61 protein-coding genes and 1 pseudogene (1 of these 62 running past the window's edge) are annotated in these 57,380 nt (G+C 42.8%); 47 read left to right on the top strand and 15 right to left on the bottom strand.

What is annotated here, in order from left to right; all coding sequences use genetic code 11:
- The 3 genes from AB4Z50_RS32320 to AB4Z50_RS32310 form a co-directional block, all read right to left on the bottom strand.
- Window positions 1-111, bottom strand: the 5' end (the start) of a protein-coding gene (locus AB4Z50_RS32320; protein ID WP_441885844.1) for a VOC family protein. 246 nt of this gene lie to the left of the window's left edge; 111 of the gene's 357 nt are visible here — the first part of the coding sequence; its start codon is at window positions 109-111; its stop codon lies beyond the left edge, outside the window.
- 123 nt (window positions 112-234) lie between these two features.
- Window positions 235-525, bottom strand: a complete 291-nt coding sequence (locus tag AB4Z50_RS32315) for a DUF3817 domain-containing protein (RefSeq protein WP_076269299.1) — start codon at window positions 523-525, stop codon at window positions 235-237.
- Between the two features lie 23 nt (window positions 526-548).
- Window positions 549-1,166 carry a TetR/AcrR family transcriptional regulator gene (locus tag AB4Z50_RS32310; RefSeq protein ID WP_441885841.1) on the bottom strand — a complete coding sequence of 206 codons (618 nt, stop codon included), beginning with the start codon at window positions 1,164-1,166 and terminating at the stop codon, window positions 549-551.
- A gap of 133 nt (window positions 1,167-1,299) precedes the next feature.
- Here AB4Z50_RS32310 and AB4Z50_RS32305 point away from each other — a divergent pair, with 133 nt between their 5' ends.
- Both AB4Z50_RS32305 and AB4Z50_RS32300 read left to right on the top strand, forming a co-directional pair.
- Window positions 1,300-3,522, top strand: a complete 2,223-nt coding sequence (locus tag AB4Z50_RS32305; RefSeq protein WP_441885838.1) for an MMPL family transporter — start codon at window positions 1,300-1,302, stop codon at window positions 3,520-3,522.
- A gap of 144 nt (window positions 3,523-3,666) precedes the next feature.
- On the top strand, window positions 3,667-4,248 hold the full coding sequence (locus AB4Z50_RS32300; RefSeq protein ID WP_441885835.1) for a hypothetical protein: 582 nt from the start codon (window positions 3,667-3,669) through the stop codon (window positions 4,246-4,248).
- Here AB4Z50_RS32300 and AB4Z50_RS32295 read toward each other — a convergent pair.
- Window positions 4,232-5,644, bottom strand: a complete 1,413-nt coding sequence (locus tag AB4Z50_RS32295) for a hypothetical protein (protein WP_441885832.1) — start codon at window positions 5,642-5,644, stop codon at window positions 4,232-4,234. The genes AB4Z50_RS32300 and AB4Z50_RS32295 overlap by 17 nt on opposite strands.
- 261 nt (window positions 5,645-5,905) lie before the next feature.
- Here AB4Z50_RS32295 and AB4Z50_RS32290 point away from each other — a divergent pair.
- Together AB4Z50_RS32290 and AB4Z50_RS32285 are read left to right on the top strand one after the other, a co-directional pair.
- Window positions 5,906-6,208, top strand: a pseudogene (locus tag AB4Z50_RS32290) (DUF6376 family protein); the annotation flags it as partial.
- Window positions 6,209-6,264: 56 nt separating this feature from the next.
- On the top strand, window positions 6,265-6,519 hold the full coding sequence (locus AB4Z50_RS32285) for a hypothetical protein (protein ID WP_339209101.1): 255 nt from the start codon (window positions 6,265-6,267) through the stop codon (window positions 6,517-6,519).
- Window positions 6,520-6,580: 61 nt separating this feature from the next.
- On the opposite strand, the gene AB4Z50_RS32280 is transcribed toward AB4Z50_RS32285, so the two are convergent.
- Window positions 6,581-8,032, bottom strand: a complete 1,452-nt coding sequence (locus AB4Z50_RS32280; RefSeq protein WP_441885828.1) for a SulP family inorganic anion transporter — start codon at window positions 8,030-8,032, stop codon at window positions 6,581-6,583.
- Between the two features lie 282 nt (window positions 8,033-8,314).
- Window positions 8,315-8,932: a DedA family protein gene (locus AB4Z50_RS32275; protein WP_076269307.1), complete on the bottom strand. Its 618-nt coding sequence runs from the start codon at window positions 8,930-8,932 to the stop codon at window positions 8,315-8,317.
- A 550-nt stretch (window positions 8,933-9,482) separates the two neighbouring features.
- On the opposite strand from AB4Z50_RS32275, the gene AB4Z50_RS32270 reads away from it, so the two are divergent.
- The 13 genes from AB4Z50_RS32270 to AB4Z50_RS32210 all read left to right on the top strand — a co-directional run bounded on the left by AB4Z50_RS32270 (window position 9,483) and on the right by AB4Z50_RS32210 (window position 24,197).
- Window positions 9,483-10,886, top strand: a complete 1,404-nt coding sequence (locus tag AB4Z50_RS32270) for an MDR family MFS transporter (RefSeq protein ID WP_441885825.1) — start codon at window positions 9,483-9,485, stop codon at window positions 10,884-10,886.
- Between the two features lie 17 nt (window positions 10,887-10,903).
- Window positions 10,904-11,848, top strand: a complete 945-nt coding sequence (locus AB4Z50_RS32265; protein ID WP_441885822.1) for a serine hydrolase domain-containing protein — start codon at window positions 10,904-10,906, stop codon at window positions 11,846-11,848.
- A gap of 340 nt (window positions 11,849-12,188) precedes the next feature.
- Window positions 12,189-13,514, top strand: a complete 1,326-nt coding sequence (locus tag AB4Z50_RS32260) for a 5'-deoxyadenosine deaminase (RefSeq protein ID WP_441885819.1) — start codon at window positions 12,189-12,191, stop codon at window positions 13,512-13,514.
- A 74-nt stretch (window positions 13,515-13,588) separates the two neighbouring features.
- Window positions 13,589-14,695 (top strand): XdhC family protein, encoded by a 1,107-nt coding sequence (locus tag AB4Z50_RS32255; RefSeq protein ID WP_441885816.1) that lies wholly within the window; start codon window positions 13,589-13,591, stop codon window positions 14,693-14,695.
- On the top strand, window positions 14,604-15,233 hold the full coding sequence (locus AB4Z50_RS32250) for a nucleotidyltransferase family protein (protein WP_441885813.1): 630 nt from the start codon (window positions 14,604-14,606) through the stop codon (window positions 15,231-15,233). The genes AB4Z50_RS32255 and AB4Z50_RS32250 overlap by 92 nt, the downstream gene beginning before the upstream one ends.
- A gap of 94 nt (window positions 15,234-15,327) precedes the next feature.
- Window positions 15,328-16,254 carry an FAD binding domain-containing protein gene (locus AB4Z50_RS32245; RefSeq protein WP_441885810.1) on the top strand — a complete coding sequence of 309 codons (927 nt, stop codon included), beginning with the start codon at window positions 15,328-15,330 and terminating at the stop codon, window positions 16,252-16,254.
- 24 nt (window positions 16,255-16,278) lie between these two features.
- Window positions 16,279-18,555, top strand: coding sequence for a xanthine dehydrogenase subunit D (gene pucD, locus AB4Z50_RS32240; RefSeq protein WP_441885873.1), 2,277 nt, complete (start codon window positions 16,279-16,281; stop codon window positions 18,553-18,555).
- 6 nt (window positions 18,556-18,561) lie between these two features.
- Window positions 18,562-19,062 carry a (2Fe-2S)-binding protein gene (locus AB4Z50_RS32235; protein ID WP_441885807.1) on the top strand — a complete coding sequence of 167 codons (501 nt, stop codon included), beginning with the start codon at window positions 18,562-18,564 and terminating at the stop codon, window positions 19,060-19,062.
- Complete coding sequence (gene uraD / locus AB4Z50_RS32230) at window positions 19,059-19,601, top strand: 2-oxo-4-hydroxy-4-carboxy-5-ureidoimidazoline decarboxylase (protein ID WP_441885804.1); 543 nt, start codon at window positions 19,059-19,061, stop codon at window positions 19,599-19,601. The genes AB4Z50_RS32235 and uraD overlap by 4 nt, the downstream gene beginning before the upstream one ends.
- 17 nt (window positions 19,602-19,618) lie before the next feature.
- The gene (gene pucL, locus AB4Z50_RS32225; RefSeq protein WP_441885801.1) at window positions 19,619-20,569 is read left to right on the top strand and encodes a factor-independent urate hydroxylase; all 951 of its coding nucleotides are present in this window, start codon (window positions 19,619-19,621) and stop codon (window positions 20,567-20,569) included.
- A gap of 6 nt (window positions 20,570-20,575) precedes the next feature.
- Complete coding sequence (gene uraH, locus AB4Z50_RS32220) at window positions 20,576-20,953, top strand: hydroxyisourate hydrolase (RefSeq protein ID WP_441885798.1); 378 nt, start codon at window positions 20,576-20,578, stop codon at window positions 20,951-20,953.
- 68 nt (window positions 20,954-21,021) lie between these two features.
- Window positions 21,022-22,083: an adenosine deaminase gene (add, locus tag AB4Z50_RS32215; RefSeq protein WP_441885796.1), complete on the top strand. Its 1,062-nt coding sequence runs from the start codon at window positions 21,022-21,024 to the stop codon at window positions 22,081-22,083.
- 188 nt (window positions 22,084-22,271) lie between these two features.
- A complete protein-coding gene (locus AB4Z50_RS32210; RefSeq protein ID WP_441885793.1) occupies window positions 22,272-24,197 on the top strand; it encodes an ABC transporter ATP-binding protein in 1,926 nt (641 codons plus the stop codon).
- Window positions 24,198-24,325: 128 nt separating this feature from the next.
- Here the strand turns inward: AB4Z50_RS32210 and AB4Z50_RS32205 are convergent, their stop codons facing one another.
- A complete protein-coding gene (locus AB4Z50_RS32205; RefSeq protein ID WP_441885790.1) occupies window positions 24,326-25,675 on the bottom strand; it encodes a lytic polysaccharide monooxygenase in 1,350 nt (449 codons plus the stop codon).
- A 430-nt stretch (window positions 25,676-26,105) separates the two neighbouring features.
- On the opposite strand from AB4Z50_RS32205, the gene AB4Z50_RS32200 reads away from it, so the two are divergent.
- Window positions 26,106-26,234 (top strand): hypothetical protein, encoded by a 129-nt coding sequence (locus AB4Z50_RS32200; RefSeq protein ID WP_441885787.1) that lies wholly within the window; start codon window positions 26,106-26,108, stop codon window positions 26,232-26,234.
- A 120-nt stretch (window positions 26,235-26,354) separates the two neighbouring features.
- Here the strand turns inward: AB4Z50_RS32200 and AB4Z50_RS32195 are convergent, their stop codons facing one another.
- Window positions 26,355-27,194, bottom strand: a complete 840-nt coding sequence (locus AB4Z50_RS32195) for a phytanoyl-CoA dioxygenase family protein (protein ID WP_441885784.1) — start codon at window positions 27,192-27,194, stop codon at window positions 26,355-26,357.
- A 132-nt stretch (window positions 27,195-27,326) separates the two neighbouring features.
- On the opposite strand from AB4Z50_RS32195, the gene AB4Z50_RS32190 reads away from it, so the two are divergent.
- The 7 genes from AB4Z50_RS32190 to fabI all read left to right on the top strand — a co-directional run bounded on the left by AB4Z50_RS32190 (window position 27,327) and on the right by fabI (window position 32,423).
- A complete protein-coding gene (locus tag AB4Z50_RS32190) occupies window positions 27,327-28,223 on the top strand; it encodes an AraC family transcriptional regulator (protein WP_441885781.1) in 897 nt (298 codons plus the stop codon).
- Between the two features lie 75 nt (window positions 28,224-28,298).
- A complete protein-coding gene (locus AB4Z50_RS32185) occupies window positions 28,299-28,844 on the top strand; it encodes a hypothetical protein (protein ID WP_441885778.1) in 546 nt (181 codons plus the stop codon).
- 14 nt (window positions 28,845-28,858) lie between these two features.
- Window positions 28,859-29,134, top strand: coding sequence for a hypothetical protein (locus tag AB4Z50_RS32180; protein WP_441885775.1), 276 nt, complete (start codon window positions 28,859-28,861; stop codon window positions 29,132-29,134).
- A gap of 172 nt (window positions 29,135-29,306) precedes the next feature.
- On the top strand, window positions 29,307-30,023 hold the full coding sequence (locus AB4Z50_RS32175) for a class I SAM-dependent methyltransferase (protein WP_441885772.1): 717 nt from the start codon (window positions 29,307-29,309) through the stop codon (window positions 30,021-30,023).
- A gap of 37 nt (window positions 30,024-30,060) precedes the next feature.
- Window positions 30,061-30,954, top strand: coding sequence for a DinB family protein (locus AB4Z50_RS32170; protein ID WP_441885769.1), 894 nt, complete (start codon window positions 30,061-30,063; stop codon window positions 30,952-30,954).
- 69 nt (window positions 30,955-31,023) lie between these two features.
- A complete protein-coding gene (locus tag AB4Z50_RS32165) occupies window positions 31,024-31,614 on the top strand; it encodes an AAA family ATPase (protein WP_441885766.1) in 591 nt (196 codons plus the stop codon).
- Window positions 31,615-31,646: 32 nt separating this feature from the next.
- Window positions 31,647-32,423 (top strand): enoyl-ACP reductase FabI, encoded by a 777-nt coding sequence (gene fabI / locus AB4Z50_RS32160; RefSeq protein WP_076269326.1) that lies wholly within the window; start codon window positions 31,647-31,649, stop codon window positions 32,421-32,423.
- A gap of 121 nt (window positions 32,424-32,544) precedes the next feature.
- On the opposite strand, the gene nagZ is transcribed toward fabI, so the two are convergent.
- Complete coding sequence (gene nagZ / locus AB4Z50_RS32155; protein ID WP_441885763.1) at window positions 32,545-33,807, bottom strand: beta-N-acetylhexosaminidase; 1,263 nt, start codon at window positions 33,805-33,807, stop codon at window positions 32,545-32,547.
- A gap of 140 nt (window positions 33,808-33,947) precedes the next feature.
- Here nagZ and AB4Z50_RS32150 point away from each other — a divergent pair, with 140 nt between their 5' ends.
- The 7 genes from AB4Z50_RS32150 (at window position 33,948) to AB4Z50_RS32120 (ending at window position 40,703) form a co-directional block, all read left to right on the top strand.
- On the top strand, window positions 33,948-35,147 hold the full coding sequence (locus tag AB4Z50_RS32150) for an oxalate decarboxylase family bicupin (protein ID WP_441885760.1): 1,200 nt from the start codon (window positions 33,948-33,950) through the stop codon (window positions 35,145-35,147).
- 174 nt (window positions 35,148-35,321) lie between these two features.
- Window positions 35,322-35,870, top strand: coding sequence for an NUDIX hydrolase (locus AB4Z50_RS32145; RefSeq protein WP_441885757.1), 549 nt, complete (start codon window positions 35,322-35,324; stop codon window positions 35,868-35,870).
- A 28-nt stretch (window positions 35,871-35,898) separates the two neighbouring features.
- Window positions 35,899-36,585 (top strand): HAD family hydrolase, encoded by a 687-nt coding sequence (locus AB4Z50_RS32140; RefSeq protein ID WP_441885754.1) that lies wholly within the window; start codon window positions 35,899-35,901, stop codon window positions 36,583-36,585.
- Window positions 36,586-36,696: 111 nt separating this feature from the next.
- Entirely contained in the window at window positions 36,697-37,446 is a 750-nt protein-coding gene (hisA, locus tag AB4Z50_RS32135) for a phosphoribosylformimino-5-aminoimidazole carboxamide ribotide isomerase (RefSeq protein WP_441885751.1), read from the top strand.
- Window positions 37,447-37,504: 58 nt separating this feature from the next.
- Complete coding sequence (locus AB4Z50_RS32130) at window positions 37,505-39,292, top strand: ABC transporter substrate-binding protein (protein ID WP_441885748.1); 1,788 nt, start codon at window positions 37,505-37,507, stop codon at window positions 39,290-39,292.
- A gap of 39 nt (window positions 39,293-39,331) precedes the next feature.
- On the top strand, window positions 39,332-40,282 hold the full coding sequence (locus AB4Z50_RS32125; protein WP_441885745.1) for an aminoglycoside phosphotransferase family protein: 951 nt from the start codon (window positions 39,332-39,334) through the stop codon (window positions 40,280-40,282).
- Window positions 40,263-40,703 carry a hypothetical protein gene (locus AB4Z50_RS32120; protein ID WP_441885742.1) on the top strand — a complete coding sequence of 147 codons (441 nt, stop codon included), beginning with the start codon at window positions 40,263-40,265 and terminating at the stop codon, window positions 40,701-40,703. Before AB4Z50_RS32125 ends, AB4Z50_RS32120 begins: the two co-directional genes overlap by 20 nt.
- A gap of 56 nt (window positions 40,704-40,759) precedes the next feature.
- Here the strand turns inward: AB4Z50_RS32120 and AB4Z50_RS32115 are convergent, their stop codons facing one another.
- The 3 genes from AB4Z50_RS32115 to AB4Z50_RS32105 are packed head-to-tail and all read right to left on the bottom strand — an operon-like array spanning window position 40,760 to window position 41,887.
- Entirely contained in the window at window positions 40,760-40,981 is a 222-nt protein-coding gene (locus AB4Z50_RS32115) for a hypothetical protein (protein ID WP_441885739.1), read from the bottom strand.
- A 28-nt stretch (window positions 40,982-41,009) separates the two neighbouring features.
- On the bottom strand, window positions 41,010-41,225 hold the full coding sequence (locus tag AB4Z50_RS32110) for a hypothetical protein (RefSeq protein ID WP_339209148.1): 216 nt from the start codon (window positions 41,223-41,225) through the stop codon (window positions 41,010-41,012).
- A 26-nt stretch (window positions 41,226-41,251) separates the two neighbouring features.
- A complete protein-coding gene (locus AB4Z50_RS32105; protein WP_441885736.1) occupies window positions 41,252-41,887 on the bottom strand; it encodes a hypothetical protein in 636 nt (211 codons plus the stop codon).
- Window positions 41,888-42,115: 228 nt separating this feature from the next.
- Between AB4Z50_RS32105 and AB4Z50_RS32100 the strand changes: the two genes are divergently transcribed.
- The 8 genes from AB4Z50_RS32100 to AB4Z50_RS32065 all read left to right on the top strand — a co-directional run bounded on the left by AB4Z50_RS32100 (window position 42,116) and on the right by AB4Z50_RS32065 (window position 48,134).
- Window positions 42,116-42,511, top strand: a complete 396-nt coding sequence (locus tag AB4Z50_RS32100; RefSeq protein ID WP_441885733.1) for a GNAT family N-acetyltransferase — start codon at window positions 42,116-42,118, stop codon at window positions 42,509-42,511.
- A gap of 33 nt (window positions 42,512-42,544) precedes the next feature.
- Window positions 42,545-43,258 carry an alpha/beta fold hydrolase gene (locus tag AB4Z50_RS32095; RefSeq protein ID WP_441885730.1) on the top strand — a complete coding sequence of 238 codons (714 nt, stop codon included), beginning with the start codon at window positions 42,545-42,547 and terminating at the stop codon, window positions 43,256-43,258.
- Between the two features lie 134 nt (window positions 43,259-43,392).
- Window positions 43,393-44,361 (top strand): ABC transporter substrate-binding protein, encoded by a 969-nt coding sequence (locus AB4Z50_RS32090; RefSeq protein WP_441885727.1) that lies wholly within the window; start codon window positions 43,393-43,395, stop codon window positions 44,359-44,361.
- 143 nt (window positions 44,362-44,504) lie between these two features.
- Window positions 44,505-44,882: a glyoxalase superfamily protein gene (locus AB4Z50_RS32085; protein WP_441885724.1), complete on the top strand. Its 378-nt coding sequence runs from the start codon at window positions 44,505-44,507 to the stop codon at window positions 44,880-44,882.
- A gap of 38 nt (window positions 44,883-44,920) precedes the next feature.
- Window positions 44,921-45,724, top strand: coding sequence for an inositol monophosphatase family protein (locus tag AB4Z50_RS32080; protein WP_441885721.1), 804 nt, complete (start codon window positions 44,921-44,923; stop codon window positions 45,722-45,724).
- A gap of 81 nt (window positions 45,725-45,805) precedes the next feature.
- A complete protein-coding gene (locus tag AB4Z50_RS32075; RefSeq protein ID WP_441885718.1) occupies window positions 45,806-46,537 on the top strand; it encodes a ZIP family metal transporter in 732 nt (243 codons plus the stop codon).
- Between the two features lie 112 nt (window positions 46,538-46,649).
- Window positions 46,650-47,615: a nucleoside hydrolase gene (locus tag AB4Z50_RS32070; RefSeq protein ID WP_441885715.1), complete on the top strand. Its 966-nt coding sequence runs from the start codon at window positions 46,650-46,652 to the stop codon at window positions 47,613-47,615.
- Window positions 47,616-47,621: 6 nt separating this feature from the next.
- A complete protein-coding gene (locus AB4Z50_RS32065; RefSeq protein WP_076269341.1) occupies window positions 47,622-48,134 on the top strand; it encodes an acyl-CoA thioesterase in 513 nt (170 codons plus the stop codon).
- Window positions 48,135-48,558: 424 nt separating this feature from the next.
- Here AB4Z50_RS32065 and AB4Z50_RS32060 read toward each other — a convergent pair whose 3' ends face one another.
- Window positions 48,559-48,687, bottom strand: coding sequence for a hypothetical protein (locus tag AB4Z50_RS32060; protein ID WP_256710960.1), 129 nt, complete (start codon window positions 48,685-48,687; stop codon window positions 48,559-48,561).
- Between the two features lie 155 nt (window positions 48,688-48,842).
- Here AB4Z50_RS32060 and AB4Z50_RS32055 point away from each other — a divergent pair, with 155 nt between their 5' ends.
- The 4 genes from AB4Z50_RS32055 to AB4Z50_RS32040 all read left to right on the top strand — a co-directional run bounded on the left by AB4Z50_RS32055 (window position 48,843) and on the right by AB4Z50_RS32040 (window position 52,388).
- A complete protein-coding gene (locus AB4Z50_RS32055) occupies window positions 48,843-49,493 on the top strand; it encodes a phosphatase PAP2 family protein (protein WP_441885711.1) in 651 nt (216 codons plus the stop codon).
- A 186-nt stretch (window positions 49,494-49,679) separates the two neighbouring features.
- Complete coding sequence (locus tag AB4Z50_RS32050; protein ID WP_441885708.1) at window positions 49,680-49,976, top strand: hypothetical protein; 297 nt, start codon at window positions 49,680-49,682, stop codon at window positions 49,974-49,976.
- A 338-nt stretch (window positions 49,977-50,314) separates the two neighbouring features.
- Window positions 50,315-51,265, top strand: coding sequence for an alpha/beta fold hydrolase (locus tag AB4Z50_RS32045; protein ID WP_441885705.1), 951 nt, complete (start codon window positions 50,315-50,317; stop codon window positions 51,263-51,265).
- 445 nt (window positions 51,266-51,710) lie between these two features.
- Window positions 51,711-52,388, top strand: a complete 678-nt coding sequence (locus AB4Z50_RS32040) for a stalk domain-containing protein (protein ID WP_441885702.1) — start codon at window positions 51,711-51,713, stop codon at window positions 52,386-52,388.
- Between the two features lie 103 nt (window positions 52,389-52,491).
- Here AB4Z50_RS32040 and AB4Z50_RS32035 read toward each other — a convergent pair whose 3' ends face one another.
- On the bottom strand, window positions 52,492-53,043 hold the full coding sequence (locus AB4Z50_RS32035; protein ID WP_441885699.1) for a TetR/AcrR family transcriptional regulator: 552 nt from the start codon (window positions 53,041-53,043) through the stop codon (window positions 52,492-52,494).
- Between the two features lie 148 nt (window positions 53,044-53,191).
- Between AB4Z50_RS32035 and AB4Z50_RS32030 the strand changes: the two genes are divergently transcribed.
- Entirely contained in the window at window positions 53,192-54,115 is a 924-nt protein-coding gene (locus AB4Z50_RS32030; protein WP_441885696.1) for a ketopantoate reductase family protein, read from the top strand.
- 447 nt (window positions 54,116-54,562) lie between these two features.
- Entirely contained in the window at window positions 54,563-55,180 is a 618-nt protein-coding gene (locus AB4Z50_RS32025; protein WP_441885693.1) for a hypothetical protein, read from the top strand.
- 306 nt (window positions 55,181-55,486) lie between these two features.
- On the opposite strand, the gene AB4Z50_RS32020 is transcribed toward AB4Z50_RS32025, so the two are convergent.
- Window positions 55,487-56,338 carry an SDR family NAD(P)-dependent oxidoreductase gene (locus AB4Z50_RS32020; protein WP_441885690.1) on the bottom strand — a complete coding sequence of 284 codons (852 nt, stop codon included), beginning with the start codon at window positions 56,336-56,338 and terminating at the stop codon, window positions 55,487-55,489.
- A gap of 166 nt (window positions 56,339-56,504) precedes the next feature.
- On the opposite strand from AB4Z50_RS32020, the gene AB4Z50_RS32015 reads away from it, so the two are divergent.
- Entirely contained in the window at window positions 56,505-57,011 is a 507-nt protein-coding gene (locus tag AB4Z50_RS32015; protein ID WP_441885687.1) for a MerR family transcriptional regulator, read from the top strand.
- Window positions 57,012-57,380 lie beyond the last annotated feature (369 nt).

Here is a 57,380-nt window from a genome sequence, read left to right as displayed (position 1 = left end):
GATATCATAGATAGGCTCTAATTCAAGAATGGAGCAATACCACTCACGAGCCTTTTCAATATCGCTAACCGTAACAAAGATTGCTCCTACTCTATTCATAATAATACCCATCGTTAAACACTCTCCTTTAATTTTACATTTATTCTATCATGCATTGAGGGCTAGCTCACATCATTTCTTCCATTATTATCAAAAAAAGAGGTTATTCCAATTGCTCGGAATAACCTCTTTAACTTATTGATCGCGAAGCAGCTTCTTATCAAGAATAAATGTGCCAAACGGAAGGAAAGCTGCGATAAATGCTGCTGCTGCCTTGAGAATCGACCAGCGGTGTTTAATCCATACATGGAAGACAGCAAGGATATAAAGAACGAATAAGAGGCCATGAAGTCCGCCTACAATAGTCACGGGTTCTGGAATATCAGCCCAGTATTTGAGGGGCATTGCTATTAAAAGCAGTAATAGAAAAGATAACCCTTCGATGAAACCAACGACCCGCAGACGACCCATTGCGGTTTTAAGCATTAAAAAACCTCCAATTAATAAGATTACGAGCGAGGCTCTAGTCCTGCCCACAATAGTTCTACGATTTCGAACGCGGCTTGTTCCACTGTTTTTTCATTATTAATGATTTCTTTACGATTTCGAACAGTTAACATGGCCGTAAAGATATGAGCAAGCAGCATCGAATCACCCCGTTTGATTTCGCCCTCGTCCATTGCCTTCTGAAATACACTCCCAATTAATTCGTGTATCGCTTGCTCGCTCGTACGAATGCTCGTAATTTGCTCCTCAGTCAAACCGCTGGAAGCTTCTCGCATCATCGTTTCAAACTCAACATGAGCATTGTTCATATGGCGTTCAGCAACAACAAGCATTCTTTCCTTCAGCGACCCAGTGCTGCTAACAATTTTTGAAGTTTGATCATAAGCCATCTTTAGAACAAATTGAAGACATTCCGTGAACAAAACGCTTTTATTATTAAAATAATAATAAACGCTTGCTTTAGTAACCCCGCATGCTTGGGCTACACTTTCTAATGAAACTTTTTCGAAACCTTGCTCCATAAATAAAAAGGCTGCTGTGCGCAAAATTTGCTGCATCGTCTGAATTGAACCTGTGCCTTTGGGCCGGCCTGGTTTGCGTTTTATTTGGTCCTCGCTCATCGACATGCCCTCCATTCATCAAATTGTAATAAATATGAATTGATTAATTAACCTTTCGGTATATATAATTAAATTATCGCTTGAGTTAATTTTAAACGATATTAGTCGTAATGTGAAATGGAGGATTTGTCAAATGATCGAAAGATTAGCAGGAATGGTCGCTGGACGACGTACAAGGTGGATAACATTAGTTGCGTGGATTGTATTAGCCGGGCTGCTAACTGTATTTCTGCCAGCTGTGGGCGACAAAGAAGTAAGCAATGCTCCAAACCTAGAGGCTGACAGCCCGTCTGTTGTCGCTGATGAGTTAATAAAAGATAAGTTTCCAAGCTCCTCTGGCATTCCAGCATTGGTGGTCTGGCATCGAGAAGGTGGCTTAACAGAAGCGGATTATGCGCTTATTCAAAAAACGACGCAGAAGATTGTTGAAAATCCGTTGAAAGAGCAAGGCGAGGTTATACCTCTTCATCAAATGCCTTTACCTGCTTTGCAAAAATTTGCTTCTGAAGACGGAACGACACTCGTTCAGCCGATTCAGTTCGGTGAAGCAACAGAAACTGAAGTTTTGAAGGAAAATATTGAGTCCATTAAAGCTATCATCGGAGAAGCATCAGGTAAAGAACCTTTTTCCGTACCCATCGATGATGATGCTGAATTAAGCGTGCGTGTCAGCGGTCCTGTTGGGATTTCGGTTGATGCAACCGATTTGTTCAAAGGAGCGGATGTATCACTGATGATCGCAACAGTACTTATCGTACTAGTCTTGCTGCTCCTCATCTACCGCTCACCGATTCTTGCTATCATTCCATTAATTGGTGTTGGATTTGCTTATGCTGTTACAGGACCATTGCTTGGCTTTATGGCAGGTGAAGGTTGGATAACGGTGGATGGTCAAGCTATATCCATTATGACTGTGCTCTTATTCGGAGCGGGTACTGATTATTGTTTATTTTTCATCTCGCATTTCCGTCAAGAGCTTACTCGTGAAAGTGACAAAATGAAAGCACTAAAACGATCGTTCAAGGACGCCTCAGGTGCTATTGCAATGAGCGGCTTTACGGTAGTTCTTTCTTTGCTAGCTTTGCTTGCGGCTAAGTACGGTGCTTATGATCGCTTCGCAATTCCATTCAGTTTATCGATCCTTATTATGGGAATCGCAAGTTTGACGCTGGTTCCGGCATTGCTTTCGTTTATTGGAAGAGCTTCCTTTTACCCGTTTATCCCGCGTACAGATGCGATGGGGCATGCACATGCGGACAAAAAAGGAAAAGTGTACCGCAAGCCGAATTCGGAGAAAAAGCTCGGCTCCAAAATTGGAAATCTCGTAATAACGAAGCCGTGGATGGTCGTTATCACCTCGGTATTGATACTAGGAATTTTCGCAAGCTTCTCCAGTCAAATTAAATTTACTTATGATTTACTGTCTTCTTTTCCAAAGGATATGCCTTCAAGAGAAGGGTTTGAAGTGATTTCGAAGTCATTTACGCCAGGAGATTTAGCGCCGATTACAGTGGTTGCTGCGACGGATGGTGCAGTACCTGAATTAGCAGAAAAGCTTGCTGCTGTACCGCTTGTTGATCATGTTCAGGAGCCGCAGCCGAGCGTTAAAGACCCTAATTTACTATCGTATACGGTCATCTTGAATACGAATCCATATTCCCAGGAAGCAATGGAGACGATTCCGTTACTCCGTTCGGCAGCAGAAGCTGCGCTTACGAATGGCAGCATTGCTGAGGCTGATCAAAAAGTATGGATCGCTGGCCAGACAGCTACGCAATATGATTCCAAGGTGCTGACGGATCATGATAATAATGTCATTATTCCTTTAGTTATCGGACTCATCATGATTCTGCTGTTTGCTTATTTAAGATCCATTACTGCAACATTATACTTAATCGGCACTGTATTGCTGTCGTATGCAGCTGCACTAGGCTTAGGCTGGGTGATCCTGCATTACATCATGGGCGTTGATGCCATTCAAGGTGCAATTCCGCTTTATGCATTCGTTTTCCTCATTGCGCTTGGCGAAGATTACAATATATTTATGATCTCAAGCATTTGGAAAAAGAGCAAAACGCTGCCGCTGAAGCAAGCCATCAAAGAAGGGGTAAGCGAAACGGGCGGCGTTATCACTTCAGCAGGACTTATTCTTGCAGCTACGTTTGCCGTGCTTGCGACGCTTCCTATCCAAGTGCTTGTCCAGTTTGGCCTCATAACAGCGATTGGGGTGTTAATGGATACCTTTATCGTTCGTCCATTCCTCGTACCAGCTATTACGACTTTACTAGGCAAGAGAGCGTTCTGGCCAGTAAAAGTATCACTAATAGAGGAATCCAAGCAAAAGGCAAMAGGATAACAACTAAAAAAGCTGTTTCGATCGTAGCTTCCACTACGGGAGAAACAGCTTTTTCATTGCTAAAATGAAACATTTTCCCAAAAGAAACCGTCTTAACCTAAAGGCATAAATACCTGCTATAGAGAAAAGGTTGGGGGAGTAGATATGATCAATAAAAAACAGAGACTTTCAGTTGGATTCATTTTCATATTTTTTATTAGCAGCTTATTGATTATGCCATTGAATGTCCAAGCCTGTTCTTGCGTACAACCAGGTACGGTGGAGGAGAGCAAAATCAAAAGTGACGCAGTGTTTGAAGGAACGGCAACGTCTGTTAAAACATCCTCACAATCCTTGTTTCGTTCCTCTGAGAGAGCGGTCAAAGCCAGCTTCCAAGTCAATGAAGTGTGGAAAGGACATGTTGCTCCAACGCTTGAAGTGAAAACGGCTGAAAGCGAAGACAGCTGCGGCTATACGTTTAAAAAAGGAGAACGTTATTTGGTTTATGCAAAAACAACTGGAAAATCGCTACAAGCACTCTGCAGCGCAACATTATTGCATAGTGAAGCAAATGAACATATCAAGCTGCTTGGTATTGGTTCATTGCCTCCGCAGCCGGAGATCCCCTTGCATAAAACGGAAAGCTCATTAACACAAGGCTGGTACATAGGGCTTGGCGGTGTTGCTGTAGTATCACTCATCTCCGTATTTTATCGTCAACGAAAGCGATCTAAATCAAGAACATAGCAACGATCGTTGTCACACAAAGACCGATGAGCACCGGTTTTAAATTGCGACGCGCAAGTTCAAACGGATCTACCCCGCAAATGGCTGCAGCAGGGATAAGCGCCCAAGGAATGATTGTACCGCCGCCTACCCAGATTGCAGCAACTTGACCAAGAGCCGTCAAAGTGGCAATCCCGGAGCCTATGGCGTGGCCAAAGAGCTGCGCGATCGAGCCTGCAAGCGAGATACCAGAGAAGCCTGAGCCATCAAGGCCTGTCACTGCTCCGACTACTGTTAACGTAATCGAGCCAACAACTCCATTAACGGGCACGACATGAGCAAGGGCAATGCCGAGGTCATTAACTATTCCGTGCGACGCTTCAGGAAGCTTGTCGCCGAACATGGCCAGAAATCCAGAGTCGCCCAAGTAAAAGAAAGCCGCAATCGGTATAACCGGTCCAAATACTTTGAAGCCGAATAGGAAGCCTTCAATTAAATAACTAGTCGTTTTCTCGAACCCTTTGCCACGGTGTGTCAGCATTGTAATGAACAGCATAATGAGTATGGCTGTTCCGCCAATCAGCGCAGTGGCATCACCGCCTTGAAGCTTAAGCACGAACATGGCTGCCACATCAAGTGCGAATAACAAAGGAATAAGTGCTGCGAGCCAGCGCTTTGTACTCAGTGACAGCGCATTCCGGTCGGCATCGAAGCTGGGGTCGTTTGATGGATCTGGCCCTGCGGCTGAAAGGACAAGTCCATCACGCCATGTACCAAGTTTCTGATCACGTCGCATTATCCAGTAGGCAGCGACGGTTGTGACAACCCCCATGACAATGACTAACGGAATGCTGGCCTGCATGACGGAGCTGACAGGAATACCAGCAGCATCCGCAGTAAGCTTGGGTGCGCCTTGGATGATATAATCACCAGACAAGGCGATGCCATGTCCGAATAAATTCATCGCGACTGCTGCTCCGAGTGCAGGCAGCCCAACACGCAAAGCTACAGGGAGTAAGACGGCACCGATGAGTGCAACCGCTGGCGAAGGCCAGAAGAAAAATGAGGTTACCATCATAATTAAGCCGATTCCCCAGAAGGCGAGCGCGGGTGTTCTAAGAAAACGGGTAAACGGAGATATCATAATCTCGTTTATACCGGTTCGAATAAGGATACGACTCATGGCGACGATGATGGATATAATTAAAATCGTTCCCAGCAATTCTTTTATGGCAAAGATAAAGCTGTTAAAAATACCGCTTACAGAACCGCTTGCCGATGTGGTTGCTAGTATTCCAATTCCTAAGATTCCGGCAATACAAATAAGCGTTGTATCGCGTCGCATCAGCATAAATCCAATGATTGCGATAATAAAGGTCAAATAAACCCAGTGAATCGCCGATAAATGAATATCCATCTCGATCATCTCCTTGTGACATACACGAAACCAGCATGAGCTGTTAATCGTACAGTAATGTATGCATCAACTCGAATAGGCGTTCATCTCGGTAGTAGGATGATTATGACAAGGAGGTTGCTTATGATTAAACGGGGCGTTTCGATAATATTGCTCTCCATAATGCTAATGACATCTGGGTGTGGTATTATTGATCAAGTAGGTCAAACGGTAAATTTTGCAACAGAAACGACGGATTACTTATAAACGTTAACGGATTTCGGACAAGATATGAATACACTTGCAGAGCAAGCAGTGACGGATTTGGACAAAAGAACGGATTTAAAGGAGAAGCTTCTTGCTTTAAAGGAACAGGTTGTCCATTATGAGGGACTGCAGGTACCTGATTACGCAAAAGATATCCATCAATCGATTGCCGATTACAACGCGACGCTGCAGCAGGGTATCGATCAAGCTCTAACGAATATTGAGCAGGGTAGAGCCGCTTTTGAATCGACGGGTATTCCAGATACGATCAACAAAATTAACGAGCTGTTAAATCAAATCAATCAGCTCGCACCGTAATGAACGATGAGAAAGGAAGAACAGAAGTGATTAACATCAATGTATTACAGGCCACTATGACGTATTCGAAAGAAGACGGTTACGTAGGCAATGTTCAATTCGGGGTAGAAGGGCATAAGAATGAGTATGAAATTGCACTGCACAGCAAGCGAGGCAAAGAGTGGGGTTATGGCTTGTTTTTCCTTCATGAATCAGGTAAGGAAGAAGAACTGCTGGCACTTGAGGATTTGTTAGAGGAAGATGACGAGCTGTTTGATTTCTTCATCGATACAGCCAAGGAAAAGCTAGTTAAGGAAGAAAAACAGGAATAAAAAATGATTAGAAAAGCTCATGTTAGCACACCGACAGGTGCACTTGCATGAGCTTTGTTTGTTAATGACCGCCTGATGAAGTTAAGCCCAAATGACGTATAATTAATTTGCTTTCCTCATTGAGCCCCGTAAATGAAACTTTCTTGTTCAGCTGCTCATATTTGTTTTTAACCTTCGCTATGGCGGTCACCGCGGATTGATCCCATACATGCGAGCCGCTAAAGTTAATAGTCACATGTGTTGGATCGTCTTTATAATTAAAAAGAGTCACAAAACGACTGGTTGTCMCAAAAAACAACTGTCCACTTACATGATACGTAAGATTCTTCGAGCGTTCACCTGCGATGGAAACACGGATTTTCGCCATTTTACCAACGAATACAAATGCACTTAGCACAACTCCAGCAAATACGCCTTTGGACAAGTCATGTGTGATAAGAACAATAACTACTGTAACGATCATGATTAACGCATCGGTACGTGGAACTTTATGAATATGAAATACTGATTTCCAATCAAACGTGCTAATAGACACCATAATCATGACGCCGACTAAAGCAGCCATCGGAATTTTATTGACGACATCACTTAATACCATAATAAGAAAGAGCAGGAACGAGCCAGCTACGAAGGTGGAAAGCCTAGTTCGGCCGCCTGATTTCACATTGATAACCGATTGACCAATTAATGCACAGCCTGCCATTCCGCCAAAGAAGCCTGTCACCATGTTTGCAATGCCTTGACCGCGTACCTCTTTGTTTTTGTTGCTTGTGGTATCTGTCATTTCATCAAGGACCGAAGCTGTTAAAAGCGACTCCAAAATTCCTACGATAGAGAGTGAGAAGGAATACGGCAATATGATCCACAACGTATGAAGCGAAAATAACGTATCCGGAATATGGAACAGCGGCAATGTACTTTCGATTAAACCTCTGTCGCCAACGGTTTTGAGATCCGCGCCAATGGCAACGGCTATAATGGAAACGATAATAATTGCAGCCAGCGGTGAAGGTATAACCTTTGTGAATTTAGGCAGTGTATAGATAATGACTAATGTTAATGCAACGAGAGCATACATGATCCAAGTAGCACCCACAAAATGAACAAGCTGGGTAGTGAAGATGAGGATGCCTAATGCATTGACAAAGCCGAGCATGACGGATTGCGGAATGAATTGAATAAGCTGCCCTAGCTTGAGCACGCCCATAATATACTGCAATACACCCGCCAAAATCGTAGCAGCGAACAAATACTCGATGCCATGATCTTTAACTAGAGAGACCATCAGTAACGCCATCGCTCCTGTCGCAGCGGAAATCATTCCGGGCCTGCCGCCAACAATGGAAATAATGACAGCGATGCAGAAGGAGGCGTACAATCCAACCATTGGCCCAACACCTACCATTAAAGAAAAAGAGATAGACTCCGGTATGAGCGCTAACGCAACTGTAATGCCCGCCAAAATATCACCGCGTACATTTGAAAACCAAGATTTTTTTAGTTGTTCAAGCAAAGCAAATAAACCTCCCAAATTGCAGTCATTTGTCTAATTTTACTGACACCAAGAACATAACAAGGATATTGATTGACTTTACTCTCGCAGAAAAGTCGGGGCCGTTGCACACTGTTCGTTATTATACAACAAATAAAGTGAAAACAACGCGGCTCGATATCTTGAGAAAGCGGTTACATCCAGTGAATTCGCCAGTTATCTTGCATTATCTAATTTTCAGGCATAAGGCTAGGAATAGAAAAGAACCACCGCGGCTTGCGATGGTTCTTAAATCTGTAACGGCTACATTGGCCGTTCGATATGATCCTTTTGTTGTTTGCTTTTATAATATTTATAAATGATAAAACCAACAACGATAACAATGATGGCATAAATGACCCATATTAAGTATTTGTAAATATGATCAGAGAGGTCTTGCACTTGATCTCCCACGAACGTACCAATAATAAAGTAGATGAGTGTCCATACAAATGCGGATGGGTAAGCGAAGATTGCGAATCTTTTGTAAGGCATGCGATTCATCCCCATAACATATGGCGTGACATGTCTTAAAAAAGGAAGGCAAAGGCTAAGGCTGATGGCGTAGCCGCCGTACTTTTCACTTAACTGTTCGGATTTAGCGACAAATTTACTTATGTTTTTCTTCTGGCTGAACCAGTTGGACAACTTGCTTCCTGCAAATCTACCGATGCTGTATCCAAAGGTCATCGCGGAGCAAATACCAAGACACGTCATAATAAAAGCGGGTATCGGCGATAATACACCGGATTCAGCTAATGCTCCGCCAGTCATCACGACTGCTTCATTAGGTATGGGCAAACCGATTAAACCAAGACATAAAACGAGGAATAAAGCGAAATAACCAAAATCATCTATTATGTTCAATAATAAATCATACATTGAGCAACATCCTAACCTACCAAAAAATAGAATTTTTATTATTCCACTTCAAACATGTTAACATATCCGAATCCGAAAGGATACCATACATACGATTGGTGAGAGGAAAGGATTCAAATTTAACCATTTCGTAACTAATTGCTTTTCAGGAACAGTTACAATAGGGAATAGGTTTTATGTGTATGAAGGGGCGACTATTCTCATGCTGGATTTCCAAAAAAAGGTGGATGCTTTACGGCGATATGAATCGCTATGTTTTACGGTATGCGTCACAATCTTAATAGAAGAACATGCTTCATATAAAACAGCTGAACAGGCTTTATGTCAGCTTTTTGGCGATCGTGAATTTTGGCGTACAGCTGAAGTTGATCGATCACAATATATATTGCGGGTTTGTACTAAATTATGCATGCAAAAGAAGGAGATTCGTTTATCGCGAACGTCTTGATTGAAATAAATACGTTGATATTTCATGCTTCCAGCGACCATAATAGAAAGGTCGTGTGAATATTTTTTTTATTTATCATGTTATTCACAGAAAGGATGAACAATGAACGCTAATCAGACTCGGAAAAAAGTAACCATTGCATTATTCGTAGCCACATTTCTTGCTGCCATCGAGGGGACGATCGTTAGTACAGCCATGCCTAGCATTACGGGAGAACTTCAAGGAATCCAGCAGTACAGCTGGATTATTTCGATCTATTTGCTCGCAACCGTTATTACTACTCCTGTTTACGGCAAGCTATCCGATCTTTACGGTCGAAAGAAAATTTTTATTATCGGGGCATTGATTTTTCTTGCAGGCTCCATGCTCTCTGGTGTAGCGCAATCAATGAATCAGCTTATTATGTTTCGTGCTTTGCAAGGACTCGGAGCAGGTGCGCTCACGACGATACCTTATACGATCATTGGAGATTTATATCCCTATGAACAGCGTGCGAAGGTACAGGGCTGGATGTCAAGCATATGGGGGATAGCGGGTATTTCAGGCCCATTGTTTGGCGGTCTGTTGGTCGATTACATATCCTGGCGGGCAATCTTCTATATGAATTTGCCTTTTGGAATCGTTGCTATTTATTTGCTCTCCACTTCACTGCGGGAGACATTGGAGAAGAAAAAGAGACATATCGATTATCCTGGCATCATTACCTTTACGATCGCTATGTTCAGCTTCTTGTATGCGATGACGCTAATTCGCGATGCCGATGGTGGCAACGGCGGAAAACTAACGATTAGCGTATTATTTGGTATAGCTGTACTATTTTTCGTCATTTTTGCTCGTATCGAAAAACGTTCTCCAGAACCGATCATTCCATTCCAGCTATTTCGGAATCCGATTATTAGCATGGCGAATCTTAGCAGTTTCTTATTGTGTGTGATCAATGTCGTCATAATATTTTATTTGCCTTTATGGATACAAGGCGTATACGGCAAACCGGCTACCTATTCTGGACTTGCCATGATTCCACTATCCGTAGCATGGCCGCTGGGCTCAATATTAGCAGGAAACTGGATAGCCAAAAAAGGATTGCGCTTTATTAGTGTGGCGGGCTCTTGCTTCTTGTTCGTCAGCAGCATTGGTTTCGCTTTTATGACAGCTTCTACATCCATTGTATTATTTATCATTTATACGTTTTTGGCAGGGCTTTCGTTTGGCCTTTCTCTTACATCCATAACGGTAGCTGTATCTTCAGCTGTCGGCTGGGAGCTTCGTGGATCTGCTGTGGCCAGCAACAATTTCATTCGTACACTCGGCCAGACCATTGGGATTACTGTGTTTGGTTTGCTGCTTCATACCGGTCAAGCTGATCGAATTGAAGCAACGGTTCTTGCAGGAAGCTTGCATACGATATTTATATGGGTAGCGGTATTATCTGTTTTTGTTGTATTTGTATCCATTGGCATGCCTAAGATTAAGCAGCCTGAACAGCAGCAAAGAAATGCTTCTTAGAAAGGTCGATTAAACAGATGAATCCAATTGATTTGGAAGCTAGTAACAAGCTGTTAGCCGAATGGAAAATGAAATCTGTTATCGTGCTTCAAGGACAAAAGCTGCTTGGCGAATGGTATGAGAGCGGACAGGATTCAATCGGTCCGCTCTATTCTTGTACAAAAAGCGTCTTATCCTCGTTGATTGGAATCGCGATTGATAAACATTTTCTTAAGAGTGTGGACGAGCCCATTACGAATTATTTGGAGCATCCGCAGGAAATAAGCGAAGCGCTCAGCCAAATCTCTATCAAGCATTTGCTGACGATGACGCCTGGGTTTGAATGGCCTGACTTTGACAAGCCATATAAAGCCTTGAAAGCAGCGAAAGATCCCATACAATTTGTATTTAATCAGCCGCTGATTTCTGAACCTGGAACGGCTTTTGCTTACAATTCGGGAGGATCTCATCTGTTGTCTGCGATATTGACTTCAGCGACTGGGATGCCGGCTCTTTCGTTTTCCAAAGATTATTTGTTTGGTCCGCTTGGTTTTCGCAGTGCGAGATGGATGGAACGGGCAGGTATTAATGAAGGCGGAACCGGGCTTCAATTGTATGGCAGAGATCTTGCGAAGATTGGCAGTTTATTTGTAGGTAGTGGACATTTTGACAACGAGCCGCTGCTGTCAGCTTCATGGATAACAGAATCGACTCAGCTCCATCATCGCGGATTGATGCAGTATGAACCGCCGATATATGGCGGCTATGGCTATCATTGGTGGTATTCGCCGGAGAGTCACAACGGCCAATGCGATTGTTATTTTGCTTTTGGCCATGGCGGTCAATATTTGCTCATCGCGCCAGAGCATGAGCTTGTGATCGTCGTTCGAAAACAAATAACGAAACGAAATGAGGCAATATGGTCAAGACGCCTTATATTTGAACATATTATTCCGTCTTGTTTAGGAACAAATAAACAATAAACGGTATGTGAATAAATCAAAAGCCGCTCCAAACGCGATTTTTTCGTGCTTGGAGCGGTTTTTTGTTCTTTTTGCTGAATTGAATTTTTTCGAGGGAACATTAATGTCACATTAATGTTAAGTTGTTCCGCGAATTCATAGTAAAGCATATAAATATTTAAAGAAACGTATTGCCTAACGATCGAATCTGCATTATTATGTTAGATAACCTTACACAAAGAAAGTAAATGCCTGCATTGTCTTTCCGTTTGTAGGATGACGGTGATGCTGTAATTAATAAAGGCAGAATATTTGGTGAATTTAACATACTAGCACTTGAGGCATTGGGGGGATTTTTTGAATGACAACTATACTTATTCGGAACGCAGTAGTTATGACTATAAACCACGACAATCAGATTTTCACAGGTGATGTCTTAATAGAGGGAAGCCGAATTGCCCAAATGGGCGAACGGTTGGAGACACAGAATGTTGATCGTGTTATTGAAGCAGGCGGAAAAGTGCTGCTGCCCGGGTTTGTACAAACGCATATCCATTTATGCCAAACGCTGTTTCGAGGGAGGGCTGATGATTTATCGCTCATTGAATGGTTGAAGGAAAAAATCTGGCCGCTTGAGGCTGCTCATAGTGAGGATTCTGTTTACTACTCAGCCATGCTCGGAATTGGCGAACTGATTCGCAGCGGTACAACGACAATTCTGGATATGGAGACGGTTCATTATACAGAATCGGCTTTCCAAGCTATTAAAGAAAGCGGCATTCGAGCTCTCTCTGGAAAAGTGATGATGGATCATGGTACGGAGGTGCCGCTTGCTCTGCAGGAAAATACTCAAAAATCGCTGCAGGACAGTGTGGATCTTCTCGAAAAATGGCATGGTGCTGAAAATGGGAGAATTCAATACGCCTTTTGCCCGCGTTTTGTTGTTTCATGCACCGAGGAATTGCTTATTGGCGTACGTGACTTGTCTGCTAAGTATGGCGTAATGGTGCACACGCATGCATCAGAAAACCAGGGTGAAATTGCAATGGTTGAGGCGGAACGCGGAATGAGAAATGTCGTCTATCTCGATCATATTGGACTTGCGAAGCCGAATCTCATTTTGGCACATAGCATTTGGTTAGATGAGGAGGAAAAAAGAATTATACGGGAGAGGGGAGTCAAGATTACTCATTGTCCGGGCTCTAATATGAAGCTTGCGTCAGGCGTTGCAGAAATTCCGCATCTTCTTGAGCAAGGGATTGATATTGGCATTGGTGCGGATGGCGCGCCTTGCAACAATAATTTGGATATGTTTCAGGAAATGCGCTTAACCGCTTATATGCAAAAGGTGAAGCATGGTCCTACGATTATGAATGCAAAAACGGTGCTGCGGATGGCGACGATGGGCGGAGCGAAGGTGCTTGGCTTAGAAAATGAGATTGGCAGTATTGAGACTGGGAAACTCGCAGATTTGCAGCTGCTTGATTTGGAGGATTTCCATGTATATCCATCATTTGATGCAGATTGGTATTCAAGAGTTGTTTATGCGGCGACAAGAGGCGATGTTGATACCGTTCTTATTGATGGGCAAGTGGTCATGGAAAACAAGATCGTGAGAACGGTTGATAAAAAAGTTGTCTTAAAGGAAGCGGATCGCTCACTCAAAAAATTGATCGCTCGATTGTAGCTGATAGGTTGAAGGCTAAGCTAATGATTACGCTGCGAGGGCTAAATGCGCTAATGCTAATGGAGGGATAGCGGATGGATATGCATGATGTATTGGAATCGTTGAAGGCAAGCGACGAGCCGAGTGTGCTCGCTACCATTGTATGTGTTGAGGGTCATTCCTATCGTAAGACCGGAGCGTCGATGTTGTTCAGCTTCAGCGGTGATCAGATTGGATCGGTTAGCCCTGGCTGCTTGGAGCAAGATTTGTTGGAAAGGGCGGCGGGTGTATGGGATTCCGGTCAATTCATTTGTGTCGATTATAATATGAAGCCTGAAGAGGATGCTATATGGGGTGAGAGTGTGGGCTGCGGCGGCGAGATTCGCATGTTGCTGGAGCCTGTGGAAGGACGATTGCGGGCGATTTTGCTTGAAGCGAAAACAAAAAATGATGCCGGTATTTCCGTTAAGCTAATGCGAAGCTGGGATGAGAAAGAAATCAGCTACGCTCTTATTGATAACCTTGGCGATCACTCACTGGTGGACTATGAAGATGAACTGAACAACAATTCCAATCAAATGACGATCGTAATTACGCCTAGACCTCGTTTGGTGTTATTCGGGCTAGGAAAAGACGCGGAAGCTATCTATTCGTTAGCGATACAAATTGGCTTTCGTGTTATAGCAGCTGATTGGCGGCTGGCGTTATGTACGAAGGAAAGGTTTCCACACGCCGAATGTGTGATTGGATCTCCCGTACAAATAATGGAGCAGGTGCAACTCCGTCCAGATGATTATTTAATCGTATGCAGCCATAATTTGTCTCAGGATAAGGACATGATTAGGCTTGCATTGCCTCTAAAGCTTGTTTACATCGGCGTTCTTGGTTCAAAGAAGCGGATAAGGATGCTGTTTGAGACCTTTCTCATTCCATCTAATGTACACGCTCCGATAGGTCTCTCCATTCATGCAGATGGACCGTATGAAATAGCTGTCAGTGTTGCGGCTGAATTAATTACCATACGTGCAGCAAGGAAAGGGAGCCAGCGACAGGAGGGGAGTAAACATGCGAATATCAGCCCTTTATTTAGCAGCAGGACAGAGCAAGCGCATGGGAGTTCGAAAGCAATCGCTCGAGCTGTCGAAGAACAAGCCGCTGGCACGGATGGGGCTGCTGGCTCTGTTATCCAGCGATCTTCATGAGATCAAGGTTGTTGTTAATCCCGAAGATTCAAATGATTGGATCCAGGCAGAGGATAGTGCTGTAAGTGCTGCTCATCATTTTCAGTCTAGCGGTGTCACTGTGATTGAATGTGCGGATGCGCAGAAGGGAATGTCCTATTCGTTACGCTGCGGCCTTGAAGCGCTCTTGAAAGAGGAAGCTGCGCTTGATGCAGTTGTGGTTGTACTCGCTGATCAACCCTTTATTACTTCCGGAATGATTAATAGGCTTATCCGCTGCTGGAGCGAGCGTCCGGCTCTCGATTTTGTCGCAACCGCAGTGCATGAAGCGAATGAAGGGGAAATTGTTCTAATGCCTCCGGCGATATTATCCCGCTCCATGTTCGATTCATTATTTCAGTTAAGGGGCGATGCTGGAGCTCGTAAGCTGTTCGAATCAACTGAATTTCAAGGCTATGGGCTGCTGTCGTTAGATCGTGAGACATTATTTGACGTAGATACGCCAGCAGATTTTGCTTTAGCTAAAAAACGATATTTGGGTTTGTCTAAAGAGTGCTAGGGTCAATTAATTGTATGCGGCCTTAAAATGACCTCGTTTGGAGCGGGGTTAAGCGCTTATTTAGATGCAAACGGATCGGGGGAGTAATGTGAACATGAATGCTCAGGAGATCATGTCATCTCCTCTTGTATGGCATCCTCAGACGGCCGCAGAGGCATGGCTGCTTAAACAAAGCTATGGGTTTGATGGATTATATATTTCAGGTGGAACCTTGCTTCGAACGCAGTGGGAATCTGGTGTTTCTGCTATCCCGAAACATTTGATCAATTTGAGTGCTATTCGTGGATTAAACGAAGTTAAAATCGGCGAATCAGGCGTCATTATTGGCGGCCAAGTGACTTTGCAGGCTTGTCGGACGAATGCATTCCTGCAGCGTAATTTTCCACTAGTCACCGATGCTGTACGCGCAATAGCAGCGCCGTCCATACGGCATTTAGCAACGATTGGCGGCAATGTTTCCTCCTTAATTGGTGACGCTATTCCGGCTCTCCTTGCCTATGATGCTGAAGTGATTTGGTACAACGGTGTAATAGAGCAGCGCGCTCCTTTATCCAACTATTTGCTTCTAGCAAACGATCCGGCTCAAGGATGTGAGAGATTGCTCCTCAGCATCGTCCTGCCTTTCACATTATTAACGGAAGAGAGCACGGCGTGTGGGGATGAAGAGGAAAATACCATTTCGAAAATCAAGCATTTTGGCGCCTACCATAAAGTAGGACGTCGTGAAGCATTTACTCCTTCTATTGTAACTGCAGCCATATTAGGCGCGATTTCGTCCGCTGGCGTGCTCATGGAACTAAGAATCGCGCTTGGAGGAGGACAAACGCTTCCGCAAAGACTAGAACGATTAGAAGCAGAAATCGTAGGAGCGGCTGTGGATCATCAGCTTCTTCAGCAAGCCTATGATTGTATTTTGCAAGAATACGAACCTAGGGAAGATTTATTCGCATCATCGTCGTATCGGAAGATTACAGCAGCTAACGTCATCGCAGCGGAGCTTTGGAAGGCAGCTAGAGATTGAGGAATGACAGGAAGGAGTGAGCGTATGCTCTTAAACCGCACAAGCAGCGGAGGTAGATGGCGAATCCGTCCTGATGGTCCAGGTAAAGTAACAGGCAGTCTGGCTTATTTAACCGATATGACTAGGGATCATATGCTTTATGGCCTTGTTCTACGAAGCGAATATCCTCATGCGCGTATTCTGTCCATTCATACAGATAAAGCCAAGCAACTAACCGGTGTCCACGCCGTGCTTACCTTTGAAGATATCCCTGGATTAAATGCTTTTGGCATTGCGCATCCTGACCAGCCTGTTTTATGTGAGGAGCGAGTGAGATATGTGGGTGATGCAATAGCGACAGTAGCAGCTGAATCCCTTGCCATTGCACAAAGAGCTATTGCACTTATCGAAGTTGAATATGAAGTTTTGCAGGTAGTGGATGATCCTGAGCCCGCGCTGCGGGATGATGCACCTCTGCTTCATCCAAAAGGCAATGCGATGCACCGGGCATCCTTTCATAGAGGGAACGCTGAGGCTGGATTCGAGCAATGTGCTTGTATCATAGAGGAAACCTATTACACGCCGCGCCAAATGCACACCTATATGGAAACGGAAGGCGGCTTGTTCGTGCCGGAGGCGAATCATCGGTTAACGGTATATTCACCAACGCAGCACGGCTTTATGGATCGTATGCAATTATCACGTATTTTAGCTGTACCACAAGAGGATATTCGGATCGTATCCAGCCCCATTGGAGGTTCTTTTGGCGGAAAGGACGAGTTGAATGTGCAGCCTTATGGGGCACTGCTCGCCACTTACACAGGAAAACCAGTCAAGATGCATAATTCGAGGCAGGAATCGGTTCGTGCTGGCTTAAAGCGGCATCCGATGAAAATTACGATGAAAACGGGCACTGACGCAGCAGGGAAATTAATTGCTCACCAAGTCAGACTTATTTCTGATACGGGTCCCTATTCAACGCTTGGAGCCGAGGTGCTTAATTTTGCTGTAGAGCATGTTATAGGTCCTTATCAATACGAGCATTTGGACGTTGAAGGCGTATCGGTATTTACGAACAACGGCATGTCGGGTGAATTCCGAGGTTTTGGCGGCAATCAAGCTATCTTCGCACTTGAGGGACAATTGGATCGACTGGCTGAGCAGCTTGGCTTAGAGCCTTGGGCATTTCGCCAATTAAATATGCGCAAAATGGACGATCTCGGGCCATTTGATCAACCGATCGTGATGACCGAAGGTGCCGAGCGAGTATGGAGCGCTATAGCAAAGAGCCCATTAATGCAGGAGAAGCTGCAAACCAAGTCACGAAGCAAAGATGGCGCAGAACCTTGGGTGAAAACGGGCATCGGAGCCGCTTTTACGATGCATGGCGCAGGACTTGGGGTTGGTATTCCTGACCCTGCAGGCGGTCGCTTAGAGCTTGCGGAAGACGGGAAGATTGAAGCCGTATTCGGTTATGAGGAGTTTGGGCAAGGTCTCATTGCATCGCTGGAGCAGATGCTCATCGAGCAGTTCAAGTTAGGAGCAGATGATTTGCGGATCATTATCGGCGATACCGATGTCGTGCCAAACAGCGGTTCAACTACGGCTTCACGTGCAACAGCAATGATGTGGAAATCACTTCAAAAGTTAAAGCAGCCATTTACAGAGCAGTTGCTAAAACGAGCTGAAGCAGCGTTAAGACAGCCTGCTCAAGAGCTGCAATTGGGTGAAGGCGGCATAAGAGAGACGTCGAGCAACGCACTGCTGCTTACCTACCAAGAGCTCGCCGAAGCTTGCGATTCCCCTATTCGCTGTGAAACTTCTTTTTCATTTCCAACCTCACCTACAGAACGTGTAGGCGCACATTTTATGTATACCTATTCGGCCGTAGTTGTAAAGGTTGAGATTAATACGCTGACAGGCCGAGTTAAGGTGCTGCAGCAGTATCATGCGGTAGCGGCTGGACCTGTCATAAATCCACAAGGCTTCCTCGGTCAAATCGAAGGAGGCAGCAGTATGGCTCTTGGTTTTACACTTATGGAAGATGCGATTATGGAAAAAGGACAATATATTACGCAAAATTTGGATACGTATCTTGTTCCGACGATCATAGACCAAAAAGGGTTAGTAGAAGTGGAAGCCATTGAGCATTTGCCTGAGGGGGATGATTATGGGCCACGCGGTATTGGCGAGGTCGGATCGGTTACTCTAGCACCAGCTATCGCAGCTGCTATTAGGCAAGCTTGCGGGAAGTGGGTAACTAAACTGCCGGTAGACCCTGCTTTTTTGCAAGAAAAGCCATTATTTCTTATGAAGGGGTGAACGGAGATGAGCGATCATACTGCAAAAGCCCAAACACCGTTTGCACTCCAATGCTTCATTAATGAACAGGAGCTTAAGATTGAAACGGCAGCTTCCACCAGATTGCTGAGCATATTGCGTGATGACTTGGCGCTTACGGGGACGAAGCGATCATGTGATATCGGCAGGTGCGGTGCATGTATGGTATTGATTGACGGCCAGGCGGTCAATTCTTGTTTAACGATGGCTTATCAATGCACCAGCAAGCGGATTACGACGATAGAAGGTATTTCGTCAGAGGGGATCGACCCGATTGGGCAAGCCTTTCTAGAAGAAGGCGGCTTTCAATGCGGTTATTGCACACCGGGAATGATCGTTTCCGTTAAAGCGCTGCTCGACCACCAGCCAGAACCGTCAGACGATGAAATTGCAGAAGCCTTATCAGGTAATTTGTGTCGCTGTACTGGATATGGCGGAATATGGAGAGCTGTGAAACGTGCCATTGAAGGGAGGCGTCAAGCGATATGAGAGATAGGTATGAGATCGATTCACGAGGGGTACTGGAAATGAAAATAAATATGGATCAAATCAATGCATGCACCCGCGAGCAGTTCATAACATGGCTTGGAACGATATTTGAGCATTCGCCTTGGGTGGCCGCTTCGGCAAGTGCAGCGCGTCCGTTTGCTTCGGTCGAAGCGCTTCATGACGCGATGATGAACGTTGTGCGGGAATCAAGAGTAGAGACGATTATTGATTTGTTCCGCGCCCATCCCGATCTTGGAACAAGGCTTGCGGTTGCCGAGTATTCCGCGATAGAGCAGCAAGGTGCTGGTTTGGATCAATTGACGGCAGATGAATACGAGCTCTTCCTCGGATTAAATCAAACGTATGTAAAATCTTTTGGGTTTCCCTTTATTTTCGCAGTAAGAGGAAAAAAGAAAGAGGATATACTCGCAGCGATGGAAGCTAGATTATGGCATTCTGCTGCTGAAGAAATAGAGCAAGCATTGCGAGAAATTGAGAAAATTTCAAGGTTTCGTTTAAGAGATCTCATCATGGAGTAGAGAAAGGAACGATCATTATGCTAAAATTACGCAGCGGACGAACATTATATTATGGCAAAGGCGATGTGCTGAGCTACCGGACATACGCAATACCGCTTTCTGTTAAATCGATCCCTCAATCAACTTATACGGGTGATCCTAATATTATTTTTGCTCATAACATAACCTTCTCCGTGAGCAGCGAGGTGCTGCTTACCTCCTTTACGGAGGGTGACAATGCGCAGGTCGTAGCTACTGACTCGATGAAAAATTTTATATTACGGCAAACTGCTCATTATGAAGGAAGTACAACAGAGGGACTGCTTGCTTTCATAAGCGAGCGATTTATGGAGCGTTATTCGCATATAGATGCGATTGAGATTCGCGCGGATCGGCTGCCTTTTAACTCCGTCACGATTGCCGAAGGCAGCAGCTGGAACGATAGCCAGCTTGTGTTTCGAAGATCGCACAACGAGCATGCGAGCGCTTCGCAAAAATGGATACGTACAGCCAATAGCTTGCAACTCGCTGAGCAAGAAAGTGCTTTGTCCCACATTCAGCTCATTAAGGTGAGGGGCAGCTCGTTTTATGGATTCGTTCGCGATGAATATACAACTTTGCCTGAAAGCTATGATCGTCCTTTATTTATTTTCCTTCATATCTTTTGGACTTATGAGCATGCAGAGGATGCTTTGGACAGTCGGCGCGGAAATTATGTTCCATCCGAGCAGATCCATGATTTAGCCCACACGTTGTTCCATCTTGCAAACTCACCTTCCATTCAGTATTTAATCTATCAAATTGGAAAAAGCATTCTTACTACCTTCTCGCAGCTGTCTGAGGTTCGATTCGAGTCGAACAATCGGACATGGGAAACGGTAATGGAACCTGAGCATTCCGCAGCAGCAGGCGTGTTTACTGAACCACGTCCGCCTTATGGCTTCCAAGGATTCACTCTTACAAGAGCTGACCTGATTGAGGGAGAGTGATCCAGTGTGAACGGGAAAGTTACGACGCATGTTCTTGATCTTGCTGGAGGCAAACCGGTTGTTGGCATAACCATAGAGCTATGGTATTTGGGTGAGGAGAGTGCGGAAGCTGCATACCAGCCTAGGCTCATTAGTTCTTATCAGACGAATGAAGATGGACGCGTTGATGAGCCATTGCTTCTGGGTGAAAGTATGGAGTGCGGAACCTATGAGATCGTTTTTGCAGCAGGAGATTTTTTTCGGCGATCGGAACATTTGTCAGCGATAGAAGAGAGCATATTTGATAAAATTCCGATTAGGTTCCGCATTCGCGATAAAAACTCGCATTATCACGTTCCATTATTAGTTGCTCCTGGCGGCTACAGTACCTACCGCGGAAGCTAGCCCAATTTTGTGGTCATGTATACAAACTATCAGGATAGTGTATGAATATACCGAAAGGGGATTTGACGATGGCGTTAATGAATGAAAAAACTGCAGCTATGACAACGTTATTGTCGCAGCTGCCAAAGGTTGATTTGCATGTGCATTTAGATGGGAGCGTAAAGCCGGAGACCATTAGGGAGCTCGCTATAGAGCAAGGGAATCCTTTACAAATAGATTCGGAAACAGAGCTTCTGTCTCATATGCAGGTTGGAGAAACTTGCGAGAGCTTAAAGGAGTATTTGGACAAGTTTGGTTTTGTCTTGCCGTACTTGCAAACGGGATCAGCGTTAGAGAGAGTTGCATATGAGCTTGTTGAGCAGGCTGCAAACGATAAGGTAAGCTATATCGAAGTGCGCTTTGCTCCTCAGCTGCATCGCACACAAGGCTTAACCATTCAGGATGTCATCCAGCATGTGATAAATGGCTTAAAGCGCGGTGAGCAAGCATTTGGCACGGTAGCTAGAGCAATCATTATTTGTATGAGGCATCATTCCTATGCGCTCAATAAGGACGTTGTTGAAGAAGCAGCGCGATTTTATAATAAAGGAGTCGTTGCCGTCGATTTGGCTGGTGACGAGGCAGGATTTCCCGCCAAGCTGTTCCTTCAGCTCTTTGAAGAAGCACAGCAGCTGGGGCTGCCAATTACGATCCACGCGGGAGAAGCGGCAGGTGCGGAAAACGTCCGAGTCGCTATTACGGGCTTAGGTGCTGTACGTATCGGCCACGGCATTCGAATGCAGGAAGATCCGGAGGTCGTTGCTCTCGTGAGGGAACGGCAAATACCTTTGGAGATGTGCCCGCTCAGCAACATCCAGACAAAAGCTGTTCCAAGCTGGGACGCGTATCCGATCCGCCGTTATTTGGAGGAAGGGATCATTGTTACAGTAAATACGGACAACCGAACGGTTTCGAATACGACGATTCAGAAGGAATATGAGCAGCTGGCTGAGCATTGCGGCTTAACGATGAATGATATTGCCAAAATCGTGCTAAACGGCGCAAAGGCTGCTTTCTTAGAGGAAGCAGAAAAACAATTATTGATTGCTAAGCTGGAAAATGAATGGGCAGCAAAAGGATTTAAGGTTTAACAAAATATATGGTAAAAGGCTTCACGTCAGATTTTGACGTGGGGCCTTTGTTTTTGCCCCTAAATCCTTGAATTTATTGAAAATGTTTCATCTGAGCTTTGACAGATAGACATTACTCCCAATCGCAACCATTTTCTGCTATATCCTGTGCACCTTAGGCTTTGTAATCCCTTACATCATGAACTAAGATGGAAAAAGTTATTAATTGTGTTTCGGGAGGGATTCACATTAGTCCAGTTAAACGATATTTACTATGGGCAAAACCTTACTGGTGGTCGATAGGACTTATCATTTTGTTAGGTATGGTTCAATTCGTTGCACCTCTATCAACACCCATCTACACGCAAATTTTGCTCGACGATGTACTTGCAGGCAAAGGGGACTGGGGGCTCTATCAAATTGTAGGCATCATGGCTATTATTTTATTTTTTGGTGTTATTGTCAGCTTTTTAAGAAATTATTTCTCAGCGATGCTTGGCAATCGGATGATGAAGGATCTTCGCGAGCAGCTGTATCATCATCTGCAAAAGATGCCTGTCAGCTTCTATGATCAGAGGCAAGTAGGAGGAATATCCTCTAGAGTCATTCATGACATCGGAGGGGCTCAAAACTTGATTGGCGGGGGCATCATTAACCTTGTTCTCGATTTGTTTATGGTGCTTTTTGCGGGATTTCTGTTATTTCGGATGAATGTGTACTTAGCATCGCTTTCACTTATTATCTTGCCTTTCTATTACTTGTCGTTTACAAACATGAATGTGCATATTCGGCTTGCATGGCGTTCGGTTCATCGGCAGATGGAGCGTATCTCAGGTACTCTCGTCGAGCGTATGGCGGGAATACGGATCGTGCAAGCATTCAACGGCGAAAGACAGGAGCGGGCCCGGTTTGGCARGCAGACAAAGCAGCATTATAACCATACGGTGTACGCTCATTTATTCTCAAATGTGCTTGGCAGGCTTAGTGAATCGTTTGCCCATATCGGCGGCATTATCATTTGGCTCGGCGGAGGCAGCTTAGTGCTTGCAGGTAAAATGACAGCAGGTGAAATCATCGCTTTTCAATTGCTGCTGGGCAATCTTTATGGACCGATACAGCGATTCGCAGATGTTAATGTCACCATTCAAAACTCGATTACAAATATCGAACGAGTGTTTGAGATGCTTGATGAGAAACCTTCGATTAAGGAGTCAGAAGATGCGCTTCCTATGCCAAGTTGTGATGGTCATGTCGTTTTCGTTAATGTTACCTATAACTATAAAACACGAAATATAATACCTGCACAAACCGTTAACGGAACTGAAGACACGGATATCATCGAACGTGAGAAGGCGACGAAACGGTTTTATTGGAAACCAACGAATGTACATCCATTCCCGCCGGAAGTTACGATTGAAGAAAGACAGGGCATAAAGGACATTACGTTTGAAGCGCGCTCCGGCGAAGTGATTGCGCTTGTGGGGCCAAGCGGCGCAGGCAAATCGACTTTAATCAACCTTATTCCGCGATTTTATGAGCCTGTAGAAGGTTCGGTATTTATTGACGGTGTCGATGTGCGTGATTACAATCTGGATGATTTGCGAAAGCATATTGCATTGGTTTTACAGGAAAACATTCTTTTCTCGGGCACGATCAGGGATAATCTGGTTTATGGTCGACCCGATGCTACGGATGACGAGGTTGTCGCAGCTGCAAAAGCAGCAAATGCCCATGATTTCATTATCGCGTTTAAGGACGGTTATGAAGCTGTCATCGGTGAACGAGGCATGCGATTGTCGGGCGGACAAAAGCAAAGACTGGCCATTGCGAGAGCGATTTTGAAGGATCCCAAAATATTAATTTTGGACGAAGCGACATCTGCTCTTGATTCCGAGTCGGAAGCTATGGTCACAGAGGCGCTTGAACGCCTCATGGTTGGAAGGACAACATTTGTCATTGCACATCGTTTAGCTACTGTTGTTCGCGCCAATCAGATATTGGTTATCGATGATGGAGAAATTGTACAAAGAGGAAGCCATCGCACGCTGCTTCGAGAAGGCGGGCTTTATCGCAAATTGTATGAACAGCAATTGAAGGCAATGAAGCCTGAAGAGATGACAGGATTGGCGCAATAAAGAACAATAGAAGAGGCTGCCTTTCAAGGTCTAGATCTACATTGACCTTGAGGGACAGCCTTTTTTGTTACGAGGCATTTATTGTACTCATTCGAGGTTTGAAACCCAATTGGCTCAGAGTGCCTGAATTATTTCAAAAGCCATAGCGAAGGAACATTAGAAGGTTCCCAGCCTACAAGCGAGGTATGAGATTGACGACACTCGTATGTGGAGCCATTGTACGAAACAAGTGTACCTGTTGTGTATGCTGTATTGGCAGCCCAAGGTGCAGCCGTTGAAGCGGCAGCCGTTGTTCCAGTAACCGTGCTTGCAGCGGAAACATTGCCTGCAGCATCGATCGCTTGAACATTAAATGTATAAGCTGTGCTTGCGCTAAGTCCTGTAACCGTGTAGAAGGTTGCAGTGCCGGCTACTGTTGTAACTAAAGTTGTTCCGTTATAAATGCGGTAGCCTGATACTCCTACATTATCAGTTGATGGGTTCCACATAAGCATTAAGCTGCTGGATGTTGGCGCACCCATTACATGAAGGGCGCCTGGTGCAGTTGGCGCTTGTGTATCATTGCCGACTGGAGCGTTCGTTGTAACTGACAGCGAGTTGCTTGCACTGGATTCATTGCCAGCATTGTCGATGGCCTTGACGCTGAATGTGTAAGCTGTATTCGCAGCTAATCCCGGTACATTGTAAGCAAGAGTTGTTCCAGAAACGGAACCAGTTAAAGTGCTGCCGTTATATATCCTGTATCCGGTAACGCTTACATTGTCTGTCGAAGCATTCCATGCCAAGGACACGCTGTTCGTAGTTTTCGCTGTAGTCGTTAAAGCGGAGGGTGCTGTAGGGGCTTGCGTATCAACAGGATTGCTGCCGCTGAAGTTTGCATCAATGACATTGTAGAAAGCGTTAGGTGTGTCAGCGACTTCCCAAACCGCCAAAATGATATGATATCCGCTGCGTTCAGGTACGTTGCAGCTGTTTGAATAGGAAAATGGAGGCTGCGTGCCGCCATAATTTACAGAACAGAATGGCGTTAAATCAAAGGAGTCCCGAGTTAGCGCAGCATTTGGATTCCAATTTGGTTTCGTTATATAGTATTTCCAGCTAGCTGTTGCATGATTAGCAGTCAGCTTCCAAGTAAATGTATTTGGACCGGAAGACATATTCACTTTCGACCAGCGAGTAGCAGATTGCTCATCAAGTTTAGGGAAAGCGCCATTAGCGCTAGCTATTTTACCGTCAGCAGGACCTGCTGCGGGGAAACCCTTAGGTGCTTCAAGGCTTTGAGGCTCATAAACGATTGGACCACAATCGGTATTTTGACCAGATTTACAAAGTGCAGCACGGCTGGCAGGCCCTTCAACATAACCATGTGCAAAAAGCTGTTGGGAGAATAGCGTCAATCCTAGAGCAGTAATAAGCAGAATGCCAATGTAAGTACGCAGATGTTTTACCTTAAAATGTGATGAACGAATAGTTGACAATGCAGTAGCCTCCTTCAAATTTGGGGAAGATGGAATTGCCGTCACGTCTAAGAGCTGGAATGACCAACGCTTATTCGTTTCGTGTTGCATTTGAGCAAACGTGCGGGAACAAACCTCCTGTTCATAGAGATTGTATATATAAACTCCGAAGAGTTCATATCCAGTTTAGTTTGTGTATTCTGCGCTGTTCAAAAGGGCAATTGGCTCTAGATTGATGAATGGCTAAATCATTTTAGGAGGTCATTACGGGTGTTTAGGGGGGACAAATGTATAATGTGTTTGTCGCTGAACTCAGTGTACTACATTTTCGCGACAATTATGAGTGTATTTTGGAGCATTTAATCAAACTTTTGATTGAATATCACAAATAAAGGATTAAAACGATTATAAAATGACGTTTATGCCGCATGGATAAAGGCTTTTTCGATGAATGGTGAAAGGTATTATTACCATTTTTACATTGATTTTGGAAGATATTCTAGGACTTTGGATAGGAGAAAAATCTCTTTTTACTGAAAAACCCAGAAAAGACAGCCAAATTGCAAAAAAAGTGATTTGACTATGAATCCGATTGAAACAGCAGACATATAGAAAAACATAAAAAAAGGCGAATTTTCATTCCTAATAGAATGGAAATTCGCCTTTATCACTTTAGATATATTTTAAAAATATCAGTAGATTATTTCATTGCAGCAGCTGCGTTGTAAACTACAGGGAAGTGCTCGCCTGATAAAATATCTCCCTCATTAACCGTTACATAAGGCACCATAGGATGATTGCTTGTTGGCGAATAGATGGTGTGGCCAGGCATGTAATGAACAGCGATTGCTCTACGTTTAAGCTCGGAACGGTTGTGCGGGCTGCCATGCCAAGTGAGGCTGTGATGGTAGCCGACCTGCCCTTTCTTTATCTCGAACGGTACAGCTTCAACGACTGCGCCTTCAGGCAGCAATTCTGGCTTGCGATGAAAAGGCATAAAGTCAGGCGTACTTGCTAGATATTTTTGGTGATCGCCCCATCTATGACTGCCGGGTACCATCCACATGCAGCCGTTTTCGATGACTGCATCGTCAAGGGCAACCCATGCACTGACGAGGTCAGCTGGCTGAATAACCGGCCACAGCGGATGATCCTGATGCCATGGCGTCGGTCCACCCGTTACCGGTGGTTTATACTGAATCTGATCATGCCAGACACGAAGGGTATCGGTTTTGCATAATTGTGCGATTTCTTCGCAAATAACCGAATGTCCGGCATGCTGCAAATAAGCATCGCTAGCCATCCATATATTTACGATTTGCACTACCTTTTCACTGACGCTCATCTTCATGCCTTTGTATAAGGAGTCAGCTTCTTCCTCACGCATATTGTGGTTAAGAATGGGTTTCTTGACCGCTTTTCCTTCCATAACCAAATCTAGTTCCTCGCGTAAACGTTCAACCTCAGCATCGTTTAAGACCACATCGCCTTTCAAAAAACCATTTTTCTCGAATTCAGCTAACTGTGCAGCATTCAACATCCTCTTGCACCTCTCCTCAAGCTTGATTATGATTGTTGATAACCTAATCATAATGAAAGCGTGAAGCATTGTATTTTCCTAAATCAATGAATCATTTGTGTTTTTCTTATCATGTGGAGAAAAGGAGCGCATATGTCTACTATCGAGCTTGAGAAAATAGCACCAACAGTCAACTTCGCCGTTAGACAAACGGCGGAAGCAGGCGAGAATTGGGGAGTTCGAGTCATTCCTGACTGCCAAATCATGAACGTCATTACTGGCTGTGCCGAGCTATATATCAATAATCAGACCTATACGATCGGACCTGGAGAATGCGTGTACTACGGTTCTGATTGTCAGTCCTATTTGAAAGCAACGGAGAAAACGGACTTTTACAGCATTCATTTCAGTTGGCAGCATGATTCGCCAGAGCCTGTGCATCCTGGACTTGGCATTCGTTTTTTCAATTCATGGCCGCCACAGGGTGTTTCTAACAATCCGGTACTTGTGTGCGGGACGGCAAGCCAGCTTCTTATGCCCACATTGTTTGAAGTGCCTGGGCTGGAAGCGATATGGACGCGTATGGTTAAGGAGTATAAAGGGGAGCAGCCGGGATATACCATGGCACTTCGTGCGTTAATGATCCAAGCAATCACGGTTATGTATCGGCATATGCTGGAAGGCAGTTTGTCGGCTAATGCCAATCATAAAATAGAACCTGCTATTCAAGCGATGCAGCTGCAGCCAGATTACAACTGGTCGGTAGCGGAGCTTGCTGCATTATGCGGTTATCATCCTATCCATTTCTCTAAATTGTTCAAGGAAGAAGCGGGTCTTACACCGAAGCATTTTATTATTAGAGAACGGATTAAGAGAGCGAAGCAGGCTCTTCTTCTAAGGGAGAAGATGGAGTCACTTTCGATAAGGCTCGGATTCAAAAGCATTCATTATTTCAGCCATCAATTTAAGGAAGTAACGGGGCTTACGCCGTCTCAATTTCGCATGCTTGGACAAACGAAGAAAACAATAAATGATAAGAAGCAAGAATGAGGTATCGAAATCATCGTATAGTTGCTATACTAGTTGGACATTTGTTTATAGGTATAATTTGAAGGTGGAGATAGAATGGTAGACACGAATAGTCGTGCACAAGAGTTATTCACTGCCTACTACGGCAATTATTTTCAGATGCATCGCGCGGGAGAGCTAGAGGAGTACAAGTCCTACGAGATTGCAAAAGAAACGGAAACGGCATGGTACGATGTTTTGATTGCCAAAAACGCCAGTGAGCTGTCGATTAGAAACTGGGACGCTGTTCTTGAGCTGCTTTCGATCGCCAAAAACAATTCAGATCCAATAATAGTAGAGCATGTTATGGCTTTCGCTAATCGTCACGTCAAGTCGTCCGATAGTATCGTAAAGCTGATGTATGCTGAAAATATGATCGAAATAATTAAACTAGTTAGAAGTAAAGCGAGTACCGAGCTGCTTCATCAAGCGTATAAATCAGCCGCTCAGCTTCTGGATGACGTTATGTCGAGTGCGTTGATCATCGATCCGGGTCATGATTTAAAATCGTTAAACCTAAAGGACAAAAAGTCCTTGAATCATAGAGCAGCAATAAATATTGAGATGATAAAAGAAATGCTTGCTGAGGATCAACAAGCTTAATTTTGGAGGTAGATATGAAAAAGACTAACAGGCTCGCTGCCATCGGAATGGTCCTATTGCTCTTGTTTGCATTAGCGATATGGAATTCTTACTCGAATGTAACAGGAGCACAGGTGAAAGTGATTGAGGTTCATGAAACAGCCATCAAAATTCAGGATTTGAGCGGGCAGCAAGACATGATTCAAATTCCTAAAGGCATCTATAAACTAATTGAAGTGGATCATGATTATTATATTAAATATGAACACCGAAAATGGGAAAGACCTACGCTCGTTTCCATTGAGCCATAATAAATCTAAAGGGATTGCTCGGCGCGAGTCAGCAATTCCTTTTTTTTTTTACCCATTAATTATGCGATATCGATGTAAAATTTTGTTGCTTCGACCTCACCGTTATGTCAGGATTTAAGTAGACCTATCAATATTACCCAGTACGCCACATAAAAAGAGAGAGGGTTATTTTATGGATGAGAGGGTAGCGAGAATTAGAGAGGAAGAGAAAAAATATCACGAAGTCTGCTATGATGATTATAAATTGTTTGAGGAAGGCTCGTGGCTGCATAAGCCTGTGCTGACGGTTATGAAAAATCTTGACTTACTTGATAAATCAGGCCCGCTATCTGTTCTTGATTTAGGCTGCGGAGTAGGTAGAAATAGCATACCGATAGCAAAGGTATTGCAAGAACATCATATTCATGGACAAGTGGTATGCGTGGATCTCTTGGAGTCAGCCCTGCGTAAGCTAATGAGTTATGGCGAGCAATTTGGAGTGCATCATTTACTAAAGCCTGTTGCAAGCGATATAGACAATTTTACAATTTCAGAGAAAGAATATGATTATATTGTAGCAGTATCCTCGCTGGAGCATGTGAATACTGAAGCGATGTTGCGTCATACACTGCATCATATGACTGCGGGTACAAAAGATAATGGAATCAATTGTATCATCATAAACACCAATATTCGCGAAACAGATATAAGAAGCGGTGAAAGTCTAGAAGTTCTTATTGAAGTAAATATGGAAACACAAGCGATGGAGCATTTGTTAAGCAAAGCATATATGAGCTGGGAAGTTATTGACCACCACGTCAAACAGCTGGAATTTGCAATCGTTAGAAATGAAAGGGATATTTTGCTGAGCAGTGATTGCATCACTTTTGTCGTCCGAAAGATAGGATAAATTGTACGTTGACAACAACATTGAGGAGGTTGATCAAATGAATCTTAAACCGATGAAATCTTTCTATATGGGGCTTCTGACAAGCTTTGTACTTGGCATGAATGCCGTTATTCAATTTATAAACATTTATATGAATGATGGTCCTGAAGCTATAGGTTTCTTTTTCTTCTTTATGGGTTTTGTAATGATTGTTTTTTTTATAGTATACGTCGTAGATGTATTCAACAAAAACTACCAAATTATCCATGCCAAAATGGTTAGCAAGCATAAAAATATTATTTATGCTTTAAACGAAAACGRCAAAGTGAAACGAATTAGAGTCATCTATCCTGAAATTTTAAATGAGTTAGTTCCTGGGCAGCAGCTCGAAATCACATTGTCATCGACTCTATCAATACCGCTTCATATTGTTACAGTTGGCAAATCTAATGAAGGACATTTACATAACCATTTTGTGAAGTGTTTCCAACATATCGCGTGGGCGAATGCTCAAGTTATTATGGCGTTGAAATCGAGTGACCTTCCTATGGAGAAGTCATTAAGCTTGCTTAGTCATGTCCTTGCTGCCGAGAAGGTATGGCTAACCCGTATTAATGGAGAAGATAGTGCGGGGATGGCGATTTGGCCGACGCACACCTTAGAGCAATGTGAACATTTCGCTGAGCAAAATAAAGCGGACTATGAAATTTTGTTCTCCAAGCTGGTTGAATCGGACTATGGGAATGAAAGTGATTACTCAGACAGTAAAGGAAATCCGTTCACTACAAAAATAAGCGATATCCTTACGCAGGTTGTTTTGCATGGCAGCTACCACCGCGGACAAATCGCTTTATTGCTTAGGCAAGCTGGAGCAGATCCGATACTTACAGATTATATTATCTATGAGCGACAGGCAGCTTTAATAGAAAAAAGTATGCCAATTTCGAAATAGAAGTTGAATATGACGAAGCGAATCGTTAGTATAGAACAATGATATGACAATGATGTCGAGGTGACAGTCATGATTATATGGATTAATGGCGCGTTTGGCGCTGGGAAGACACAAACTGCGTATGAACTGCATAAAAGAGCGGAACATTCATTTGTATACGATCCAGAGAATGTTGGTTATTTTATTCGTAAAAATACGCCGCGTTCAACTCATACGAGTGATTTTCAACACAATCCGATGTGGCGTGACTTTAATTATGCGATGCTGAAGCATCTCGATGAAACCTATGATGGCATCATAATCGTACCGATGACAGTCGTAAACCCGCAATATTTTGAGGAGATCATTGGTCGCTTACGGGGAGATGGAGTGGAAATTATTCACTATGCTCTGTGTGCAACGGAAGAGACTTTAATGAAACGACTTCGGGGCAGAGGCGAGCGGAAAAACTCTTGGCCGATACAGCAAATAAAGAGATGTGTGGCAGCTCTTTCGGATGAAAGGTTTGGTCACCATCTGCAAACGGATCATTCGTCCATCGTGGATAATGTGGAGCATATTGCTTCGCTTTCGAATATTCAATTGCTGCCGGACCAAAGAAGCTCGTTAAAAAGATCGTTTGACCGCGTGATCACGCAGGTGAAGCACATTCGATTTTAAGAAAAAGAAATTAGGAAACTGGGAGGAACATCATGTCTAACTTAATGAACAACAAGGTAATCGTAATTATGGGTGTAGCCAATGAACGCAGCATAGCTTGGGGAGTAGCTAAATCACTGCATAATCAAGGTGCTAAGCTGGTTTTCACTTACCGTAAGGAAAGATCATTGGAAAAACTCAAAAAACTGCTCGAGCAGCATCAAATAGAAGCGTTGGAAGCCGTTTCCTGCGATGTGCTTGATGACAATAGTGTTATTGAGGCATTTAAGCAATTGGAGCAGAAGGTTGGCGTTATTCATGGCGTAGTTCATTCCGTCGCGTTTGCTGAGAAGGATGAGCTGCAAGGGGAATATGTAGACACAACAAGAGAAGGTTATTTGCTTGCGCAAAACTCCAGCTCCTACTCGTTAGTTGCCGTTGCGCGTGAAGCGAAGAAGCTTATGACCGAAGGCGGGAGCATCGTTACGCAAACGTATATCGGCGCAGAACGAGTGGTAAAAAACTATAATGTTATGGGCGTTGCGAAAGCCGCGCTTGAAGCCAGTGTAATGTACCTTGCTGAGGATTTGGGCAAATATGGCATTCGTGTTAACGCGGTATCTGCAGGTCCAATTCGGACGCTTGCTGCAAAAGGCGTTTCAGGCTTTAATGACATTATGTCCACGATCGAAGAAAGAGCGCCGCTTCGTCGCAATATAGATCAGGATGAAGTTGGAGATGCAACGATGTTCTTGCTTAGCCAGTTGTCGAGAGGCATCACAGGGGAAGTTCTTCACGTGGATGCCGGTTATCACATTCTTGCTTTGTAATTCGTTCAAATAAAAAATGGCTCAGATCTCATAACGAGGTCTGAGCTTTTTTTATGGATGTTTTAACCTATGCGGTAGAGTCGATTCGAACAATAGGTAGATCTGTCTCCTGCAATTCACTTTATTTTGATTGAATAGCGGCTTTGATTTGAAGATTGACAGCTTTTACATCAATAGAAGGTAGTGTTTTATCTTCAAGCTTATACTTTTCTTTTAAGCTTAAAATGCGATAAACGCTTTTATCCAGCATATCCCTCGAAATAACGCCGTCGCGTGCACTTTTTTTGAGCGATTGGAGGACGGATAGCTGCGTTTTGTAATCATGTCCGATGAGGATGATATCACTTCCAGCCAAAATCGAGGTGACTGCAGCTTTCCCAACATCAAAATGCTCCGTTATGCCGCCCATCGTCATATCATCAGTCATAACGACTCCTTCATAACCGAGTTCCTCGCGCAATAATTTCGAAATCATCTTTTTGGAAAGGGAAGCAGGGTAGTCTTTATCGATCTTCGGAATTAACAAATGGGCAATCATAATCGCATCGGTATCCTGCTGGATCGCTTCGACGAATGGAAGCAGCTCAAATGCCTTAAGCTCTGCCAAGGATTTATTCACGACAGGCAGATCGAGATGAGAATCTACTGAAGTATCGCCGTGTCCTGGAAAATGCTTGACGACTGCAGCCACTTGCTTAGATTGAATGGCTTTCATCGTTTCCAGGCCATGTGTAATGACTGTTTCTGCGTTGGTCCCGTAGGATCGATTGCCGATGACAGGATTTTTTGGGTTGCTGTTAATATCTAATACAGGCGCAAAATCCATGTTAAATCCGATGGAGCGAACTTCTTCACCAAGCGCTTGTCCAATTTGAAAAGTGTAATCGGTATTGCCAGCTTTACCAACCTCAGCGGGGGGAGGAAGCTTAATGTACTCTTCGGGCATTCGATTTACTTTTCCACCCTCCTGATCGACACTTAACCATAAAGGTGTTTGATTTTTTTGATTGGTTTCTTTTAGCTGATTAAGCAGTTTTAATATTTGTGCTGCATCGTTCATATTGTCCTTATACAAAATAAATCCGCCAACCCGGTATTTTTCAATCAGCTCTTTTGCCTGCTTATCCATTGAAGTACCTTCAAGACCTACAATGACCATTTGGCCGATTTTCTCATCTAAAGTCATGTTGGCGATTTTTTGTTTAAGTGGATCATTTTGTTCCGCTGGTTTGTCAGTCGATTTGTCAGTCGGTTTCGGGCTAGGCATAATCGTTGGCTGGTCACTTGGACTTATTGTTGGTGATGGAGACGTTGAAGTGTTACCCGTGCTCCAACTTGAACAAATGATTAAAAGGGTTAGTAGTGTAACTGCTTTTTTTATCATCATAAATTCCTCCCTCGTTGCATGATCACCTTTATTGGCACGACTTATGCCTGCTGACAATTTGAATAATGCTCATTTTCCCATCATAAGCTGTATAGGTTATGAAAGCTACTACACTTATTTTAAAGTTGAGGAGGACTATGATGGAGGATCATCCCCAAGATTCAAATAGCAGCACAGTTATCCCTCAGCCCATTCGAGCAAGTGATGGAACGGGAAATATAGACCAAGGTCCGCGAGATATCATGCGTGATATTGAAAACCCGAACATGCTCGTTCCCCCCGTTACCGATTCGGGTTTGCTTCCTAATTTAAAATTTTCATTCTCGGATACACATATGCAATTAAACAAAGGCGGCTGGTCACGCGAGGTAACCGTTCGAGACTTGCCGATTGCAACAACTCTCGCGGCAGTCAATATGAGTCTCACAGCAGGCGGCGTTCGAGAGATGCACTGGCATCAGCAAGCCGAATGGGCTTATATGCTGCTTGGTAAAGCGCGAATTACTTCAGTTGATCAAGCTGGACGCAATATGATCGCTGACATCGGTGAAGGAGATCTTTGGTATTTTCCAGCAGGCATCCCTCATTCCATTCAAGGGCTTGAGGGCGGCTGCGAATTTTTGCTTGTTTTTGACGATGGCACCTTCTCTGATCTGAATACATTATCCATCTCCGATTGGTTTGCACATACGCCAAAGGACGTGTTGTCTGCAAATTTTGGCGTTCCCGAAAGCGCTTTTCAACATATTCCTACCGATCAGGTTTATATTTATCAGGATGAGGTGCCAGGGTCGATTGAAAGCCAAAAGGTGCAATCACCATATGGGGAGGTTCCATCTCCATTTACACATCGCTTGTTGGCGCAGCCACCACTTAAAACTCCTGGCGGAAGTGTGCGGGTTGTGGATTCCTCAAACTTTCCCATCTCGAAAACGATTGCTGCTGCTCTCGTAGAGATACTGCCAGGAGGAATGCGTGAGCTTCACTGGCATCCAAACAACGATGAGTGGCAATATTATCTTGCTGGACAGGGCCGTATGACCGTGTTTGCTGGAAACGGTGTCGCTCGAACCTTTGATTATCGTGCAGGTGACGTTGGATACGTACCATTTGCTTATGGACATTATATCCAAAATACGGGCAGCCAATCACTTTGGTTTTTGGAGATGTTCAAAAGTGATCGCTTTGTTGATGTGTCATTGAACCAGTGGATGGCGCTAACTCCGTGTGAACTGGTTGAAAGTAATTTGCATGTCGGTCCGGAGCTGATGGATGCCCTGCGCAAAGAGAAATGGCCTGTTGTAAAATATCCGAACTTCTCCTATAAACCGAAGTAGGCAGATATCATAATAATGAAGATTTTCTAAAAAGTGATTTCATGCTTTTTGGGAAATCTTCTTAATTTTGTGGACAGGTTCTCTTCTAAAACAGCAATGTGGTAAAGTATAGCTATGATGATAGCCAGGAATAGTACAAATTTTATATGAGAACACGAACATAGGAGAACGATGATGCTGAAATATAATATTTGTTTTATTAAACGCGCCAATGAAATATTGTTGCTAAATCGTGAGAAATCCAGCTGGATGGGCTGCTGGAATGGGATTGGCGGCAAGCTTGAACCGCAGGAGTCTCCGAGGGAAGCGATGATTAGAGAGATTGAAGAAGAAACGGGTATTCGTCATTACGATTTGCATTTTAAAGGATTAGTTACCTGGTCTGGCGATAATTTTGATTTTGGCGGCATGTATGCGTATATAGCAGAAGTGCCGGCTTCCTTTGAATATGCGACACCTAAGAAAACAGATGAAGGGATTTTGGATTGGAAAACATTCGAATGGATTATGGATAAAAACAATGTCGGCATCGTGTCCAATATTCCAATCACACTGCCTATGATGCTGAATGAAGCTAATAGTTACGATCACCATTGCGTCTATAAAAACGAGAATTTAATTGATATCAAACATAAAGAGATTTCTTCCAGCATCGAATCAGATACTTCTAGTAGAGAGCTATATTTAAGCAGTTACGCGATCAAACAAGAATCGCATAGATAATGAATGTACTATAGAGAGGATGAGTCGATTGATTAAAGCGTTAGTCTTTGATTTTGACGGTCTTATTATTGATACGGAAACGCCATCCTATTATGCTTTTCGTCAAGTTTATGAGGAGTATGGAGTAGAGCTGCCTGTGTCGCTGTATGCCAAATGTGTAGGGACGTCGCTGGATCAATTTAACCCTTATACTTATATTGCTGATTGTGTAACTGAAACGATAGATTTAGCAGCTGTTAAAGCAAAATTTAAAGAAGTGTATGCAGAGCTGCTTAAGTCAGCTGATATTCGCCCAGGAGTGATGGACTACTTGAATGAGGCGAAGCGAATGAATCTCAAAGTTGGTCTTGCATCCAGCTCTCAGCTTTCTTGGATAAAGCCATATTTGATTAAACATCAATTGGATCATTATTTTGACAGCTTCAGTACGGCTGATGAGGTTGAACTGGTCAAACCTAATCCGGAGCTGTATTTGCTGGCGCTGCAGAAGCTTGGAGTTGAAGCGAGTGAAGCGATTTCATTCGAGGATTCTTTAAATGGTTTTTTAGCAGCTAAAGCAGCAGGGCTTAATACAGTGATCGTTCCAAACGAGCTGACGAAGGATTTTGCTTTCATGGATTATGATTTACTAATTCCTTCAATGGCAGAAAGAAGCTTGTCTGAGCTTATTGAAACGATAGAATTAAAGGCACCACGTATAGTGGAGAAGCGTTAAGTAATAAAACCATCAAGATTGTGCAGCATTGTTGATTTACATAGAGGATTAGGTTATTTTTCATATAAGAGAATATTCATACTTACAACATACAGAATTGAGGAATGAAAATTGAAATTTAGACCTTGTATCGATTTGCATGACGGTAAAGTGAAACAAATTGTCGGTGAAACTTTGAATGCCGAAATCATAGAGAACTTTGTATCCAAACAAGATTCTGCTTATTATGCAGAACTGTTCAAGAAAGACGCGCTTACGGGCGGTCATGTGATTATGCTCGGCGGCGGAAACGAGGAAGCGGCAGTTCGGGCTCTTGCGGCATATCCTGGCGGTTTGCAAATTGGCGGTGGTATTACTGCGGATAACGCTGCCTTTTATTTGGAGAAGGGCGCATCGCATATTATTGTAACCTCATATATTTTTAAAGATGGTCAGCTGAATGAGGATCATCTTGCGAAGATCGTCGCTGAAGTGGGGAAAGACCGTTTAGTAATCGATCTAAGCTGCAAGGAGAAGGACGGGCAATGGTTTGTTGTGACGAATCAATGGAAGCAATTCAGCGAGTTCGTTGTGAACCAACAAAACATCTCATTCCTTGAGCAATATTGCAATGAGTTTCTTGTTCATGCTGTTGATGTGGAAGGCAAGCAGAGCGGCATTCAGCAAAGTCTCGTTCGTTCATTAACTGATTGGGTAACGATTCCGACAACCTATGCCGGCGGGGCAAGGTCGATTGCGGATATGGATCAATTTAATGAGCTTTCAAATGGCAAGCTGGATATTACAATCGGCAGTGCGCTTGATATTTTTGGCGGGCAATTATCCTATGAGGAAGTTGTTGCCTACAGTAACAAGGCTTAGAGAGAAAACAGCAACGAAGCTGGCTAACTGAGACTTCGTTTCCTAGGTGGTGTTAAGGATGGATGTGGAAGAATATTATTGCAGGTTAAGAAACACTTTTCCAGCAAACCCAGAACGCGAGCCTATTTTTTTATCCATGGAACGGATCTGCGACATATTGTCTTGTACACGCAGAAATGTACAAATACTTTTGACAAAAATGATGGAAAAGAGCTATATCGAATGGTTGCCCGGTCGTGGCCGCGGCAATCTTTCGCAAATCGTATTTCTTGTTTCATACCGTGATATCGTACTCAGCAAAGCGAAGTGGCTAGTCGAGAAAGGGAAGATCAACGAGGCTTGGAGCATGCTTGAGATGCTTCAGGATCCAGCTGTGAAATCCGAAATTATGACATGGTTGTCTGAGTTGTTTGGCGTGAAGCGGGATATGGAGGAGAAGGATGTACTGAGGTTTCCGTTTTATCGTCCTCTCTTGCGCTTAGATCCTGCTTTTGTCTGTCGCCGCATGGAGACGCATTGGATAGAGCAGGTTTTTAATACATTGGTCAGATATTCAAATCAAGATGGTAAATTCCACCCTCAGCTTGCTCATTACTGGGAAAGCAACGTTATGAAAACGAGCTGGACGTTTTTTTTGCGCAAGGGCGTTCGTTTTCACAATGATAAGATAATGACCTCGCGAGATGTCGCATTTACTTTTCAAAGACTGCTCACAAGCTCGCCTGCGGAGTGGTTAACGTCCAAGATAAAGGAAATAAGAGAAACGAGCAAGTACGGCATTACCTTCGAGCTAAATGAGCCTAACGCGCTGTTTCTTCACTTTCTTTGTACGGAACGTTATTCGATTGTACCTGAAATGCTCGATGGTACTGGTTCTGATGAGCAGTTTGCCATCATGCCTATTGGGACTGGACCGTTCAAGATTACCAAAAACAATGAGTCTATGCTCGTTGCAGAAGCCAATGAGTTTTATTTGGAAGGTTGTCCTCATCTGGATCGCATTGAAATGTGGGTGTGGCCAAACTATGAGGAAAATCAAGAGCAGCTGCAGTCAGACGGTGAAGATCAACTGGTTTATTTTGAAGCGCAAATCAAGGAGAGTTTAAGACCAGCGCTGGCACAATTGGAGAAAGGCAGCACTTTTATTACCATCAATACAGCGAAAAAAGGCATCACGCAGCAAATGAAGTTTCGCCAAGCTTTGCACTACGGAATAGATCGGCAGCAAATGATCCACGAATTAGGCGGCATTAGGCACCAGCCTTCAACCGGCTTTAATTTAGAGGATACCGATAAGGCTTTCTATAACGATTATGATACGCAACTAGCGGCAACATTGCTTGAAGAGTCAGGATATAAGGGCGAGACCATTACGTTATATACTTATGAAATGCCTGCGAATGATCAAACTTCGAAATGGTTGCAAAGGGTATACAAGCATTTAGGCATTTCACTAGAAATCGTAAAGCTTTCGCTCGAAGAGCTCGCTAATCCCGAAATCATAATGAAAGCGGATATGATCCTTAGTGGGGAAGTACTCGGAGAGCAGCCTGATATTTCGCTTATTGAGATGTATATGTCAAAGAACAGTTTTATTACGAACCATCTGGGTGCGGTTGACAAGATGAATATCAATCAACAAATTTCAAATTGTTTGCGGTATGAGAATTCAGATATTAGAATGGGTTATTTGATAAGCATACAAGAGGAGCTCAAACGAAATTTCAGCATATTGTTCTTATATCATAGCCTGCAGATTGTAGGACATCATCAAACGCTGCAAGGAATTTCGTTAAACGCATGGGGTAAAATCGATTATAAAAACGTCTGGTTAAGAAATACGTGATGATTAGATCGTTTTTATTTGGATATGCGAGGTGAGATTATGAATGAGCAGGAGCTCATCGACAACATTGTCAAAGGTATAGACACACTTCATGGCAGCAGTCGAATTTCAAAAATAAATAAAGGTTATTCGAATGATCAAAAGTTTCTAGTCGAGAAGAACGGCCAGCTCTATTTGCTGAAATGTTTCGCGTTGGATGAGCTTGCAGCGAAACAAGCTGAATATGAAGTGATGCAGCGTATGCAGCTATATGACGTTAATTGCTCCAAGCCAATCGAAATGAGTACTCTGCGAAATACAGAGATGGGTTACATGCTACTAACGTATATTGATGGCGATGAGGCTACCGAAGCTATTCCTGCCTATTCCGCTGAGGTTCAATATACAATTGGATTGGAAGCGGGACAAGAGCTTGCTAAGATGCATAAGTGGCATGCTCCTGCTTCAGTCTTGTCATGGCATGACCGTAAGCTTGCAAAGCATAAGAGCTATATCGAGCAATATATGGCTAGTGGGGCTCGAATGAAAGACGATGAGCAGATTCTATCCTTTATTGAACAAAATCTGCATCTGATGAAGGATCGGCCTAACGTTTTTCAGCACGATGATTTCCATGTGGGCAATTTAATTGTAAAAGAAGGCAGATTAGCCGGCGTCATTGATTTTAATCGATGGGACTGGGGAGATCCGGTACATGAATTTCTGAAGGCCGGGATGTTCAGCAGTGAAATCAGCATTCCATTTACGATTGGTACGATTAAAGGATATCATGCCGAACAAGAGCCTGATGAGAAGTTCTGGACCTTATATTCTCTTTATCTTGCGATGACGATTATCTCCTCAATCGTTTGGATATTGAAGGTGCGGCCAGTTGAGCTGCCCATTATGGTAGAGAAGCTGGAGCGAGTGTTAGAGGATCATCATTATTTTGACAGCATAGTTCCACGATGGTATTTGGAGGTTCAAGAATATGAGACCGGATCATTATAAGCTTATGTACGAATTTGTAAAATGGGCAGGCGGACATTCGCATATTACTGGAATTGCGTTTGTTGGGCCTTGTGCGGACGATGAGAGTGAAGAGGATTCGAATTTAAGCTTTCTTCTCGTTACCGATAAGAAGCAAAAAACAGTAGATGCCATTTTATATCAGTTCCAATACGAGGCTATAGAGCAAGCGACGAAAGAGGAATATGTTTTGCTAACCTCTCTAAAAATAGAGTATGCAAGTGGAATCGAAGCTGACTTTGGTGTTGCAGATACCGAGTGGCTGCATAGACCTTTGGAGCAGGGATTGGGTGACTTGTTAGTGCAAGGCTTCAAAGTCATTTGGGAACAAGAAGAAATGTTCGATGATATTTTAAGAGCGATTGCTAGACATGCTGTTGAACTAGAGAATGGGGCTCTTTAATATAAAGCAGGCTGTACCTAATGGTCAAAAACCTTTAGATCCAGCCTGTTTTTTTATTAAGAACGAAATGTGAAAGAGACCAGCTCTGCTGATAGTACATATTTTGTTTCTAAGGCAGTTGTCGTAATGGTCAAAAAGTTAGCGTTAAATGCCATCAACTGGCCTTCTTCATTTCCTGTTGAGGTCGTTATATAAATAATGCTGCCAATATGGCGCTTGAGTAAACTATAAATAGCAGTACCTGGAAGAATCTGATTTCCATTTGAAATAATAGACATCGCAAGCCTACTCTCCTTAGAATCTTGTTTATGAAACTGCTGGATTCTCGTGGACATATATAATGTTTGCATAAAAGATTCGCAGCTCGTATAGAAAACTATCTTGATCGAAGGAAACGAGTATAAAGTCGTTACCAACCTGATCGAGTCTTCCGATTACAGCAAGCTGACCAAAGCCATTCGTCATGACAAACACTTCTTTGCCGAGTAAAGCGATCAAATCGCCTGAAAGCGTTGTTGACATGAGCACAAACCTCTTCTCATAGGGAGTTATGAAATTGTTTCAATGTTCGTGATGAAGGAAAACGGGATAAACATCAAAGTGCCTGCGACCGTGTTTAATTGGACAAGTGTTGATTGTACGCTGATTACTGTTCCAGTGAACCCGGTCGGCTGTCCCGGTGTCATAACGTTAATGAGAGTACCTACAATAAGGTAGCCATTAAGCAGTGTAATGAGCTCTGTAAAGTCAAACCCGCTTGACGGTCCCGGGGGACCCTGAACGCCTTGAAGACCCTGAGAACCCTGAAGACCCTGCGGTCCTAATGAACCGGGGACGCCTTGTGGTCCTTGAATGCCTTGAGGACCAACAGCTCCAGCCGCTCCTTGTGCTCCTGCTGCGCCTTGAGGACCTGTAAGACCGGTTGGACCGGCAGGGCCTTGCAAACCTCTTTGCCCACTTGGACTTCCCTTTTTCTGTACTTTAAGGTGGCAGCGATCGGTCTTTCTTTTTTTGTGTTTCCGCACAACTTTAGGTTTACATTCCGTATTGCTCAGACTGCCATTGCTATGATGTAAGTGCAGCTTGCCATGAATAACGACATTTCTCTTTTTACTCACTATTTTTTTCCGTTTCTTGCTCACAGTCTGAAGCTGCACTGTGGTTGAATTTGCAGAAGCTATCAAAATATAATCCCTCCTATAAAGCTATTGCTCCTATATATGTATTTCTTTTTGCCAGAAAAGGGACTAGGGATTACCCCAATTATGCTAGTGAAGAGGATAGATAGACGTATTTTCATAGTTTTCAAAAATGATTTGAATGGTAAAAGGGATTATAAAAACAATCTACCCTATAATCAACTTAAGATGTATAATCATGGGAATCAATAAGCAAAGGAGAGAGGAATAGTTATGATACATTATCAGAACGATAAAAACTTGTCCGCGCAAGACTTGTCGCAAGTATTTGCGAGCTCTGGGATTAAAAGACCTTATCAAGATTTAGAACGCTTGCAAAAAATGATCGATCATGCAGATATCATTATTAGTGCATGGGACGGCAATAAACTGGTCGGAATAGCGCGGGCGATTACAGACTATTCCTATTGCTGCTATCTGTCTGATTTGGCAATTGATCACGACTACCAAAGATTAGGTATCGGCAAGGAGCTGGTAGAGCGACTTAGGCAAACACTTGGTGCGCAAGTGTCACTTGTCTTGTTGTCTGCACCTTCAGCTGTCGACTATTACCCGAGAATTGGATTTACCTCTACGGATAAAGGCTTTGTAATAGCAAGAGAACGTTAAGTTTATTTAGAAACGTAGAGAGGGGGAAAGTCAGTGATCGAGTCGAAAATAGCTATTAATCAAGATGTTCATATTCATTACTTAGATTCAAAACCAGATGCAGACCAAAAATTAACCCCATTAATCATATGCCCAGGGTTATCGGAAACAGCTGAAGAATATGAGGATTTATTGTTATATTTATTGCCTCGAAGAGCAATCGTTCTCTCGTTCCGCGGGAGAGGGCAAAGCGATACGCCGTTTAATCATTACGATCTAAAAGATCACATAGCAGATCTTTCAGCTGTTGTTGAAGCTGCAGCCGTGGATCGCTTTCATCTGATGGGATACTCTCGCGGTGTATCTTATGCGCTTGGTTATGCTCAAACGAACGAGCATCACTTAGAATCACTTATTTTAGAAGATTATCCTGCAGAGCATAAACAAATGTCGGCTGAATGGCGTCACGATTATATTTTTAATTATTTGAAGCCGATGAAGCGGGAAGAGAAAATAAGAGAACAAGCGGTTATCGGAATTGAGCGGGACTCTTCACAGCTGCAGCTGGATGTGAAGCTTAAGCTGCCTGTTCTTGTTATGAGAGGGATGCTAGAGGGATCATTGCTTAGCGATGCGGAACTAATTCATTACAAGAAGTTGTTCAGCAATATAACGGTTAAAGAGTTTTTTGAGTCTGATCATAATATTCGCGGTACCGAAAAGGAAGAGCTCTATCAAACAATCGAACAGTTTATCAAGCATCGTTAGAAAAAGTAGGACGGTTGCGGTTCAACTTGAAAACCCAGTTGACAATGAAAATGATAATTGTTATCATTAGGTGACTTTTGAGGTGAAACTATTTTTACTTCACAGCCATATATCGTCTTACAGGGGGAACTATCGTGATTAACCGCAACAAGAGATTTGTACTTGTATTTATGAGTTTGATTGTCCTATCCATTTGTCTAGCAGCTTGCGGAGGTAATAAAACAAATAATACACCTGCTGCTACAGTGGCTCCAACAGATGCGCCAACAGAAAGAAAACTAACAGATGCATTAGGTAACGAGGTTACCATTCCAGCTAATCCTCAGCGCGTCATCGCTTCTTATTTAGAAGATCACTTGGTAGCTATAGGCATTAAGCCAGTTGCTCAGTGGTCCGTTCCTAACGGTATTCAAGATTACTTGCATGATTCGCTTGCTGACGTTCCAACTATACCGTATGATCTTCCATTCGAAGCCGTAACAAGCTTTGAACCAGACCTTATTCTTATGGCATATGATGCGAATGTGGAAGGCGATAAATTTGCGCAATACTCCAAAATTGCTCCAACCTTCACCATTGGCGATAAATTGATTGCAGACTGGCGTGCTACTTTGCTGAAAGTCGGAGAGGTTTTTGGAAAGAGTGCAGAAGCGCAAAAAGCTTTGGATGAGTATGATGCAAAAGCGAAAGCTGCTAAAGAAAAACTGCAAAGCGCAATCCCAGGTGAATCAGCTGCAGCTCTTTGGTTTGTACAAGGCAACTTTTATATCGTAAGTGAAAAGCTATCGAGTGGTGATCTTCTTTACAATCAATTAGGTTTGACTGTTCCAGAGGTTGTAAAAGAAGTTTCTGCAACAGGAACGGGCAACTGGAACGCCATTTCGCTAGAAAAACTAGCTGAACTTGATGCCGACCATTTGTTCCTCATTAACAGCGGCACAGATGCGGATTCCCAAGCATTAAGCGATCCAATCTGGAAAAACATCCCTGCTGTGAAAAACGGTAAAATTTATGAGTACCCAAGCACATCAAGCTGGTTGTACGCAGGTACGATTGCTTATTCACAAGTCATTGATGATGTATTGGAAAGCATTGTGAAATAATAGCAGTAGAGTTGAACAAAGGGCTGTACCTCCGTGCGAATTGTGCATTGGGGTACAGTCCTTTTCTATGTGGCAAGCCTTCCGTACCTTTTGAAATCCATGTATAATCATGGAAGATAGGACACTGGACAAGGAGTTGTATAATGATGACTTTTCATATGAAATCAACCGTACCGATTCTTCGCATTTTTGATGAGGCGAAAGCACGAGACTTTTATTTCAATTTCTTGGAATTTAAATGCGATTGGGAGCATCGTTTTGAGCCAGACTTGCCGCTCTATATGCAAATCTCTAATGGCGATTGTGTCATCCATTTATCGGAGCATTATGGCGATAGTACGCCTGGTTCAGCAATCCGCATTGAAGTAGACAATGCCAAGGCGCTTCAAGAGCATTTGTTAGCCAAAAAATATAATTTCGCTAGACCTGGCTTTGATGAAGAATGGAATCAAGTGAGCATTACAGATCCATTTGGAAATCGTCTGCACTTTTATTCTGCTAAGTCTGAGGAAATTAGTTAGATACGGTTGAATTAGAGACATGTGAAGGGGCTGAAATATTGGATCAATTGATTTTAAATATGGCTAGAGAGGTTGCTATTGCTGCAGCTTATGAAGCGGGCCGGCTTACACGTGAGAAGTTTGGAACATTGGATCATTATGAAGAAAAAGGCGACCATGGCGATATCGTTACGGAAGTCGATTATTTGGCAGAGAGCATCATACTAAATAAAATTAGAAGCGTATTCCCCGATCATCGCATTCGATCAGAGGAATATGGCGAGAATGATCTGACTAGCGAATGGCTGTGGTTGGTCGATCCACTTGATGGAACTAATAATTTTGCGGTTGGATTGCCGTTGTTCGGCATCTCGATCACGCTCTCTTATAACTTTAAACCGGTGTTGGCGGTCATTTATGAGCCGATGACAGATCGTTTGTACGTGGCAAGCTCAGGCGAAGGCACTCTATGCAATGCTAGGCCAATACATATGAAACAATCAAAGGCTTTTGCAAAAGCGAGAGTTGGCTGGATACAAGGTCATGCGGTGCAAAATGAACAGCGTGCCGTAACGCTTAGACATTACATAGACGTTAACACGAAGCGGATGATGCGGCTGTGGGCGCCAACGCTGCAATGGACGATGCTTGCCAGAGGGGATTTGGATGCAATTATCGTTTACAACTCGGAGGGCGAGGATCTATATTCAGGTATCTTAATGGTTCAGGAAGCGGGCGGCGTTGTCATTGATTATGAAGGCAATTCTTTTAAGGGCGTAAATGAAGAGCCTTATTTAATTGCATGCCACCCTGATCATCAGACCTATTTTATGAACCTTGTTAAAGAAGGACTGGCAACGTAAGAAAAGGATGGAAATCGCTTTATTCGTATAAAATAAGGAAACAGTTTTTGGGTAGTGATCGACCCGCTAAGGAGAGACAACATGGTAGAAGCACTCATAGGAAGCTTTATTTCTGCAATGGCTACCGTGCTAGGCGCGGTTCCGCTGCTCTTTGTCAAAAGCCTTTCGGAAAAATGGAAGGACATATTGATTGCTTTTACAGCTGGCATCATGGTTTCTGCGTCTACCTTTGGCTTGCTGCCGCAAGCTCTCAAGGAATCTGGGCTAATCCCACTGACGTTAGGACTTTTAATTGGCGTGATTGCGCTTGACCTCATTGAAAAAAATCTACCCCATATCGATATTGAGCAAAAAAGAGGGATCTCATCCTTTGACAGCAAGTCGCTGCTCGTCATATTTGCATTAATCATCCATAACATTCCGGAGGGCTTAAGCACCGGCTTTAGTTATGCAAGTACGAATGGCGGACTTGGACCGATGGTAGCTATTGCAATCGGGGCTCAGAACATGCCGGAAGGGCTCGTCCTTGCCATCTTCCTTATTCATTCCAAGGTGAGCAAGCTGAAGCTTATGCTAATCGTAACCTTGACGGGTCTAATGGAGGTTGTCTCTGCGATAGTCGGTTATTTTGCCGCAAGTTATGTGGCTGGGCTTATTGGCTATGGACTTGCGTTTGCATCTGGTGCTATGTTGTTCATCGTCTATAAGGAGCTAATTCCTGAGACACATGGACATGGTTATGAACGTTCTGCAACCTATTCCTTTATCATAGGGCTGCTTGTGATGGTGTATATTAGTCATTTCTTTGGTTAATCATTCCAAAATCAAGATGTAATTTTTACGGGAAGCACAAACTTTATATTTTAATTGGTTTTTCAAGCTTTATTCGTTTACAATGAACGATAGAAAAGGGAGGTATCATAATATGTCGAAGATAAACAGGATGTTGCTTGACGTTGATACAGGCATTGATGATGCTTTAGCCATCTTATATGCACTGCTTTCACCAGAGATTAAGGTAGAGGGTATTACGACGGGATTTGGGAATATCGACGTTGAACAAGCTACGGAAAATACGCTGCGTGTCATTCAAGTTGCAAATTGCGGTTATGAGGTTCCCGTTGCGAAGGGTGCATCAGGTCCGCTCAAGCGTGTGTTCCCAGGCGCTGTCGCTCATATTCATGGACATAATGGCATCGGCGATGCAGAATTGCCGCCAACTCATCAGAAGCCTCTGGAGGGTATATCTGCTGCGGAATTCATCGTTCAGAAAGTGAATGAGAGCCCAGGAGAGCTTATTCTTGTAACTGTAGGCAGACAAACGAATCTAGCTCTCGCTCTACAGCTAGATCCTTCCATTGTAACGAAATTCAAAAAGGTCGTTATTATGGGTGGAACAGTATTCGCACCAGGCAACATTACACCCGTGAGCGAAGCAAATCTGTACGGTGATCCAGAGGCAGCAGCGCTAGTATTCGAATCAGAGCTTCCAATTACAATTGTCGGCTTGGATGTAACACAGAAGACTCGTCTTACAAAAACACATATGGAGCAATTATCACGCGAGATTGCTGATGATAAACATGAAATCCTTGATTTCCTAAATGTCGCTTTAGAGCGTTATTTTGAATTTTATGCATTTTCTAATCACTTTGACGGCGAATGCGCAATGCATGATCCGTTAGCTGTTATTGTAGCTATTAATCCTTCTCTCGTGAAAATAGAAACGATGAATGCGGTTATTGACTGCGGTGAAGGTTTAACGGCAGGGATGATCATTACGGATCTCAGAGTACGTTCGGTTGTAGGCCGTCCTGTTGATTTCTGTTTGGAAGTTGAGCAGGAGAGAGCGATCTCCCAGCTATTATCCGTATTTAAAAAAGGGGAATAATCATCAATGGAGCAGAGGCATTCACGCGAGTCCAGATGTTACAAAACGGCAAGAGTATTTCCGCCGGACGTCAACAATCACAATACATTGTTTGGCGGGAAACTAATGGCTTACATCGACGATATTGCTTCGATTGCAGCAACCAAGCATTGCCGGCGTTCAGTCGTGACCGCCTCCACAGACTCTGTTGATTTTTTGCATCCCATCAGACCTTCTGATTCGGTATGTTTAGAAGCGTTCGTGACGTGGACAGGCCGAACCTCAGTAGAGGTTTTTGTGAAGGTGATCAAAGAGGATTTGTTAAGCGGCGAACGTAAAATTGCAGCAACCTCTTTTTTAACCTTTGTTGCACTGGACGAGAATCGGAAGCCCGTTCCTGTACCAATCGTTGTACCGGAATCGGATGAGGAGATAAAACTGTTCGAGACAGCTGAACACCGAGCGGACATGCGCAAGGTGAGAAGAGATGAAAGCAAAAAGTTTGCTGGATTTTTGACGGTTACTTATCCTTGGGATTAACTTTTGATTTCTCAAAAGACTGCGTCAGCATAAAAATTGCTGTCGGGGTCTTTTTTTTGATGAAATTTAATGTTTAGCATTATATTTGTTGAATCGCTTGCTGTTTTTTTGGGGGTATTGAGAGAAAATCCAGTGTACTTGTATCGATTTATGTGTAAAAATGATCCGAAATACGGGTGTGGAACAAATGTTCTCATATAATTTAGCCTAATTAGATGATATTTTTCATCATCTTGGGCAAAATTGACTTAAATGCCGATCTGAAAGGAGATATTGCATTAAGAATTGGGTGAATTGACTAAAATTAATGGTTTTTATCCCCAATATGCTCATTTCGCGAGTGGGGAACATTTGTTTCCTTTTTATGTTTTAGCGCTCAGATAGTAAAGGCAGCTCTTTTTATCGGAGCTGCCTAAACATTAGATTAGCAGCTTTTGTCCTTTTTCTTCGGTATAGCTTCGTCGTTTCTGCTTTGCTTATCACCAAATTGATCGAGTCGAGATGGACTTGAAGCTGGTCCATCATTATCAGGTTTATTATTTCTTCCTGTCAATGTCATCACCTCCAGCATTATAGGGTGAGCAGGATCTGTCCATTTCATACCCACAAAAATCGATGAATTGGAGCCTGTTTGTCCAGTTAGACGTAGTAGTGTATGTACAACATTTTTTTCAGTCTTATTATTCAGAGTATGGAGAGTGCTGCAGGATGAATTTTACTTTCGTTTTTACACGTGCATTTTTGTTAAGTTTAATGGGTGCAATCGGGTTCATATGGATATCCATTTGGATTGGCGATCAGCGAATTGCAAATTTTGATCAGAGCATCATCAGTAAAATTCAAGGAGCGGAATCTGATACTCTTACAGCGATAATGAAGTTTTTTTCGTTTATTGGATCAGGAGTTATGGTTTCTATTTTAGCGATCATCATGTTAGTCGTATTAGCAAAATTGCAATATAGAAGAGAACTGTACTTCTTTGCAGGAATCTTAATTGGATCAACCATTTTAAATAGTGTGCTAAAATTGAGTTTTCAACGTGTCAGGCCAACGATTTACCGCATTATTGAAGAAAATGGCTACAGTTTTCCGAGTGGACATTCCATGGCCGCTTTCACTTTTTACGGGATTATCATTTTTCTATTATGGAAGCATATTCCGAAGGCGTATTGGCGTGTCATTTTGATCTTAGTTGGTTCAGTTATGATACTGGGGATAGGGATTAGCCGGATTTATTTAGGGGTCCATTTTCCAAGTGATATTGTAGGTGGATATTTGGCTAGTGGGACATGGCTTGCTGTATCGATCGGTTTGTATCAGTATGTGCTCGATAGAAGAAATCGCAAATTGAAAAGTTAACTGGGCTGGGACTTTATCAAGCATCATTGAATGTTTATGGAGGATTAGAACAACATGTTTGGTCAAAATCATCCTAATTCTTAATAAAATGATCGGAAGAGAGTGTCTTTTTCCGGTCATTTTTTTGTAAAGTGTAGAGACTATTTGGTATAGTTGTCGTTAATGACGAAGCATTGAGGAGTAAATATGAATTGTATTGCTATCCAACATTATTATAAAGTGAAGAGAGAAATCACAAGTGTAGAACAAAAAACAGTAGTGGATGAACGTGTTATGTATTTATACAAAGAGAAAATTGTTACTAAGTACCGTGAATTTCCGATAACGGAAGTATTCGATTTATCGTATAAACCGATTGGCGGGGATGGCGGTATTTTCTATTTGCACACGCTGCAGGGTGTTTTCTCGTATATGCTATCCACAGATCCAGCGTCTTTTATAGAAGCGTTTAAGGATTTAAGCAGCTCTTCTCCAAAAGAATGATTCATGTTGAAAATGAACCAATAGCGTTGTAGCTCTTGATGAGACCGCCCTTGATTAAAGGCGGTCTTTCCATGTTTAAACAGGTATCCATTTTGCCGTATATGAAGAAGGACGAACCTTACTGCTGTAATCTTAGCTGTAATCTTAATGGAAGCTTAATTGTTAGCCCAATAATGAATAAGAGTTAAGGTCTAGTTAAAGCTGAGTTACACAAGATCTAAGAGTGGTTTGTTAGAATGAGGAAGACAAAAGCAAAGCTATATAAATAAGCAGGTGATTTATCGGAGATTCAACTGAATTGGTTAAAACAAAGAATGTAGAATAAGGGGAGAAAATGAATGATGAAAAAAATACTTAGATTTTTACTTAAAGCTGTAATTGTCATTATTATAGCTATTGTAGTTTTTCTAGCCGTCGTTTTTATCGTTAATATCATCAGCAATAAAACGGACAAAGATAAAATCGTATCTTATGGTCAGCTTGTACCTGTAGACGGGAAAAATATGAATGTTTTGATTCAAGGCGATGGCAAAGAAACGGTTGTGGTGCTGCCTGGTTACGGAACTGGAGCGCCAGCGCTTGATTTCAAACCACTAATTGATGAGTTGGCACCATTTTACAAAGTAGTCGTGATTGAGCCATTTGGGTATGGCTTAAGTGACGTTACAGAAAAAGAACGTACTACTGAAAATATAGTGAAAGAAATTCATGAAGCGCTGCAACAGCTAAATATTAACCGCTACACGTTAATGGGCCACTCTATAGCTGGTATTTACGGTCTAGATTATGTGAACAAATATGAGAATGAAGTTACAGCATTTGTTGGGATAGACAGCAGTGTTCCAACGCAAGGCGGTTTAGATGAACCATTTCCATCAGATGTTTATAAAATACTCAAAAAGACTGGTTTCTTGCGATTGTTATCAAAACTAACCGACGATCAGCTTATTGCACCAGAAGTTAATGATGAAATGAGAGAACAGATTAGAATAATCTCTCTCAAAAATATGATGAATCCCAATATCATTAGTGAAGGGGAAAATTTCAAGCCTAATTTTGCCGCTGTTGAGAATTCGAAATTCCCGAAAGACCTTCCTGTTATTTTCTTTTTAGAAGCGAATAATACGGATGTTGAAGGCTGGGAAAAATTGCATGAAGRACAGATAAAAGATCTAGTTCATGGAAAATTGATGACATTTGAAGGCACGCATTATCTACACCATACAAGGTCCAAAGAAATCGTGGAAAACTATAGGAGCTTTATGGAGGATGTAAATAAAGGCCAGTAGAAAGTTCCGGCCATATACAATTGAATATGAAGCAGGCGTTCCTGGACTACTGCCGGGAGCGCCTTTTTTCGTGTTAAGTATGATAATACATAGAAGAAACCCCGATTTTGTTTCCTTAAGCTTGGATTTGAAAACCCTGAAATCATCATCTACCTTTCTATACAAAAGTGAACAGCCGGAATGAGAGAAGTAGGGAAATAAACTGACAGCGTGATCCTTCCGGAGCTTATGCTTTTAGAAAGGGTTGGGATAATCAGCAGCTTGGAAGAAGGGAGAAATAGAAATGAAGTATTGGGCTTTGCGATATAATATGGTAAAATCTTCAACTCCATAAACGCAGAGACGATCCCACATGTAGCGTCATCTTTCAGAGAAATTATCTCTCAATAACCGTTGTTTCCGGAGTTCCTGGATTTGAAGACATCCCAAGAGGAGGAAAACAGAAATGAAGAAGAAGATGGTTACGACTTTATGCGGTACCATGATACTTTTGGTGGGCATAGGCACAGGTGCTTACGCGAGCTCGAATCTCCAAGAAATTAAAGCGTTGTTAAACGGAGATTTAAAAATCAGAGTGAATGGGGAGATTACCCCTCTCAAAGATGGCAATGGCAAAGCGGTACTTCCTATTACTTATAAAGGAACTACATATCTTCCGGTACGATCTGTTTCTGAGCTGCTGGATGTTCCGGTGAAATATGACGGGACAGCCAAAGAGGTGATTATTGGCGAACAGCAGGCAGGCATACCCGTGAAGCAGGAGGATTTCAACACCAGTCTGCATACCAAGGATCCTGCACTGACCAAATACGGCGGCAAAAATTATAAGGAAGTTCTGTACAGCGCACCTAATTCCAATATTAAATATACCGCGCTCAGCCCTAACGGCAAATATCAGAAGCTTGTTCTGCAATTCGCTGCGATCGGCAAGGAAGTGGAGATTCTTGAAATTAGGGATAATGATAAGAATGTGCTCCTTAAAAAAGTAGAGAAGATTTCGCCTAATAGTGATCTCCAGACGATTGAGGTAGATATTTCTGGAGTAAAGAATATCGCAATAAATGTGACACAAGCTGTTGACGGCGGGTTCATTATTCCGCTAGATACTTCAATTTACAAGTAAGATTAAGCAAAGAAGCCCACAATGCCCGTATAGGCGTAGTGGGCTTTTTTTCATGTGAAATTACATTAGATTTTTTCTTGTTCTTTTGGTTTGAATGACAGACTCATTCTTTAAAATAGGGCGTAATCCCGCTTGAATATAGGTTCTCCACTAACTTGAAAAATTGTTCTGACGATAAATCCTTTTGACGCTGGAGCCAAAGACGAAATAAAGAAAGGGAAGTTGTCAGGTAAAACTCAATTAAGTATGGCGTTAAGGAATGGTTTTGCGGAATGTTTAATTCTAATTGATCCAAAGTGATTTCATTTTTTAAGCGTTTTAAAAAATGGGCACTTCCATAATCACCCAAAAGGGCATTGAGAACCAGGAGATGTTCTCTTTTGTCCAGACAATAGAGCGTATCTTGAACCGTATGCATCGATAGCTCTTTATTCGCCAATTCTTTTTTCATTTCATTCAATAAGTCATTTTCAATAGAGTCTAACAATTCGTAAATGTCGGTAAAGTATTGATAAAAGGTGCTGCGGTTATATCCTGACTTATTCGCAATTTCCTGAACCGAAATTTTCTCAATCGGCTTTTGGCTATATAACTCACAAAAAACTTCTACAAACTGTTGTCTTGTTTTCTCCGTTATTTGGGGTTGCTTTTTCATGTTTCCCTCCTACTAGCGATAAAAATATCATCCGACAAATAATAAAAAACTGATGGTTGATCAAGGAATAATGAAGATTTATAATCACATCATACAACATGTTGTCTGATAATCAAAAAGGAAATGTTAATAAGTAGGGGTGGTTTAAATGTCAGCAAAACAAGTTAGAATTTTAATTTTTGGTGCAGGTGTCATCGGGAGCATGTACGCAATTAAGCTTATTGAAGCAGGGTTTGACGTTACCCTGTTTGCACATTCTAATAGATTTAAATCATTAAGAGAAAATGGCCTGCAATATAAAGAAAAAGATACAGTTAGATCGATACAAGTGAATGTCATCGATACGCTYGAAAATGACGATATATACGATTTTATTTTCGTTACCGTTCGTTATGATCGGTCCGAATCAGCGTTGTTAGCGCTAAAAGATAATCAAAGCAAAAATATAGTTACGATGACGAGTAATTCAATTGGATTTTCTTCTTGGCTGGATATCGTAGGGGATAGACTTTTACCAGCTTTTCCAGGCTTCGGCGGACAGATTAAAGATGGAGTATTGCATGCTCGATTTCTACCAAAGATTATAGCAGCAACTGCATTTGGAGAAATAAATGGTGTAGTGACAGAACGCATAGAAAACCTCGCAAAATTATTTAAAACAGCAAAGCTTCCTTACGTTATTAAAAAGGATATGCAGGCGTATCTAATCACACATTCCGTATCAGACATTGCCATGTTAAGCGTTTTGCATTCTGAGAATAAGATAATTGACAAAAAAACAGTCAGAACCAGAAAGACGGCACGCAAAATAACAGTCACCTTAAAAGCGTATCTCAGGGCAATACAAAAAGCTGGCGTTTCAATAGATCCACCAATGCTTAAAATAGTGCTTAAATTTCCAAACTTATTTTTGGATATTTTCTTTATGACATGGCTACGAACTAAAATGGTTAGGGATATGATGTTGCCGGATTATGCGAATAATGCTAACAATGAGATTGTGCAGCTAAGTTATGATTTAATGAAATTTTTAAATCAAAATGATATCAAATCGGAAATACATGTTCAGTAACTGTTTTGTTGAAATATTATGGTATTTTTTTTTCTGCAACAAAAAAGAGAAGAAAGTAAAAAGTAGATATACGTTATTAATGCATGTTTGTGTCGCAACATAACAAATCGATTATCTAGCATGAAAGCATTTAAAGAAGGTTCAATTCAGCTGAAGTCAATAAATAGTTAATACGCAATAAGATAACAAAGTATCAATGATATGAATGTTGAGATTACCTTTAAGACTAATCCGAAGACCGGATTAGTGAAGTTGTTTTTATTTCTGATTTAGAAATAATCATACATTGACAACAGATACAGAATAAAGGTTTTTGTACAGATGTCCCAGTAATTAGCGTTAAACTAAGGGGCAGAATAGCGCAACTTCCAACTACTGGAATCGTATAAGTAATTGGTGAGTTTACGACCATACATTTACAATTGAGTGTTTTTAAGGAGTGAGAAAATGAGTGTTTACTCGAAACACATTAGAATAATCATTCTTGGTGTTGTTTTAACCATTTGCGTAGTGGGAGTTACTATGGCTTTTCAAAGCGATGCTAAAAGCACGATTAATCAAAGCCTCACAAATCTTCCTAGCTATCCTGAAAATGAAAATGGACAGACATACGGTTCTGCCAATGAAAGCACTTCCGTTGAAATGCAACCTGACTTAATTTTTTCAGGAAGTGTGAATGGCATTGCAGGATACTTGCTGAAAAAAGATTATCTCGGTGAACTTAGTCGTAATGTCCCACTGTATGATGTTGATGGAGTAAACATAATTGGTTCTTTGTATATTAGCCCTAAGAATATGAACTATCCTAAAAATAAAAACGGACAGACATACGGTTCTGCTGCAGATGCAACTTCCTACGAAACGGGACCTGATTTAATTAGTGCAACAGGTGTGGATGGCACTACGGGATATTTGCTAAAAAAAGATATAGACGGTGAGCAGCCTAAGACACCCGAGGAAGCTCTAGCTATACAAAACAGTAGACCCCCAGGTGGTTATGATATCCCGCTATATGACATTGATGGTAAAACCGTTATTGGTGTCTTTCATATTGGAGGCAATTGATAAAAAAAATGTCTTTCAATTGTTTAGCTAACGGGAGGTTTAGTGGAGGGTAAGCAGGTGCTGAACGAGTTGAGTGTCTTATTTGTGAACTTTGCGATGGACTAGCCCGCAATTCAAAGTAAGTCCATTGTCCATGAGAAAGTATCTAAGTTTTACTTTGAACGGCTGCAAAAGTTGAAGGAAACAGTGCACTAAAGGGAGACAATAGCGTAATATCCAGGGAGCAATTCGCCGTTGCGGCAACTGCTCCTTCTGTCATTAAGCTAAAGAGTAGGTTAGTGCAGTATTCTGTTCAAGGTCTGGGCTTCAAGACACGAGAAATTCGTGTTCATAAATCGCTTGAATCCTTTCCAGAACGTTCTGCGCCTGCTCTTTAAACTTTAATTCCGCAACCCGTCCTTTTAGCAAAAATACGCCGTTCTCATGATGGTGTTCACCAATAGCCCCTTCATACAGCTTGTTAGCACCGAGGGTAGGAGGCGAGAAAAATAGCTTCATCAATACTTCAACCAAAACGGGTAGTCCGGATTGTTTCCCTTTTCTAAGTGTATTGTTGCTACCTGGGTCAACGCTACGGATCTTGATACCATTCTTGGCGAGCTGCGGTGCAATGGCCTGAGTCCACAGAGAAAGAGCTAGCTTTGAGGTCGCGTAAGGACCAAGCAACTTGCGAAAGGTTTTGGGATGCTCCAGGTCTTCGATCGAAAACTCTTTTGTAAATTTTAGAGCTGAAGATGAGGTATTGATTACCGTTTTTAAACGACTGATTTTAATTAGTTCCTTCAATTCCATCAGAATAATATACGGAACGACAGTCATCAGTTCATAATGTTTCTCGCGTCCTTGTTTCGAATAGCTCAGCTCGGGAAAAGACCCTCCGGCGTTATTGAACAAAATATCGATCCGCTGCTCCTTGCTTTTGATCTCTTCCAAAGTAAGTCTCAAGCAGGCATAATCGGCGAGATCATCCGTTTTATAAATTCGAAGCGAACCGCTCTTGACCGCATTCTGGATGCTCCTATCGTCGGCTGGAAAATCAGAACGGTTTACAGCAACCACATGCCAGTTCTCCGACAGTAATTTCCGTGTTAGTTCTAACCCGATCCCAGCGCTTGCGCCTGTAATCAATGCGATATGTTCACTCTGGTCCTTGTTCATTGTACATCTCCTTTTTAATTTGATTCGATAGTGCACATTCTATAACTTGAAGTCGACTCCAAGTCAAGACGCGAAAACAAAGCTTTTCTCCAAGGATAAGAGATTTGACTTAGAGCCAGCTTCAAGATGTATAATGTACAAAAATCAATCTTAGGGAGGGAACAGGATGAAGGAAGAGCAATGCTTTACGATAAAGCAAACCGCTGGACATACCGGAATTACTGAGGATACGATTCGTTATTACGAAAAGATCGGGTTGCTGCCTCGCGCAGAGCGGAAGGATAACGGGCACCGCATCTATCGGCAGGAGGACATCAATACGATCCGGCTGATAGCATGCCTGAAAAAAACGGGGATGCTGCTAGAGGAAATTCGACCTTTTTTGGCGGTCTCGGCCGATACTGATCCCGCGGAATATCCGGAGCTTGTTGAACTCTTAAGAAGTCATCGTGAAAATATTATCAGCCAGATCACATCACTGCAGCAAGTTGTTGATTTTATCGACATGAAGTTGGAGGAGGGGAGATATAGACGGGACTGCAAGGATGAGTGTCTAGACGGCGTACCAGAGAAAATGTTGGGTGAACCGAAAACAAAGCCTGTCTCACCCGGCGAGATGAGGTATTTTTCCGTATCGGCCAAAGCGGGCAAGTCACATGCTTCCGCAAGATAAGCTCGCCATAACAAGAGTTTAGTTCAATAGCATACAACGATGAGCAGGCGCTGTAGTGACCTGCTCATTTCATTAAACTCCCTCATAGAATAAGGTTTTTCTCACGAATACTCGCGAATTCGCAGGATTTCACATATAGATTTAAATAGGAGTTTAAATGATTACATAACATGGGCTAGGCAGTTCCGTTTGAGGGCATGCGGGAATAGAAGGTGTTGGTCTATTTACAACATCTTCCTCAGAAAGATTTGCTGCACGCCTCTCTCCACAAGGTCCTTGGGATTCACTCTCCCAAATCTCAACGGGTCTAAGCCCTTACATTCCTTCGTCCTATCTTACCAAGGTGTGGAGTCCGATCAACCGATCAAC

It is taken from the genome of Paenibacillus sp. 2TAB26, from assembly GCF_052115145.1.
In the GTDB taxonomy this organism is placed as follows: Bacteria; Bacillota; Bacilli; order Paenibacillales; family Paenibacillaceae; genus Pristimantibacillus.
This window is presented reverse-complemented; position numbering and strand designations above follow the sequence as displayed.

What these genes read in the sequence shown, in the direction of transcription:
- AB4Z50_RS32315 (WP_076269299.1), bottom strand. Translation starts at nt 525, where the DNA reads ATGCTTAAAACCGCAATGGGTCGTCTGCGGGTCGTTGGTTTCATCGAA.
- AB4Z50_RS32310 (WP_441885841.1), bottom strand. Translation starts at nt 1,166, where the DNA reads ATGAGCGAGGACCAAATAAAACGCAAACCAGGCCGGCCCAAAGGCACA.
- AB4Z50_RS32300 (WP_441885835.1), top strand. Translation starts at nt 3,667, where the DNA reads ATGATCAATAAAAAACAGAGACTTTCAGTTGGATTCATTTTCATATTT.
- AB4Z50_RS32295 (WP_441885832.1), bottom strand. Translation starts at nt 5,644, where the DNA reads ATGGATATTCATTTATCGGCGATTCACTGGGTTTATTTGACCTTTATT.
- AB4Z50_RS32285 (WP_339209101.1), top strand. Translation starts at nt 6,265, where the DNA reads ATGACGTATTCGAAAGAAGACGGTTACGTAGGCAATGTTCAATTCGGG.
- AB4Z50_RS32275 (WP_076269307.1), bottom strand. Translation starts at nt 8,932, where the DNA reads ATGTATGATTTATTATTGAACATAATAGATGATTTTGGTTATTTCGCT.
- AB4Z50_RS32270 (WP_441885825.1), top strand. Translation starts at nt 9,483, where the DNA reads ATGAACGCTAATCAGACTCGGAAAAAAGTAACCATTGCATTATTCGTA.
- AB4Z50_RS32265 (WP_441885822.1), top strand. Translation starts at nt 10,904, where the DNA reads ATGAATCCAATTGATTTGGAAGCTAGTAACAAGCTGTTAGCCGAATGG.
- AB4Z50_RS32260 (WP_441885819.1), top strand. Translation starts at nt 12,189, where the DNA reads ATGACAACTATACTTATTCGGAACGCAGTAGTTATGACTATAAACCAC.
- AB4Z50_RS32255 (WP_441885816.1), top strand. Translation starts at nt 13,589, where the DNA reads ATGGATATGCATGATGTATTGGAATCGTTGAAGGCAAGCGACGAGCCG.
- AB4Z50_RS32250 (WP_441885813.1), top strand. Translation starts at nt 14,604, where the DNA reads ATGGGAGTTCGAAAGCAATCGCTCGAGCTGTCGAAGAACAAGCCGCTG.
- AB4Z50_RS32245 (WP_441885810.1), top strand. Translation starts at nt 15,328, where the DNA reads ATGAATGCTCAGGAGATCATGTCATCTCCTCTTGTATGGCATCCTCAG.
- pucD (WP_441885873.1), top strand. Translation starts at nt 16,279, where the DNA reads ATGCTCTTAAACCGCACAAGCAGCGGAGGTAGATGGCGAATCCGTCCT.
- AB4Z50_RS32235 (WP_441885807.1), top strand. Translation starts at nt 18,562, where the DNA reads ATGAGCGATCATACTGCAAAAGCCCAAACACCGTTTGCACTCCAATGC.
- uraD (WP_441885804.1), top strand. Translation starts at nt 19,059, where the DNA reads ATGAGAGATAGGTATGAGATCGATTCACGAGGGGTACTGGAAATGAAA.
- pucL (WP_441885801.1), top strand. Translation starts at nt 19,619, where the DNA reads ATGCTAAAATTACGCAGCGGACGAACATTATATTATGGCAAAGGCGAT.
- add (WP_441885796.1), top strand. Translation starts at nt 21,022, where the DNA reads ATGGCGTTAATGAATGAAAAAACTGCAGCTATGACAACGTTATTGTCG.
- AB4Z50_RS32200 (WP_441885787.1), top strand. Translation starts at nt 26,106, where the DNA reads ATGGTGAAAGGTATTATTACCATTTTTACATTGATTTTGGAAGATATT.
- AB4Z50_RS32195 (WP_441885784.1), bottom strand. Translation starts at nt 27,194, where the DNA reads ATGTTGAATGCTGCACAGTTAGCTGAATTCGAGAAAAATGGTTTTTTG.
- AB4Z50_RS32190 (WP_441885781.1), top strand. Translation starts at nt 27,327, where the DNA reads ATGTCTACTATCGAGCTTGAGAAAATAGCACCAACAGTCAACTTCGCC.
- AB4Z50_RS32185 (WP_441885778.1), top strand. Translation starts at nt 28,299, where the DNA reads ATGGTAGACACGAATAGTCGTGCACAAGAGTTATTCACTGCCTACTAC.
- AB4Z50_RS32180 (WP_441885775.1), top strand. Translation starts at nt 28,859, where the DNA reads ATGAAAAAGACTAACAGGCTCGCTGCCATCGGAATGGTCCTATTGCTC.
- AB4Z50_RS32175 (WP_441885772.1), top strand. Translation starts at nt 29,307, where the DNA reads ATGGATGAGAGGGTAGCGAGAATTAGAGAGGAAGAGAAAAAATATCAC.
- AB4Z50_RS32165 (WP_441885766.1), top strand. Translation starts at nt 31,024, where the DNA reads ATGATTATATGGATTAATGGCGCGTTTGGCGCTGGGAAGACACAAACT.
- fabI (WP_076269326.1), top strand. Translation starts at nt 31,647, where the DNA reads ATGTCTAACTTAATGAACAACAAGGTAATCGTAATTATGGGTGTAGCC.
- nagZ (WP_441885763.1), bottom strand. Translation starts at nt 33,807, where the DNA reads ATGATAAAAAAAGCAGTTACACTACTAACCCTTTTAATCATTTGTTCA.
- AB4Z50_RS32150 (WP_441885760.1), top strand. Translation starts at nt 33,948, where the DNA reads ATGATGGAGGATCATCCCCAAGATTCAAATAGCAGCACAGTTATCCCT.
- AB4Z50_RS32145 (WP_441885757.1), top strand. Translation starts at nt 35,322, where the DNA reads ATGCTGAAATATAATATTTGTTTTATTAAACGCGCCAATGAAATATTG.
- AB4Z50_RS32130 (WP_441885748.1), top strand. Translation starts at nt 37,505, where the DNA reads ATGGATGTGGAAGAATATTATTGCAGGTTAAGAAACACTTTTCCAGCA.
- AB4Z50_RS32125 (WP_441885745.1), top strand. Translation starts at nt 39,332, where the DNA reads ATGAATGAGCAGGAGCTCATCGACAACATTGTCAAAGGTATAGACACA.
- AB4Z50_RS32120 (WP_441885742.1), top strand. Translation starts at nt 40,263, where the DNA reads ATGAGACCGGATCATTATAAGCTTATGTACGAATTTGTAAAATGGGCA.
- AB4Z50_RS32115 (WP_441885739.1), bottom strand. Translation starts at nt 40,981, where the DNA reads ATGTCTATTATTTCAAATGGAAATCAGATTCTTCCAGGTACTGCTATT.
- AB4Z50_RS32110 (WP_339209148.1), bottom strand. Translation starts at nt 41,225, where the DNA reads ATGTCAACAACGCTTTCAGGCGATTTGATCGCTTTACTCGGCAAAGAA.
- AB4Z50_RS32100 (WP_441885733.1), top strand. Translation starts at nt 42,116, where the DNA reads ATGATACATTATCAGAACGATAAAAACTTGTCCGCGCAAGACTTGTCG.
- AB4Z50_RS32085 (WP_441885724.1), top strand. Translation starts at nt 44,505, where the DNA reads ATGATGACTTTTCATATGAAATCAACCGTACCGATTCTTCGCATTTTT.
- AB4Z50_RS32075 (WP_441885718.1), top strand. Translation starts at nt 45,806, where the DNA reads ATGGTAGAAGCACTCATAGGAAGCTTTATTTCTGCAATGGCTACCGTG.
- AB4Z50_RS32070 (WP_441885715.1), top strand. Translation starts at nt 46,650, where the DNA reads ATGTCGAAGATAAACAGGATGTTGCTTGACGTTGATACAGGCATTGAT.
- AB4Z50_RS32065 (WP_076269341.1), top strand. Translation starts at nt 47,622, where the DNA reads ATGGAGCAGAGGCATTCACGCGAGTCCAGATGTTACAAAACGGCAAGA.
- AB4Z50_RS32055 (WP_441885711.1), top strand. Translation starts at nt 48,843, where the DNA reads ATGAATTTTACTTTCGTTTTTACACGTGCATTTTTGTTAAGTTTAATG.
- AB4Z50_RS32050 (WP_441885708.1), top strand. Translation starts at nt 49,680, where the DNA reads ATGAATTGTATTGCTATCCAACATTATTATAAAGTGAAGAGAGAAATC.
- AB4Z50_RS32040 (WP_441885702.1), top strand. Translation starts at nt 51,711, where the DNA reads ATGAAGAAGAAGATGGTTACGACTTTATGCGGTACCATGATACTTTTG.
- AB4Z50_RS32035 (WP_441885699.1), bottom strand. Translation starts at nt 53,043, where the DNA reads ATGAAAAAGCAACCCCAAATAACGGAGAAAACAAGACAACAGTTTGTA.
- AB4Z50_RS32025 (WP_441885693.1), top strand. Translation starts at nt 54,563, where the DNA reads ATGAGTGTTTACTCGAAACACATTAGAATAATCATTCTTGGTGTTGTT.
- AB4Z50_RS32020 (WP_441885690.1), bottom strand. Translation starts at nt 56,338, where the DNA reads ATGAACAAGGACCAGAGTGAACATATCGCATTGATTACAGGCGCAAGC.
- AB4Z50_RS32015 (WP_441885687.1), top strand. Translation starts at nt 56,505, where the DNA reads ATGAAGGAAGAGCAATGCTTTACGATAAAGCAAACCGCTGGACATACC.